General features: G+C 69.4%; 45 protein-coding genes and 3 tRNA genes. 15 read left to right on the top strand and 33 right to left on the bottom strand.

Annotation, left to right across the window (positions count from 1 at the left end):
• The 5 genes from N790_RS04215 to N790_RS04195 all read left to right on the top strand — a co-directional run.
• Positions 1 to 2384: tetratricopeptide repeat protein (locus tag N790_RS04215; RefSeq protein ID WP_052385675.1), on the top strand; the 2384-nt coding region annotated here is incomplete at its 5' end.
• Entirely contained in the window at positions 2368 to 3132 is a 765-nt protein-coding gene (locus N790_RS04210) for a sensor histidine kinase (protein ID WP_211251950.1), read from the top strand. The genes N790_RS04215 and N790_RS04210, both read left to right, overlap by 17 nt.
• A complete protein-coding gene (locus N790_RS04205; RefSeq protein ID WP_043801130.1) occupies positions 3129 to 3788 on the top strand; it encodes a response regulator in 660 nt (219 codons plus the stop codon). Before N790_RS04210 ends, N790_RS04205 begins: the two co-directional genes overlap by 4 nt.
• 64 nt (positions 3789 to 3852) lie before the next feature.
• Positions 3853 to 4317: an LEA/WHy family protein gene (locus N790_RS04200; protein ID WP_043801128.1), complete on the top strand. Its 465-nt coding sequence runs from the start codon at positions 3853 to 3855 to the stop codon at positions 4315 to 4317.
• A gap of 19 nt (positions 4318 to 4336) precedes the next feature.
• Entirely contained in the window at positions 4337 to 6127 is a 1791-nt protein-coding gene (locus N790_RS04195; protein ID WP_043801125.1) for an acyl-CoA dehydrogenase C-terminal domain-containing protein, read from the top strand.
• Between the two features lie 25 nt (positions 6128 to 6152).
• Here the strand turns inward: N790_RS04195 and N790_RS04190 are convergent, their stop codons facing one another.
• The 10 genes from N790_RS04190 to thrS form a co-directional block, all read right to left on the bottom strand.
• The gene (locus N790_RS04190) at positions 6153 to 7529 is read right to left on the bottom strand and encodes a GGDEF domain-containing protein (RefSeq protein WP_043801123.1); all 1377 of its coding nucleotides are present in this window, start codon (positions 7527 to 7529) and stop codon (positions 6153 to 6155) included.
• A gap of 163 nt (positions 7530 to 7692) precedes the next feature.
• Positions 7693 to 7769, bottom strand: a tRNA-Pro gene (locus N790_RS04185).
• Positions 7770 to 7840: 71 nt separating this feature from the next.
• A complete protein-coding gene (locus tag N790_RS04180) occupies positions 7841 to 8197 on the bottom strand; it encodes a MerR family transcriptional regulator (RefSeq protein ID WP_034210355.1) in 357 nt (118 codons plus the stop codon).
• Positions 8178 to 8477 (bottom strand): integration host factor subunit alpha, encoded by a 300-nt coding sequence (locus N790_RS04175; RefSeq protein ID WP_034222882.1) that lies wholly within the window; start codon positions 8475 to 8477, stop codon positions 8178 to 8180. Before N790_RS04175 ends, N790_RS04180 begins: the two co-directional genes overlap by 20 nt.
• Positions 8478 to 8511: 34 nt before the next feature.
• A complete protein-coding gene (gene pheT, locus N790_RS04170; RefSeq protein ID WP_043801112.1) occupies positions 8512 to 10881 on the bottom strand; it encodes a phenylalanine--tRNA ligase subunit beta in 2370 nt (789 codons plus the stop codon).
• 16 nt (positions 10882 to 10897) lie between these two features.
• Positions 10898 to 11893: a phenylalanine--tRNA ligase subunit alpha gene (gene pheS / locus N790_RS04165; protein WP_043801111.1), complete on the bottom strand. Its 996-nt coding sequence runs from the start codon at positions 11891 to 11893 to the stop codon at positions 10898 to 10900.
• A 103-nt stretch (positions 11894 to 11996) separates the two neighbouring features.
• Positions 11997 to 12356, bottom strand: a complete 360-nt coding sequence (rplT, locus tag N790_RS04160; RefSeq protein ID WP_043801108.1) for a 50S ribosomal protein L20 — start codon at positions 12354 to 12356, stop codon at positions 11997 to 11999.
• Positions 12357 to 12368: 12 nt separating this feature from the next.
• Positions 12369 to 12572 carry a 50S ribosomal protein L35 gene (gene rpmI / locus N790_RS04155; RefSeq protein ID WP_026816738.1) on the bottom strand — a complete coding sequence of 68 codons (204 nt, stop codon included), beginning with the start codon at positions 12570 to 12572 and terminating at the stop codon, positions 12369 to 12371.
• Positions 12573 to 12802: 230 nt separating this feature from the next.
• A complete protein-coding gene (gene infC, locus N790_RS04150; RefSeq protein WP_084062614.1) occupies positions 12803 to 13330 on the bottom strand; it encodes a translation initiation factor IF-3 in 528 nt (175 codons plus the stop codon).
• Between the two features lie 36 nt (positions 13331 to 13366).
• A complete protein-coding gene (thrS, locus tag N790_RS04145; RefSeq protein ID WP_043801104.1) occupies positions 13367 to 15274 on the bottom strand; it encodes a threonine--tRNA ligase in 1908 nt (635 codons plus the stop codon).
• A 242-nt stretch (positions 15275 to 15516) separates the two neighbouring features.
• Here thrS and N790_RS04140 point away from each other — a divergent pair, with 242 nt between their 5' ends.
• Complete coding sequence (locus N790_RS04140) at positions 15517 to 16452, top strand: aminotransferase class IV (RefSeq protein ID WP_043801098.1); 936 nt, start codon at positions 15517 to 15519, stop codon at positions 16450 to 16452.
• Positions 16449 to 17180 carry a sulfotransferase-like domain-containing protein gene (locus tag N790_RS04135; protein WP_211251949.1) on the top strand — a complete coding sequence of 244 codons (732 nt, stop codon included), beginning with the start codon at positions 16449 to 16451 and terminating at the stop codon, positions 17178 to 17180. Before N790_RS04140 ends, N790_RS04135 begins: the two co-directional genes overlap by 4 nt.
• A 77-nt stretch (positions 17181 to 17257) precedes the next feature.
• Here N790_RS04135 and N790_RS04130 read toward each other — a convergent pair.
• The 3 genes from N790_RS04130 to uvrB all read right to left on the bottom strand — a co-directional run bounded on the left by N790_RS04130 (position 17258) and on the right by uvrB (position 19776).
• A tRNA-Val gene (locus N790_RS04130) sits at positions 17258 to 17332 on the bottom strand.
• Positions 17333 to 17380: 48 nt separating this feature from the next.
• Complete coding sequence (locus N790_RS04125; RefSeq protein WP_043801096.1) at positions 17381 to 17635, bottom strand: hypothetical protein; 255 nt, start codon at positions 17633 to 17635, stop codon at positions 17381 to 17383.
• Positions 17636 to 17766: 131 nt separating this feature from the next.
• Positions 17767 to 19776: an excinuclease ABC subunit UvrB gene (gene uvrB, locus N790_RS04120; protein ID WP_043801095.1), complete on the bottom strand. Its 2010-nt coding sequence runs from the start codon at positions 19774 to 19776 to the stop codon at positions 17767 to 17769.
• Positions 19777 to 19926: 150 nt separating this feature from the next.
• Here uvrB and N790_RS04115 point away from each other — a divergent pair, with 150 nt between their 5' ends.
• Positions 19927 to 20469: a GspH/FimT family pseudopilin gene (locus N790_RS04115; RefSeq protein ID WP_043801092.1), complete on the top strand. Its 543-nt coding sequence runs from the start codon at positions 19927 to 19929 to the stop codon at positions 20467 to 20469.
• 49 nt (positions 20470 to 20518) lie between these two features.
• A tRNA-Asn gene (locus tag N790_RS04110) sits at positions 20519 to 20595 on the top strand.
• Positions 20596 to 20658: 63 nt separating this feature from the next.
• Here the strand turns inward: N790_RS04110 and N790_RS04105 are convergent.
• Genes N790_RS04105 through N790_RS15860 form a run of 6 tightly spaced genes read right to left on the bottom strand, consistent with a single transcriptional unit; the run spans position 20659 to position 27596 of the window.
• The gene (locus N790_RS04105; protein WP_043801091.1) at positions 20659 to 21075 is read right to left on the bottom strand and encodes a type IV pilin protein; all 417 of its coding nucleotides are present in this window, start codon (positions 21073 to 21075) and stop codon (positions 20659 to 20661) included.
• Between the two features lie 3 nt (positions 21076 to 21078).
• Positions 21079 to 24870, bottom strand: a complete 3792-nt coding sequence (locus tag N790_RS15125) for a PilC/PilY family type IV pilus protein (RefSeq protein WP_156969920.1) — start codon at positions 24868 to 24870, stop codon at positions 21079 to 21081.
• A gap of 14 nt (positions 24871 to 24884) precedes the next feature.
• On the bottom strand, positions 24885 to 25433 hold the full coding sequence (locus N790_RS16290; protein ID WP_043801088.1) for a pilus assembly PilX family protein: 549 nt from the start codon (positions 25431 to 25433) through the stop codon (positions 24885 to 24887).
• Positions 25430 to 26539: a PilW family protein gene (locus N790_RS04090; RefSeq protein WP_084062620.1), complete on the bottom strand. Its 1110-nt coding sequence runs from the start codon at positions 26537 to 26539 to the stop codon at positions 25430 to 25432. The genes N790_RS16290 and N790_RS04090 overlap by 4 nt, the downstream gene beginning before the upstream one ends.
• A 2-nt stretch (positions 26540 to 26541) precedes the next feature.
• On the bottom strand, positions 26542 to 27000 hold the full coding sequence (pilV, locus tag N790_RS04085) for a type IV pilus modification protein PilV (protein ID WP_052385673.1): 459 nt from the start codon (positions 26998 to 27000) through the stop codon (positions 26542 to 26544).
• Between the two features lie 11 nt (positions 27001 to 27011).
• Positions 27012 to 27596, bottom strand: a complete 585-nt coding sequence (locus tag N790_RS15860; protein ID WP_052385672.1) for a GspH/FimT family pseudopilin — start codon at positions 27594 to 27596, stop codon at positions 27012 to 27014.
• A 160-nt stretch (positions 27597 to 27756) separates the two neighbouring features.
• Between N790_RS15860 and N790_RS04075 the strand changes: the two genes are divergently transcribed.
• Positions 27757 to 28788 carry a sensor histidine kinase gene (locus N790_RS04075; protein ID WP_043801085.1) on the top strand — a complete coding sequence of 344 codons (1032 nt, stop codon included), beginning with the start codon at positions 27757 to 27759 and terminating at the stop codon, positions 28786 to 28788.
• Positions 28789 to 28796: 8 nt separating this feature from the next.
• On the opposite strand, the gene ppnN is transcribed toward N790_RS04075, so the two are convergent.
• The 5 genes from ppnN to grxD form a co-directional block, all read right to left on the bottom strand.
• Positions 28797 to 30182, bottom strand: a complete 1386-nt coding sequence (ppnN, locus tag N790_RS04070) for a nucleotide 5'-monophosphate nucleosidase PpnN (RefSeq protein ID WP_043801082.1) — start codon at positions 30180 to 30182, stop codon at positions 28797 to 28799.
• Positions 30183 to 30300: 118 nt separating this feature from the next.
• Entirely contained in the window at positions 30301 to 33576 is a 3276-nt protein-coding gene (locus N790_RS04065; protein ID WP_043801081.1) for a TonB-dependent receptor, read from the bottom strand.
• 191 nt (positions 33577 to 33767) lie between these two features.
• Positions 33768 to 34367: a YhgN family NAAT transporter gene (locus tag N790_RS04060; protein ID WP_043801079.1), complete on the bottom strand. Its 600-nt coding sequence runs from the start codon at positions 34365 to 34367 to the stop codon at positions 33768 to 33770.
• On the bottom strand, positions 34364 to 35122 hold the full coding sequence (locus N790_RS04055; protein WP_043801078.1) for an SDR family NAD(P)-dependent oxidoreductase: 759 nt from the start codon (positions 35120 to 35122) through the stop codon (positions 34364 to 34366). Before N790_RS04055 ends, N790_RS04060 begins: the two co-directional genes overlap by 4 nt.
• Positions 35119 to 35442, bottom strand: coding sequence for a Grx4 family monothiol glutaredoxin (grxD, locus tag N790_RS04050; RefSeq protein WP_043801076.1), 324 nt, complete (start codon positions 35440 to 35442; stop codon positions 35119 to 35121). The genes N790_RS04055 and grxD overlap by 4 nt, the downstream gene beginning before the upstream one ends.
• A 110-nt stretch (positions 35443 to 35552) precedes the next feature.
• Between grxD and N790_RS04045 the strand changes: the two genes are divergently transcribed.
• Positions 35553 to 36131 carry a superoxide dismutase gene (locus tag N790_RS04045; protein ID WP_043801074.1) on the top strand — a complete coding sequence of 193 codons (579 nt, stop codon included), beginning with the start codon at positions 35553 to 35555 and terminating at the stop codon, positions 36129 to 36131.
• Positions 36131 to 37177 carry an ABC transporter ATP-binding protein gene (locus tag N790_RS04040; RefSeq protein ID WP_043801073.1) on the top strand — a complete coding sequence of 349 codons (1047 nt, stop codon included), beginning with the start codon at positions 36131 to 36133 and terminating at the stop codon, positions 37175 to 37177. The genes N790_RS04045 and N790_RS04040 overlap by 1 nt, the downstream gene beginning before the upstream one ends.
• A 17-nt stretch (positions 37178 to 37194) precedes the next feature.
• Here the strand turns inward: N790_RS04040 and N790_RS04035 are convergent, their stop codons facing one another.
• Both N790_RS04035 and purE read right to left on the bottom strand, forming a co-directional pair.
• Complete coding sequence (locus N790_RS04035) at positions 37195 to 38340, bottom strand: 5-(carboxyamino)imidazole ribonucleotide synthase (protein ID WP_043801072.1); 1146 nt, start codon at positions 38338 to 38340, stop codon at positions 37195 to 37197.
• Positions 38337 to 38843, bottom strand: a complete 507-nt coding sequence (gene purE / locus N790_RS04030; RefSeq protein ID WP_043801069.1) for a 5-(carboxyamino)imidazole ribonucleotide mutase — start codon at positions 38841 to 38843, stop codon at positions 38337 to 38339. Before purE ends, N790_RS04035 begins: the two co-directional genes overlap by 4 nt.
• A gap of 65 nt (positions 38844 to 38908) precedes the next feature.
• On the opposite strand from purE, the gene N790_RS04025 reads away from it, so the two are divergent.
• Positions 38909 to 39175 carry a Trm112 family protein gene (locus N790_RS04025; protein ID WP_043801068.1) on the top strand — a complete coding sequence of 89 codons (267 nt, stop codon included), beginning with the start codon at positions 38909 to 38911 and terminating at the stop codon, positions 39173 to 39175.
• Position 39176: 1 nt separating this feature from the next.
• Positions 39177 to 40031 (top strand): carboxylating nicotinate-nucleotide diphosphorylase, encoded by an 855-nt coding sequence (nadC, locus tag N790_RS04020; RefSeq protein WP_043801066.1) that lies wholly within the window; start codon positions 39177 to 39179, stop codon positions 40029 to 40031.
• A 21-nt stretch (positions 40032 to 40052) separates the two neighbouring features.
• On the opposite strand, the gene N790_RS15120 is transcribed toward nadC, so the two are convergent.
• Entirely contained in the window at positions 40053 to 40853 is an 801-nt protein-coding gene (locus tag N790_RS15120; protein ID WP_084062611.1) for an FHA domain-containing protein, read from the bottom strand.
• Positions 40854 to 40976: 123 nt separating this feature from the next.
• Here N790_RS15120 and N790_RS04010 point away from each other — a divergent pair, with 123 nt between their 5' ends.
• A complete protein-coding gene (locus tag N790_RS04010) occupies positions 40977 to 41306 on the top strand; it encodes a DUF3301 domain-containing protein (RefSeq protein WP_052385670.1) in 330 nt (109 codons plus the stop codon).
• Between the two features lie 6 nt (positions 41307 to 41312).
• On the opposite strand, the gene N790_RS04005 is transcribed toward N790_RS04010, so the two are convergent.
• The 6 genes from N790_RS04005 to N790_RS03980 form a co-directional block, all read right to left on the bottom strand.
• On the bottom strand, positions 41313 to 41735 hold the full coding sequence (locus tag N790_RS04005) for a ClpXP protease specificity-enhancing factor (protein WP_043801065.1): 423 nt from the start codon (positions 41733 to 41735) through the stop codon (positions 41313 to 41315).
• Entirely contained in the window at positions 41732 to 42367 is a 636-nt protein-coding gene (locus N790_RS04000; RefSeq protein WP_043801062.1) for a glutathione S-transferase N-terminal domain-containing protein, read from the bottom strand. The genes N790_RS04005 and N790_RS04000 overlap by 4 nt, the downstream gene beginning before the upstream one ends.
• Positions 42368 to 42520: 153 nt before the next feature.
• A complete protein-coding gene (locus N790_RS03995; RefSeq protein ID WP_043801060.1) occupies positions 42521 to 43258 on the bottom strand; it encodes a cytochrome c1 in 738 nt (245 codons plus the stop codon).
• On the bottom strand, positions 43251 to 44498 hold the full coding sequence (locus tag N790_RS03990; RefSeq protein WP_043801059.1) for a cytochrome b: 1248 nt from the start codon (positions 44496 to 44498) through the stop codon (positions 43251 to 43253). The genes N790_RS03995 and N790_RS03990 overlap by 8 nt, the downstream gene beginning before the upstream one ends.
• Complete coding sequence (gene petA / locus N790_RS03985; protein ID WP_043801057.1) at positions 44498 to 45103, bottom strand: ubiquinol-cytochrome c reductase iron-sulfur subunit; 606 nt, start codon at positions 45101 to 45103, stop codon at positions 44498 to 44500. Before petA ends, N790_RS03990 begins: the two co-directional genes overlap by 1 nt.
• A 134-nt stretch (positions 45104 to 45237) precedes the next feature.
• The coding region (locus N790_RS03980; protein ID WP_211251948.1) for a lytic transglycosylase domain-containing protein at positions 45238 to 45887 on the bottom strand (650 nt) is incomplete at its 5' end.

Genomic DNA, 45887 nt, shown 5'->3' with positions numbered 1-45887 from the left:
CGCGCGACCTGCGCCCCGGCCGCGGCCTGCTCGCGGCGGCCGCCGGCCTTGCCGCCGTCGCGGCCCTGGTCCTGAACTGGCCGACTGCGCCGGAGCCTGAATTCGCCCCCCAAACCGGGCTGCCCACGCCGGACCGGCTGGTGGTCCTGGCCGATGCCGTGCCCGGATCGGACGACGCGCTGGCCGGCGCCGCCGAGCTGGTGCGCCATGGCCTGTCTTCGGCGCCGGGCCTGCCGGTGGTGGATGCCGAACGCACGCGCATCGCGCTGGCGCAGGCGGGCATGGGCAGTCGCCTGCCGACGGACTCCGGCCTGCTGGACGTCCTGCCGGCGACGCAGGTGCTCAGGCTTGCACGCGGCGCAGACGGTGCACTGGTGGCGACGCTGGCGACGGCGGACCGGTCCCCGCCGCGGAGTTTCAGTGCCGGGTCCGGCACGCCGCTGGCGGAAGCCGCCGGTGCCGCCACGGAAGCCCTGGGGCTGGGCCGGTTGCCCGGGGGGCTCTGGCCCGCCACCGAGGCCCTGCTGGGCGACTACGGCCAGGCGCTGGAGCAACGCCTCTCCGGGCGGCTGGAAGCCGCGACGCTGGCATTCACGCAACTGACCGAAAAAGCGCCGGGGTTCGGTGCCGGCTGGCTTGGCCTGGCGGAGACGGCGCGCCTGGCCGGCCAGCGTGGCCTGGCCGCGCAGTCGGCGCGGCGCGGGGCCCGGCAGGCGCCCGCCTACGCCGAGCGCCTGGCGCTGCTGGCCAGCCTCGCCGATGGCGAACTGGAACCACCGCAGGCGGCCTGGCAGGCGCAGGCAACCGCGAAGCCGGACGACCTCGACGCGCTGCTGCACCTGGCCGAGGTGCACCTCGAGCTTGGTGCCTTCGAAGCGGCCGAAGGCACGCTCCGGTCACTGCTCGACCGCGACCCCCGGGATCCGCGCGCCTGGTTCCTGCTGGGCAAGACGGCGATCCTGCGCGGCGACCCGCGTGCGGCGGTGGAGGAACACCTGGTGCGGGCGCTGGTGCTCTACAAGCGCGGGCGCAGCCCCTTCGGCGAAGCCGAAACCACCAATGCGCTGGGCGTGGGCTATGCCCGGCTGGGCCAGCCCGACGACGCCGCCGAGCAATACGCCAAGGCACTCGCCCTGCGGCGGGAGCTCGGGGACCGCCGCGGCGTGGCCAGCAGCCAGCGCAACCTGGCGCAACTGGCGATGGTGCGCGGTGAATTCGACGAGGCGAACGAGCGGCTGGCCGAGGCCGCCGCGCTGTTCGCGGCCCTCGGCGACGACGCCGGTGCCGCCGCCGTGGACAACGAGCTGGGCTTGCTGGCGGAGGAGCACGGCAACTACGCCGGGGCCCTGGCCGCCTACACGCGTGCGCTGCGCGCGCGCGAGGCCGCGCGGGACCCCCAGGGCGTCGCCGAAAGCCTCAACAACATCGGCTTCGCCCACTACCAGCTCGGCGAGTACGACAACGCCGGCGTGTTCTGGCGACAGTCCCGCGAAGCCTTCCGTGCCATCGACGACCGCAACGGCATGGTCCGCGCCGGCCAGAACCTCGGCCTGCTGGCCATCGCGCGCGGCGACTGGGAGGAGGCCCGCCACCTGCTCGAACAGTCGCTGGGGGAAGCCGAGGCGCGGCATATGCTCGAGGAAGCCGCCGTGAGCCACCGGAACCTGGCCGAGCTGGGCATCGTGCAGGGGCGGCTGGCGGAAGCCGCCGGCCACCTGGCCGAGGCGCGCCGCCTGTTCGGCGAACGCGACGACCAGCGCGGGCTGGTGGACGCCAGCCTGCTGGAAGCGCGCCTGCTGGCCGCCGCCGGGCAGGAGCGCCGCGCCGTTGCCCTGCTCGGCCGGCTGGAGGCCGACCTGCCGCAGAGCTCGCTCGAGCAGCGCGCCATCGCCGCGTTGCTCGAAGCCCGGCTGCACGACACGGCCGGCGACGCGTCGAAGGCGGGGCAGTCGCTCGCCCAGGCCCGCGCGCTCGCCGGCGAGGCCGGGCTGCGGGTCCGCCGGCTGGAGGCCGACGTGCTCGGGAAGGTGGAAGCCGGCGGCGAGGCCGCGCTCCAGGCCGAGGTCGACCAGCTCGGCAACCTGCCCCTGCAGCTGGCGTGGCTCGAGCAACTCACGCACGCGCGGCTCGGACGCGGCGACGCCGCCGGCGCGGCGACGGCCTATCGCCAGGCCGCGGCACTGCTGTCGCGTCGCGGCGGTTACGTGCGCGCCGCGCAACTGCATGCACTGGGAGAACGCGCGCTGGCGGCGGCTGGCGATCCGGCCGCCGCCGCGGCCGGCGATGCGGCCCGCGAGGCCGCCGCGGCGCTGGAAGCCGAATCGACTGCCGGGTGGATGCATCGCCTGGGCGAAGAGGGAACGAATGATGGTCCAGACCCCTGAAACCCTGGCCGAAACCGTCGCTCGCCTGCGCGAGGACTATCGCGCGCTGATGCAAAGGCTGGAAGCCAACCAGGAAGAGTTCCGGCGCCTCGGGCGGGCGGCGTTCCGGATCCAGGAAGAGGAACGGCGGCGCCTGTCGCGCGAACTGCACGACGGGCTCGGCCAGAACCTCACCGCGCTCAAGCACCGCCTGTCGCTGCTGGGCACGCGGGCCGGCCCCGATGCCGCCTGGATCGCGGGCCTGGAAGAGGCCATCGAGCTGTGCAACCGAAGCCTGGCCGAAACGCGCGAACTCTCGCGGCTGCTGCGCCCGCAGATCCTCGACGACCTGGGCCTGGAGGCGGCGCTGGGCTGGCTGGGTCGCACCCTCGGCCCGCCGGCCGGCGTGGACATCCGCGTCCGCGTCGCGCCGCTGCCGACGCTCGACGGCGACTTGCAGACCCTGGTCTTCCGCGTGGTGCAGGAAGCGCTGGTCAACATCGCCCGGCACGCCGGCGCCGGCGCGGCCTGGGTGCACGTGGGCGAAGCGGCCGGGATCCTGCGCCTGGAAGTGGGCGACGATGGCCGGGGTTTCGACGTCGAGGCGGCCCAGGCGCGCGCCAGCCGGGGCGAAAGCGCCGGCCTGGGTGGCATGCGGGATCGCCTGGCGCTTTACGGCGGCCGGCTGCACATCAGCTCCGGCCCCGGCGGCACGCGGCTCGAGGCGGCCGTGCCCTTGCCCGGACCGGATGGCACACTCGCGCCATGAGCCACCTCCCGGGCCGCGGCCTGCGTGTCCTGATTGCCGACGACCACACCCTGGTCCGGGAGAGCATCGTGTCGGTGCTCGAAGCCGCGGGCGTCTGCCAGGTCGTGGGCCAGGCGGCCAACGGGCTCGAGGCGCTGGCGCTGGCCGGGGAACTGCGGCCGGACGTGGCGATCATCGACCTGTCGATGCCCCACCTTGGCGGGCTCGAAGTGGTGCGCCGCCTGCGCAGCCAGTGCCCGGAAACCCGCGTCATGGTGCTGACCATGCACGACGACCAGGAGTACCTGCTGCACGCCGTGAGGGCCGGCGCGACCGGATTCCTGCTCAAGGACAGCCCGGCCTCCGAGATGGTGGCGGCCGTGCGCAACGTCGGCGAGGGCCGCGGCCACTTCAGTCCCCAGGCGTCGCGCCTGCTGGCCGAACAGCTCCGGCAGCCGGATCGCACGCTGGACGACCCCTACGGCAGCCTCACCCCCCGCGAGCGGGAAGTCTTCCACCTCCTGGTCGAAGGCCTGAGCACCAAGGAGATAGCGCGGCGGCTCGGCATCAGCACCAAGACCGCCGAGAACCACCGGGCGCGCGTGCTGGCCAAGCTCGAGGCGCGCAACACGGCCGACGTCATCCGCTATGCGGCCCGGCGCGGGCTGATGCGCTGACTCAACGCGCCGGCAACATACGGGCTGGTATGCTTCGGGGGTTGCCCTTCGGAGTCCGACCGCGATGCGCAAGCTGCCCGTTTTCCTCGTCCTGCTGATGGCCACCTTGCTTGCCGCCTGCGCCGGCGGCCCGCCCAAGCGGGTCTACCCGCCGCAGGCCAGCCTGCAGGAACTGCGGGTCCAGGACGACGGACGCTGGCTGGCCCGCATCCGCATCCAGAACTTCAGCACGGTGCCCATGCGCTTCTCGCGGCTGCAGGCCACGCTCACGGTGGGCGGCGCGGAAGCCACCCGCTTCGACTTCGACCCGGGCCTGAGCGTGGGCCCGGGCTCCACCGAAATCATCGAGCAGGCCTTCGCGCCCGCCGCCGGCCCCAAGGCCGCCGTGGACGCCGCCCTGGCCAGCCGCCGCAGCGTGCGTTACGCGCTGGAAGGCCGCCTGGCCAGCTCCGACCCCGGCACCGACGACCCCTTCGAATTCCAGAGCGCGCTCGACCCCGTCCCGGGGCTCGAGGGCGTGCTGCGCTGACTGACCGAGGACCCCACGCATGAACCGCTACACCGCCCCCGTGCGCGACATGAAGTTCGCGCTCTACGACGTCATCGGCGCCGACAAGCTGTACGCGAAGCTCGGCATCGAACACGCCCAGCGCGACCTGCTCGACGCCGTCATGGAAGAAGCCGCGCGCTTCAACGAAACCGTGCTGGCCCCGCTCAATGCGGTCGGTGACGAGCACGGCTGCGGCTTCGACAAGGCCACCGGCGCGGTCACCACCCCGCCCGGCTACAAGGAAGCCTATGCACAGTTCGTCGAAGGCGGCTGGAGCGCGCTCACCGCGCCCGAACACCTCGGCGGCCAGGACCTGCCGGAGAGCTTCGGCGCCGCGCTGAAGGAAATGATCGACGCCGCCTGCCTGAGCTGGGGCAACTACCCGCTGCTTTCGCACGGCGCCACCGAGGCGCTCAAGCACCACGGCGAGGCCTGGCAGCAGGAGGTCTTCCTCAAGCCCATCATCAGCGGCCAGTGGACCGGCACCATGTGCCTGACCGAGCCGCACTGCGGCTCCGACCTGGGCCTGCTCAAGACGAAGGCGGAACCGCAGGCCGACGGCAGCTACGCCGTCACCGGCACCAAGATCTTCATCACCGGCGGCGAGCACGACTTCACCGACAACATCGTGCACCTGGTGCTGGCGCGCCTGCCGGATGCGCCGGCGGGCACGAAGGGCATCTCGCTGTTCATCGTGCCCAAGCTGCGCACCGCGCGCGACGGCACCGTGGGCGAGCGCAACGCGGTGCGCTGCGGCTCCATCGAACACAAGATGGGCATCCACGGCTCCGCCACCTGCGTGATGAACTTCGACGGCGCCCAGGGTTACCTGATCGGCCAGCCGAACAAGGGCCTCAATGCGATGTTCACCATGATGAACACCGCGCGCCTGGCCGTGGGCCTGCAGGGCCTGGCCCTGATCGACCGCAGCTACCAGAACGCGCTGGCCTACTCGCGCGACCGCCTGCAGGGCCGTTCGCTCTCGGGCGCCAAGAACCGGGACAAGCCGGCCGACCCGCTGATCGTGCACCCGGACATCCGGCGCATGCTGCTCACCTGCAAGTCGCTGGCCGAGGGCGGGCGCATGCTGGCCCTGCATGCGGCGACGCTGGTGGACGTGCTGGAGCGCTCGAAGGATGAAGCCGAGCGCAAGGACGCCGACACGCTGCTCGGTTTCCTCACCCCGATCGTCAAGGGCATGCTCACCGAGTGGGGCAACGAATGCGCCTACCACGCGCTGCAGTGCTTCGGCGGCCACGGCTACGTGCGCGAATGGGGCATGGAGCAGCTGGCGCGCGACGCCCGCATCACCACCATCTACGAAGGCACCACCGGCATCCAGGCGCTCGACCTGCTGGGCCGCAAGACCATGCAGCTGCAGGGCGCCGGCCTGCAGATGTTCCTGAAGATGATCCAGGAATTCTGTACCGAGCACGCCCAGGACGCCTCGCTCACCGAGTTCGTGCTGCCGCTGGCCGAAGTGGCCAAGCAGTGGGGTGAACTGACCATGGAAGTCGGCAAGAAGGCCATGGCCAACGCCGACGAAGTGGGCGCGGCCTCGGTGGACTACCTGTTCTACTCGGGCTACGTGGCCCTGGCCTTCTGGTGGGCCAAGGCGGTGGCGGTGGCCGAGGCGGGCGACCATCCGGCCGGCTTCAAGTCGGCCAAGCGCGAAACCGCCCGCTTCTACTTCGCCCGCATCCTGCCGCGCACCCAGGCCCATGCGGCCGTGATGCGCAGCGGCGCCGGCAACCTGCTGGGCCTGGACGCGGCGCTGTTCGACAGCTGACCGCGCTGCCCGCGCGGACCGGGCCTCAGGAGGCGAGCCGTCGCGCCCGCTTCTGGGCGTACATGGCCTGGTCCGCGGCTTGCAGGAGCTGCGACAGGGTGGCCGCGTTCCCCGCGGCCGTCGCGATGCCGAAACTCGCGGACACCTGGCGGCCCAGGGACGCCACCGGGGGGGCCAGCAGCTGGTCCTGGATGGCCCGGACGATCCCGCCCGCCTTCGCTTCGTCCGACCCGGGCAGGAAGATGGCGAACTCGTCGCCACTGAGGCGGCCGATGAAATCCTCGCGGCCAAGGCGTTCCTTGCAGCGCTGGACCAGCTCGCACAGCGCGACGTCTCCGCCGGCGTGCCCGTGCGTGTCGTTGAGCTCCTTGAGTCCGTCGACGTCGAGCATGACGATCGACGCCGGCCGGCCCTGCGCCAGCAGGCTGGCCAGTTCCGTGGCCGCCCGGTCCTCGAACCAGGACCGGCTGAGCGCGCCCGTCAGGCCGTCATGGCTGACCTGTTCACGCAGCCGCTGGTTCGCGGCGTAAAGCGCCGGAACCGCCAGGCCGAGGTAGGAATTGGCGGCCAGGCTGATCACGGCGAACTGCAGAATCAGTGCGTCGTTGCCCACGTTGACGGTTGCCGCCGCCCCCACCGTCAGCAGGCTGAAGCCCAGGAGCCCCAACTGGGCGCTCGCCCGGCTTTCCGTATGCACCACCCACAGCTGCAGCACCACCGGCAGCACCAGCATCACCAGCAGGGCCCGGCTGTTGGAAAATTCCAGGTAGGCGACCAGGATGGCCAGGGTGGTCGCGAACAGCAGGCCGAGTTTCCCGGCTGCGGATTTGCGCAGGCGCCACGGGCCCCACTCGAACGCGGGAAAGCGCCGCACGCCGGCGGTGCCACCCATCCACCGGATCACCAGGGCAAGCACGGGCGCCAGTGTCACCAGGGCGGCGTAGTCGCCGATCCACCAGGCCGAGGCCAGCTCGAACAGGTCCGGGGCTTCCAGCAGGTCGGTCTGGTTCAGGCCCACGGCGCCCAACACCGCGGCCAGCAGGGCGCCCAGGGCGCCGAGCAGCAGGAACTGCGAGACCGCGCGCAAGGTCAACTCGGTCGGCGCCGACGGCGCCAGGCGCCGCAGCATCATTGCCGGCAGCGCGTAGGCCCCGGTGTGGATCAGCGCGAACACCAGGCTCGACGAGGCCAGCACGCCCAGGCGCAGGTCGTCCTGGTTCGCCGACTCGGTCAGGTAGGTCCCCAGGACGCAGGCGACGAAAACCGCCGGCGCCGCCCGCCACCCCACGCTGTACAGCCCGGCGAAGGTAACCGCGGCCGGCGGGAACCAGAGGCTCGCGTGCGGCGCGTGCTCCAGCGCGGCGGCCAGCAGGAAACTGCCCAGCCACAGCAGCAGCAACAACGGGTGCAGCAACCACGACCGCCACCAACCCGCTTGCATCGACGCTCCCCCTGCCCGTCGCCAGGACCGAATGTGCGCATCCTAGCGCGCCGGAAAGCAAAAACCCGCCTCTCGGCGGGTCTGCTTTCGCCGGCCCGGGGGGGCGGGCGGCCTTGCCACGAATTGGTCGGGACGGTGAGATTCGAACTCACGACCCCTAGCACCCCATGCTAGTGCGCTACCAGGCTGCGCTACGCCCCGATTCGTGTCCCGGCCGGAGCCGGGTTGCCGATTATACGCAAGCCCGGGGCTTTGTGTGTAGGAGCGGCTGTTTAACGGCGAAGCAACTGCAGGACTTCTTCCAGCTCCATGCGCACCTGCTTGACGATCTGCGCGGACATGCTGGTCTCGACGCGTCCGGCTTCGCCTTCCAGGCGCTGGCGCGCGCCGGAGATGGTGTAGCCCTGTTCGTACAGCAGGCCGCGGATCTGGCGGATCATCAGCACGTCGTGGCGCTGGTAGTAGCGGCGGTTGCCGCGCCGCTTCACCGGCTTGAGGCTGGTGAATTCGGTTTCCCAGTAACGCAGCACGTGCGGCTTGACGTCGCAGAGCTCGCTTACTTCACCGATGGTGAAGTAGCGCTTGGCCGGGATCGGCGGGAGTTCCCGGTTACTGCCTGGATCCAGCATAGGCTTCCACTCGCTCCTTCAGCTTCTGTCCCGGACGGAAGGTCACCACGGTGCGGGCGGAGATGGGAATCTCCTCCCCGGTCTTGGGGTTCCGGCCCGGACGCTGGTTCTTCTGGCGCAGGTCGAAGTTGCCGAAGCCCGACAGCTTGACCTGCTGCCCACGCTCCAGCGCCTCCCGCAACGCATCGAAGAAGGAGTCCACGAATTCCTTGGCCTCGCGCTTGTTCAAGCCAACTTCCTCGAACAGGCGCTCGGCCATTTCGGCCTTGGTCAGTGCCATAACATCCCCTGTAACCCGCCGTTGCCGGCGGCCATCATGACCGCAACCGCGCGCCGCAGTCCCTGGCCAGCGCCTCGAGGGCGGTGGCGACGGCCTGGTCGGCGTCGCGGTCAGTTAGGGTGCGTGAAACGTCCTGCAGAATCAAGCCCATAGCCAGACTCTTTGAGCCGCTCTCTAGGCCGGGGCCGACGTAGCGGTCGAACAGCACGACCTCGCGCAGCAGGCCGCCCAGGGCCGCCTGCAGGCTGGTTTCCAGGGCCGCCCAGGGGGTGGTTTCCGGCACGACGAGCGCGATGTCCCGGCGGACGGACGGGAACCGGGACAGTTCCCCGGCCCGGGGCACGTCGCGGGCGGCCAGCGGGGCCAGGTCGAGCTCGAAGCCCACCACCTCGCCGTCCAGGTCCAGCGCCCTGGCCAGGCGCGGGTGCAGGTGGCCGACCCAGCCGATGCGCCGGCCGTCGCGCCAGACCGAGGCGCTGCGGCCGGGGTGGCCCCAGGGGCTGTCGTCCGGGCGGAACTCGGCGCGGGCACCGGCCAGGGCCAGCAGGCCCTCGACCTCGGCCTTGAGGTCGTAGAAGTCGACGTCGCGGTCGTCCAGCGCCCACTGCTCGGCCGACTGCGGGCCGCAGGCCACGGCGGCGATGCGCGGGGTCTCGCGCGGCGCGCCGTCGGCCAGGTGGAACACCTTGCCCAGCTCGAACAGGCGAACGCGCGGCTGCTGGCGGGCGCGGTTGCGGCCCAGGGCCGAGACCAGGCCGGGCAGCAGCGCCGTGCGCATCACGCCGAGTTCGGCGGTGAGCGGGTTGGCCAGCGCCACGGCGCCATCGGACAGCTGCCAGGCTTCCAGCGTGGCCGCATCAAGGAAGGCGTAGTTGATGGCCTCGATGAAATCGCGGCCGGTCAGCTGGCGGCGCAGCACGGCGTCGGCCACGCGGGTTTCGCTGGGCGCCACCAGGCGCACCTCGCCGGTGGGCGTGGTGGTCGGGATGGTTTCGTAGCCGTGGATGCGGGCGATTTCCTCGACCAGGTCTTCTTCGATGGCGATGTCGAAGCGGCGGCTGGGCGGCAGCACCGACCACCCCTCGGCGGTGGCCTCGACCTGCATGCCCAGCGCGCGCAGGATGCGCTCGACCTCGGCGTCGGCCACGGCCACGCCCAGCACGCGCTTCAGGCGCGCGCGGCGCAGGGCCACGGGCCTGGCCTGCGGCAGGAATTCCGGCAGCACGGCCTCGGTGATGGCGCCAGCCTGGCCGCCCATGATTTCCAGCACCAGCGCGGTGGCGCGCTCGAGCGCCAGGCGCGGCAGCTGCGGGTCGACGCCGCGCTCGAAGCGGTGCGAGGCGTCGGTATGCAGGCCCAGCCGGCGGGCGCGGCCGATGATGGCGTCGGGCGCGAAGTGCGCGCTCTCGAGGAACACGCGCGTGGTGGCGTCGGTGACGCGGGTGTCCCAGCCACCCATCACGCCGGCCAGCGCCACCGGGCGGTCGCCGTCGGTGATGGCGAGGAACCCGTCGTCCAGCGCCACTTCGCGCTCATCGAGCAGCTTGAGCGTTTCGCCCGCGCGGGCGCGGCGCACGCCGACCGGGCCGGCCAGTCTGGCGGCGTCGAAGGCGTGCATGGGCTGGCCCAGCTCGAGCATGACGTAGTTGGTGATATCCACCAGCGGGCTGATCGGGCGCAGGCCGGCGCGCTTGAGGCGCTCGGTCATCCACAGGGGCGAGGCGGCCTTCGCATCCACGCCCTCGATGACGCGGCCGCAGTAGCGCGGGCAGTCGGCGCCGGCGCCCAGCGCCACCTCGAAGGCGGCCGCGCTGGTGGCGGCGGCTTCGGGAATGGCCATCGGGGTGACGTGGGCGCCCAGGGCGGCGGCCACGTCGAAGGCGATGCCGCGCACGCTGAAGCAGTCGGCGCGGTTGGGCGTGAGCTTGAGCTCGAAGCTGGCGTCGGGCAGGCCCAGGAACGCGGCGATCGGCTCGCCCACCGGGGCGTTCGCCGGCAGCTCGAGCAGGCCGGAGGCGTCGGCGTCGATGCCCAGTTCCTTCGCGGAGCACAGCATGCCCTGCGAATCCACGCCGCGCAGCTTGGCGGCGCCGATGGCGATGCCACCGGGCAGCTTCGCGCCGACCGTGGCCAGCGGCGCCTTCAGGCCCGGGCGGGCGTTCGGCGCGCCGCAGACGATCTGCACGGTGCCGGCGCCGGTGGCGACCTGGCAGACCTGCAGGCGGTCGGCCTCGGGGTGCCGTTCGCAGGAAAGGATCTCGGCCACGAGCACGCCGTCCAGGCCCTCGCCCAGCACCTGCAGCTCCTCGACCTCGAGGCCGATGGCGGTCAGGCGCGCGGACAGCTCCTCGCGCGGCGCGGCGGTGGTGACGTGTTCGCGAAGCCAGCTTTCGGGGAATTTCATCTCTGCCCTCCTTGGCTCAGGCGAACTGCCGCAGGAAGCGGCCGTCGTTCTCGAAGAAGCTGCGCAGGTCGTTCACGCCGTAGCGCAGCATGGCGAAACGCTCGACGCCCAGGCCGAAGGCGAAGCCGGTGTACTTCTCGGGGTCGATGCCGCAGGCGCGCAGCACGTTCGGGTGCACCATGCCGCAGCCCAGTACTTCCAGCCAGCGGGTCGAGCCGTCCGGCTGCTGCCAGGCGATGTCCACTTCGGCAGAGGGTTCGGTGAAGGGGAAATAGCTGGGGCGGAAGCGCATCTCGAAATCGCGTTCGAAGAAGGCGCGCACGAATTCGGCCAGCGTGCCCTTGAGGTCGGCGAAACTGGAGGTTTCGTCCACCAGCAGCCCTTCGACCTGGTGGAACATCGGCGTGTGGGTCTGGTCGCTGTCGCTGCGGTAGACCTTGCCGGCGGCGATCATGCGCAGCGGCGGCTTGTTCGACTGCATGAAGCGCACCTGCACGCCCGAGGTGTGCGTGCGCAGCAGGCGACCGTCCGGGAAGTAGAAGGTGTCGTGCATGGCGCGCGCCGGATGGTGCGGCGGGAAGTTGAGCGCCTCGAAGTTGTGGAAGTCGTCCTCGATCTCCGGGCCGTCGGCCAGCTGGTAGCCCAGGCGCGCGAAGATGTCGGTGATGCGCTCGAGCGTGCGCGACACCGGGTGCAGGTTGCCCACGGCGGCGCCGCGGCCCGGCAGGGTCACGTCGATGCGCTCGCTGGCCAGGCGCTGCGCCAGCGCGGCCTCTTCCAGCGCCGACTTGCGCGTGGCGATGGCCGCCGACAGCGCGTCCTTGGCGCGGTTCACGGCTTCGCCGGCCAGCTTGCGCTGCTCCGGGGCCAGGGCGCCAAGCTGCTTGAGCTGGCCGGTGATGGTGCCGCTCTTGCCCAGAAGGGCGACGCGCAGGGCGTCGAGCGCCTCCAGGCTGGCGGCGGCTTCGACCTCGGCCAGGGCCGAGCGGGTCAGGGATTCGATGTCGGACATTCTCGGCTCGTCTTCCGCGTCCAGAAAACAAAATGGGGAAGGACTCTCGCCCTTCCCCACTTCGGTCTTGCCTGCGTGCGGCGAACCGCCGCAGGCAGTGGCCTTACGCCGCGAGAGCGCGCTTGGCCTGCTCGGCGATCACGCCGAAGGCGGCCGGATCGTGGATGGCGATGTCAGCCAGGGCCTTGCGGTCCATGGTGATGTTCGCCTTCAGCAGGCCATTCATGAAGCGGCTGTAGCTCAGGCCGTGCATGCGGGCCGCGGCGTTGATGCGCACGATCCACAGGCTGCGGAACTGGCGCTTCTTCTGCTTGCGGCCGATGTACGCGTACTGCTGGGCCTTGGTGACGGCCTGCTTGGCGACGCGGAAAACCTTGCGGCGGGCGTTGTAGTAGCCCTTCGCGAGCTTGATGATCTTCTTGTGACGGCGGCGCGCCGTGACACCACGCTTGACTCGTGCCATTTCTTATTCTCCTCAGAGGTACGGCAGCATGCGGTCCAGACGGCCCGCGTCCTCGGCACGAACGTGGTTCGTCTGCCGGAGGTTGCGCTTCCGCTTGGTCGCCTTCTTGGTGAGGATGTGGCTACGGTTCGCGTGGCCAGCCTTGTACTTGCCGGAAGCGGTCTTCCGGAAGCGCTTGGCCGCCGCCCGATTGGTCTTGATCTTGATCTTGGCCATGGGAGTCCCTTTGGGATTTATTGGTTACTGGCCTGGGCGGTGGCGGGTGCCACGCTTTCCTTCCTGCCCGTGCCGGCTTGTAAGCCATTGATTCCCAAGGGAACCAATGGCAGGTCCATGACGACTTCGCCCGATGTTCCGGGCCCGGATGCCGCACCGGGAGCCCGCCGGAAAGCCGGCGAGCCGCGAATTATGCAACAAAACCAAGGCGTTGTGTAGGCGACGCCCGGTTATTTCTTCTTGGGCGCGACCATCATGATCATCTGGCGGCCCTCGAGGCGGGGGCGCTGCTCGATGACCACTTCGTCGCCCAGGTCGGCCTCGATGCGCTTGGCCATCTCGAGGCCCAGCTCCTGATGGGCCATCTCGCGGCCCTTGAAGCGGATGTTGACCTTGACCTTGTCGCCCTCCTCCAGGAACCGGCGGAGGTTGCGCAGCTTGATGTTGTAGTCGCCGTCGTCGGTGGTCGGGCGGAACTTGAGTTCCTTGATCTCGACGATCTTCTGCTTCTTCTTGGCGGCGTTCGCCTTCTTCTGCAGGTCGAACTTGTACTTGCCGTAATCCATGATGCGGCAGACCGGCGGATCCGCGGTGGGCTGGATCTCGACCAGGTCGACGCCGGACTCTTCGGCCAGCGCAAGCGCTTCGTCGCGGGACAGGACGCCGACCATCTCGCCGTCCAGGCCGATCACGCGCACGCGCGGGACCCGGATCTCGAGGTTCTTGCGGTTGCCCTTGTCGGAAGATGAAGTATTGATTCGCGTGTTCCTTGTTTGTGACTGAAACCGGCCGCCTCAGGCGACCGGGCCGTTCTCTTCGCGCAGCTTGGCCAGGAAGTCCTCGACCGACAGGGTCCCCAGGTCCTCGCCCGACCGCGTGCGCACCGCAATCATCCCATTTTCCTTCTCGCGGTCGCCAACGACCAGCAGGTAGGGGACTTTTTGCAGGGTGTGCTCGCGGATCTTATAGCCGATCTTCTCGTTCCGCAAATCGGACTGGACCCGGAAGCCTTGATTCACAAGGGTTTTCCGGACCGTCTCGGCCCAGTCGGCCTGGGCGTCGGTGATGTTCATGACCACCGCCTGGACCGGGGCCAGCCAGGCCGGGAAGGCGCCGGCGTGGTTTTCCACCAGGATGCCGATGAAACGCTCCATGGAGCCGACGATGGCGCGGTGCAGCATGACCGGGTGCCGCTTCGTGGAGCTTTCGTCCACGTACTCGGCGCCCAGGCGTCCCGGCATCATGAAGTCGACCTGCATGGTGCCCAGCTGCCAGGTGCGGCCGATGGCGTCCTTGAGGTGGTATTCGATCTTCGGGCCGTAGAAGGCGCCCTCGCCCGGCAGTTCTTCCCAGGCCACGCCGCAGGCCGACAGGGCCGCGCGCAGGGCGTTTTCGGCCTTGTCCCAGGTGGCGTCGTCGCCCAGGCGGTTGTCGGGGCGCAGGGCGATCTTGATCTGCACGTCGCTGAAGCCGAAGTCGGCGTACACGCGCAGGGCCTGGCGGTGGAAGGCGGTGACCTCGGACTCGATCTGGTCCTCGGTGCAGAACACGTGGCCGTCGTCCTGGGTGAAGCCGCGCACGCGCAGGATGCCATGCAGCGCGCCAGAGGGCTCGTTGCGGTGGCAGGCGCCGAACTCGCCGTAGCGGATCGGCAGGTCGCGGTAGCTGTGCAGGCCCTGGTTGAACACCTGCACGTGGCCCGGGCAGTTCATCGGCTTGAGCGCGTAGGTGCGCTTCTCCGACTCGGTGAAGAACATGTTTTCCTTGTAGTTGTCCCAGTGGCCGGACTTCTTCCACAGGGAAACGTCGAGGATCTGCGGGCAGCGCACTTCCTGGTAGCCCGAGGCGCGGTAGACGCGACGCATGTACTGCTCGACCACCTGCCACAGCTGCCAGCCCTTCGGGTGCCAGAACACCAGGCCCGGCGCCTCTTCCTGGATGTGGAACAGGTCGAGCTGCCTGGCGATCTTGCGGTGGTCGCGCTTCTCGGCTTCCTCGAGCTGGGTCAGGTAGGCCTTGAGGTCCTTGTCGTTGAGCCAGGCGGTGCCGTAGATGCGGCTGAGCATCTGGTTGTTGCTGTCGCCGCGCCAGTAGGCGCCGGCCACCTTCATCAGCTTGAACGCGCGCAGCTTGTCGGTGCCCGGCACGTGCGGGCCGCGGCACAGGTCGGTGAACTCGCCCTGGGTGTAGAGCGACAGGTCTTCGTTGGCCGGGATCGATTCGATGATCTCGGCCTTGTAGTGCTCGCCCAGGCCCTTGAAGAAGGCCACGGCCTCGTCGCGGCTCTTGACGCTGCGGGTGACCGGCAGCGCTTCCTTGACGATCTTCTGCATTTCCGCCTCGATCGCCGGCAGGTCTTCCGGCGTGAACGGGCGCTCGTAGGCGAAGTCGTAGTAGAAGCCGTTGTCGATCACCGGGCCGATGGTGACCTGCGCGCCGGGGAAGAGGCGCTGCACGGCCTGGGCCAGCAGGTGGGCGGTGGAGTGGCGAAGCACGTCCAGCGCGTCCGGATGCTTGTCGGTGACTATCTCGAGCGAAGCGTCGTTCTCGATGCGGAAGCTGGCGTCCACCAGCTTGCCGTCCACCTTGCCACCGAGCGCGGCCTTGGCCAGGCCGGCGCCGATGGAGGCGGCCACCTCGGCCACGGTGACGGGGTGTTCGAACGGGCGGCGGCTGCCGTCGGGAAGCGTGATGTTGATCATTTCGGGTCTTGGGCTGTGGAGCGCGGGCAAGAAAAAAGGGCGCCAGGCGCCCTCGCGGATGCGAAGCCTGGCAGGTCGTCTACTGGGTGGTGGTAGTGCTCATGTCGCACGCTCGGCGCCGGTTTCCCGGGGCCACCTTGTCTCAGCCCTTGACGGCTGCAAAGGTAGGCCGCGGGGGCCTGAAAGTCAATGAAAACAGGCCTTTCCGGGCTAGACTCGGGGTTCCCCAGGGAGACCCGCGCATGGCCCAGAGCATCCACGACTTCCACGACGACCCCCGCAACGCCTCGATCCTGGTCTGGATCAACGGCCGGCTGGTGCCCCGGGCCGAAGCCACGGTGTCGGTGTTCGACAGCGGCTTCGTGCTGGGCGACGGCGTCTGGGAAGGGCTGCGGGTGGTCGGCGGCCAGCCGGTGTTCCTCGACGCCCACCTCGACCGGCTGTTCGAGGGCGCCAAGGCCATCGCGCTCGATATCGGCATGGACCGCCGCGGCCTGGAGCGGGCCATCCGGGAAACCCTGGCCGCCAACGCCATGCACGACGGCGTGCACCTGCGCCTGATGGTGACCCGCGGGGTGAAGCGCACGCCCTACCAGGACCCGCGCGTCACGATCGGCCCGGCCACGGTGGTGATCATTCCCGAGCACAAGAACCCCAAGCCCGAAACGCTCTCCACCGGCCTCAAGCTCTTCACCGTGCACGTGCGCCGCGGCTTCCCGGACGTGCAGGACCCCAAGCTCAACAGCCACAGCAAGCTCAACTGCATCACCGCCTGCATCCAGGCCACCCATGCCGGCGCCGACGAGGCGCTGATGCTCGACCCGCACGGCTTCGTGGCCACCTGCAATTCCACCCACTTCTTCATCGTGCGCAAGGGCGAAGTCTGGACCTCCACCGGCGATTACTGCCTGGGCGGCATCACCCGCGCCAACGTGCTGCAGGTTTGCCGCGAGGCCGGCATCCCGGCGCGCGAGAAGAACTTCAGCCTCACCGAGGTCTACTCGGCCGAGGAGGCCTTCTGCACCGGCACCTTCGCCGGCGTGGTGCCGGTGCGCGAGATCGACGGCCGCACGATCGGCGACGGCCGGCCCGGGCCGATGGTGGCGCGGCTGCAGGGGCTTTACCGGGACCTGGTGCAACGCGACGTGCTGGTTCGCGCCGGGGAGAAGCTGGCGTGAGCCCGCTGCGGATCGCCATGTGGAGCGGCCCGCGCAACATTTCCACGGCGATGATGCGGGCCTGGGAAAACCGCCCGGACTGCGCGGTGAGCGACGAACCGCTGTACGCCGCCTACCTGGCGATGACCGGCGCCGACCACCCGGGCCGCGACGAAGTGATCGCCGCCGGCGAAACCGACTGGCGCAAGGTGGCCGACGCCCTGCTGGGCCCGGTGCCCGGCGGCCGGCCGGTCTGGTACCAGAAGCATATGAGCCACCACCTGCTGCCGGGCATGGACCACGGCTGGATCCATGGCCTGCACAACTTCTTCCTGGTGCGCGATCCGGCCGAGGTGGTGGCGTCCTACCTGCGCTCGCGCGCCACGGTGGAGCCGGCCGACATCGGGCTGCTGCAGCAGGGCGAGCTGTTCGACGAACTGGCCGACGCCAGCGGCCGGGCGCCCACCGTGATCGACGCCGGCGACTTCCTGGCCGCGCCGGAGGCCCACCTGCGGGCGCTGTGCGCCGAACTGGGCCTGGACTTCACCGACCGCATGCTGCACTGGCCCGCCGGCCCGCGCGACAGCGACGGCGTGTGGGCGCCGCACTGGTACGAGGCGGTCTGGCGTTCGACGGGGTTCGAGGCGCCGGCGGCCAAGGACGTCCGGCTCGATGCCCGGGGCCAAGCGGTGGCCGAGGCCTGCCGGCCGGTCTACGAGCGGCTGCGCAGCCACCGACTGCGGCCCTGAGGGCCGGAAAAACAGAAGCCGCCCGGAGGCGGCTTCAAAGGCTGTTCCGATGCTTGCCATCCCCCCGATTCAAGGGATGGTGGGCGGTACAGGTTTCGAACCTGTGACCCCTACCATGTCAAGGTAGTGCTCTACCGCTGAGCTAACCGCCCGCAAGGGCCGCGAAGTATAACAAGCGGCCCGCGGGAGGACAACGGCGGTCAACGACCCAGGCCGTGGCGCCGGGCGCACTCCTCTTTCCGGTCGGCCACTGCGTGCTCGTCGGTGCGGATCGTGGCGGCATGGCTGAGCTCGCAGGCCTTGGCCTTGGCGCGCGCCAGCAACCCGGGGCTTTCGTGGACGGGCGCGGGCCCGATGCCGGCCAGCGCCTGGGCACCCTGGCTGGCGCCGGCCACCAGGCCCAGCGACATGACGAACAGGCTGGCGAGCAGCCCCCTGAAACCCAAGGTCCCCATGGGTTCGACTCCAGCACGCGGGCCGGCCTCTGCGGACGCTCCGGTCCGGGCGGGTCACCGTCGGGGGCGGATCCCCTACCCGCCCCTGGGGCTTGTTGTACCCCCCTGCCAGAAGTAATGCAACGACCCGGTCAGGCCATCAGGCCCTGGGTGCGCAGGCGGTGGATTTCGTCGCGGACGCGGGCCGCTTCCTCGAACTCCAAGTCGCGGGCGTGCTGGTGCATCTTCGCCTCGAGCTGCTTGAGCCGCGCGGCGAGCTGGGCCGGGTCGAGCAGCGCGTAGTCGGCGCCCTGGTCGGCCACCTTGCGGCCGCGGCCGCGCGCGTCCTCGGGCTCGCTGCGCGCGCCTTCCATCACGTCCATCACCGCGCGCACCACCGACTTCGGGGTGATGCCGTGGGCCAGGTTGTACTCGACCTGCTTCTGCCGGCGACGGTCGGTCTCGTCGATCGCGGCCTTCATCGAGTTGGTCATGCGGTCGGCATAGAGGATGGCCTTGCCGCGCACGTTGCGGGCGGCGCGGCCGATGGTCTGGATCAGCGAGCCGGTGGAACGCAGGAAACCCTCCTTGTCGGCGTCGAGGATGGCCACCAGCGATACCTCGGGCATGTCCAGGCCTTCGCGCAGCAGGTTGATGCCCACCAGCACGTCGAACACGCCCAGGCGCAGGTCGCGGATGATCTCGACGCGCTCGACCGTGTCCACGTCGCTGTGCAGGTAGCGCACCTTCACGTCGTGCTCGGCCAGGTAGTCGGTGAGGTTCTCCGCCATCTTCTTGGTGAGCGTGGTGATGAGCACGCGGTCGCCCTGCTTCACCCGCTCGTGGATCTCCGACAGCACGTCGTCCACCTGGGTGGCGACGGGGCGGATCTCGACCTCCGGGTCGATCAGGCCGGTCGGGCGCACCACCAGCTCGACCACCTGGTCGCCGGATTTCTCCAGTTCGTACTTGCCCGGCGTGGCGGACACGAAGATGGCGCGCGGCGAGCGGCGTTCCCATTCCTCGAACTTCAGCGGGCGGTTGTCCAGCGCGGACGGCAGCCGGAAGCCGAATTCAACCAGGGTTTCCTTGCGCGAGCGGTCGCCCTTGTACATGGCGCCGATCTGCGGAATGGTCACGTGCGATTCGTCCACCACCAGCAGCGCGTCCGGCGGCAGGTAGTCGAACAGGCAGGGCGGCGGCTCGCCCGGCATCTGCCCAGTGAGGTGCCGGCTGTAGTTCTCGATGCCCGAGCAGAAGCCCACCTCGGCCATCATCTCGATGTCGTACATGGTGCGCTGCTGCAGGCGCTGGGCCTCGAGCAGCTTGTTGGCCTTGTACAGCACCTCCATGCGCTCGGTGAATTCGGCCTTGATGGTCTCGATGGCCTCGAGCACGGTGCGGCGGGTGGTGACGTAGTGCGACTTCGGGTACAGCGTGTAGCGCGGCAGCTTGCGGGTGACGTGGCCGGTGAGCGGGTCGAACAGCGACAGGTTCTCGATCTCGCCATCGAAAAGTTCGATGCGCAGGGCCTCGATCTCGGATTCGGCCGGGTGCACGTCCACCACCTCGCCGCGCACGCGGAAGGCACCGCGCACCAGCTCGGTCTCGTTGCGGCTGTACTGCATCTCGGTGAGGCGGCGGATCAGCTCGCGCTGGTCGATGCGGTCGCCCTTGACCAGGTGCAGCACCATCCGGAAGTACTCGTTCGGGTCGCCCAGGCCGTAGATGGCCGAGACGCTGGCCACGACGATGGCGTCGCGGCGCTCGAGCAGGGCCTTGGTCGCCGACAGGCGCATCTGCTCGATGTGTTCGTTGATGTTGCTGTCTTTCTCGATGAAGGTGTCCGTGCTCGGGATGTAGGCCTCGGGCTGGTAGTAGTCGTAGTAGCTGACGAAGTACTCGACGGCGTTGTTCGGGAAGAAGGACTTGAACTCGCCGTAGAGCTGGGCGGCCAGGGTCTTGTTCGGCGCCAGCACCAGGGTGGGTTTCTGCACCGCCTCCACGACGTTGGCGATGGTGTAGGTCTTGCCCGAGCCGGTGACGCCCAGCAGGGTCTGGTGCGCCAGGCCCGCCTCGAACCCGTCCACCAGGCGGCGGATGGCCTGCGGCTGGTCGCCGGCGGGCTGGTAGGGGGCGACGAGCTGGAAGCGGTCGGACACGGGGGACGTCCTCGCAGGGGCAAACGAGCAGTATAGCGGCGCGCCGACGCGCACCCGGGCGTGCTTCCTACATGGGGACGCGGGGACCTCCCGTTCAAGCCTCGGGAGCCGCCGGGGACACTGGCTACCGGCTTCCCAGGGGTGACGGCCATGTCCAGGCAGGTCAGGGGTTTCACGCTGGTCGAACTGGTGGTGACGGTGCTGGTGCTGGCCATCGCCCTGGCGGTGGCCATGCCGGCGTTCGGTGCACTGCGCGAGCGCATGGTCGCCATGAACACCTTCCATGCGCTCACCGTGGCGCTGATGTCGGCGCGCATGGCTGCCATCACCCACGGCCGGCCGGTGACCGTCTGTCCCAGCGCGGACGGGCTAAGCTGCCGACTGGACCTGCGCTGGGACCAGGGCTGGATCGTGTACCGGGACCCGGCGCGCTCGCCCCAGCCGAAGGATGCGCTGGACATCCTCTGGGTCGAACAACGCGCCCCCGGGCCGGTGGCGGTGCGCAGCACGGTGGGTCGCCACCGCGTGCGCTACCAGCCCAGCGGGTTCTCGGGCGGCAACAACCTGAGCCTGCGCGCCTGCAGCCGCCGGGGCGCACGATTGCTGGGCGCCGTGGTGGTGAACCTGGGCGGCCGCGCCCGCGTGGAATGGGCCCGGGAGGCCGAAAACCCGCCCTGTCCCTACGTTCCCTGAGCCACGAGGGCTTGACCGGGGGGCCGTGTCGTTTAAAATGCCCGTCCCCGCCCGAATAGCTCAGCCGGTTAGAGCACTTGACTGTTAATCAGGGGGTCGTTGGTTCGAGTCCAACTTCGGGCGCCAGATGAAATGAAAAAGGCTCGCAGCGATGCGAGCCTTTTTCTTTTGCCGCCCGGCGAAGGCCCGTTACCAGCAGTCCGCCACCGTGCCCGTGCCGGTTTCGGTCTTGGCGCCGATCTGGTTCAGGCCCAGCGTGCCGCACTTGGTGTCCCGGGACGCCTGGATGTTCTGCGGGGTGGCCGAGAGCGAGAAGGCAGAGGCCGTGGGCTCGCCCACCACAGCGAAAACGTAGAAGCCCGCCAGTTCCTGCTCGCAGGCCAGGTCCGGGACGTCCGCATCCACGTAGCTCATGTTGGTGGTGTAGTAGCGCTCCATGAACTGCGCCATCTCGGTCAGGCAGGCCGTCGCCACCGAACGACGGGTATTCGTCGTGTAGTCGATGTAGGCGGGGTACGAGATGCCGGCGAGCACCGCGATGATCGCCACGGCGATCATCAGCTCGATCAGCGTGAAGCCACGTTCCTTGTTCTGCTGCTGGGTCATCGGTCAGTCCTCTCCGTACAGTTCACGCCACGACATGCGGCGCGGCGAACCCGGGCCGCCCACCTGCGGCGCCGCGGGCACCTCTTCGCAGGTGCCGTCCGAGCCGCAGACCAGCACCAGGTCGTCGATCTGGCTCGACTCGGTCGGCATGCCGACGCCCAGGTCCACCGAGCCGATCGGCAGGGCGTCGTCGCCTTCGCCAATCGTGTCATTGGAACCGGTCCCGTTGCCATCCGTATCGAAGAAAGACGAGGAGCTGCCGCCGCCATCCGGACCCTCCGGACTGGTGCCGGTGAATACGTCGATGGCATTGAGGTAGCCGCTGCCGCCCGACTCGCAGCCATTGCCCTCGGACGGGATGACGCTGGAGACGAAGGCCGCGCGGCCGTTGACGCGCGCACCACTGACGACCCGCTCGCCGGGGGTCGGCTCGTCGAGGTCGATGAACCAGCCGCGGGAGCCGGCAGGCAGGACGGCGTGAGCCTCGAAGGCACGGACGCTGCGACCCTGGGCATTGGTGCCCACGATCGCGATGTCACGCTCGGTGAGGTCATCGCGGCCGTCGATGGTGGTGCTGTTGTTGTCGATGATGCCGTACCAGGTCTGGACGGCCGTCGAAGCCATGTCGCTGATCGAAATCAGACGGCCGGTGCCGAAGGTGACCCAGATGCGCGGGTTCGCGGATTCGCGGGCCAGCGCCAGGCCGCCGGTGATCGGCTGCGGATTGCCGTCGGCGTCGGTGGCGGTGAACAGGGGCGAACCACCCAGGCCGACGACCCAGTCCCCTGCATCGGCGGAGGAAACATCGAACTTCCAGACATTGCCGCGCAAGTCACCGGCATAGATGTAGTCGGCCTTGCCGTCGGCATTCATGTCCGCGGCGCGCGGCGAGGACAGGCCATTGCTGCCGCCCACGCCGGTGTCGATCTTGGCGATCTGGCTGCCGTCGGTCACGTCATAGATGTAGAGCACGGCGTGGCCATTGGTGCTGTCGATGCCATTGGGGACGACGGCGAGAATCTCGTCATTGTTGCCCTTCACGATCAGCGGCAGGCCCAGAACGTAACCCATGTCAGCGTCGCTGGCCGCGGTCTTGTCCCACAGCACGTCGCCGGCGGCGATGCCGTCCGGATCGGACACGTCGATCGCGAAGGCGCCCTTGCCACCGCGACCCAGGGTGCCCACCAGGTAGTTGGTGCCCGACACCAGACGGTAGCTCGACACCGCCACCGGGCCATCCACGAAGAAGTCGTGGGTGTAGGCCGGGTCGCTAAGGGTAGCCAGGCTGGCGAAGTTCAGGCCGGCCGGGACGTAGGAGAACGTGACGTTGCCGGTGAGCGCGTCGATGGCGTGCAGCATGCCGTCGTTGGCACCGACGAAGATGTGCTCGGAGTCGCGGATGTAGAAGGGCGAGGAGTTGATGATGTCGCCCAGCACGGTGGTGCGATTGCGCAGCACGCCGCCGGCCGAGATCTCGAGCGACTGGTCGCCCTTGATGTAGTTGGCGTTGTTCGCGCCCGTGACGATCGCCGGGCCGGTGCTGCGGGCAAGCGCGGTGGCCTGGGCACTGGTCGGGAAGGTCGTGCCTGCCGAGCCGCTCCAGGTGAGCACCGGGCGGCGGTGGAAGTCATCGCCGGTCTGGTTGTTGTCGTAGCTGGCGTCGATACGGCTGGTGACGCGCCAGGCTTCGGTATTGGCAATGCCGCCCGCGGCCGTCACGTCGCGCGCCACCAGGTCGCCGGTCCACGAACCGGTGCGATAGGTCGCCTGGTACATGCGGGTGTCGGACTGGAAGGTGGTGCTGTTGGTGGCGACGTTCGAACCCGAGGCCAGGCGCGACTGGATCAGGCCGAGCACGCCCGACAGGGCCGTGCTGAAGCTCTCCGCATTGCTCGCGGCGATGAATTCACCGTGGCCATTCACGGCGGCATGCAGCAGGTCGTCGATGCGCTCGGCATCTTCCGCATTGGTCGGGTCGGGCCAGTTCACCGCGCTGCCGTTAATGCGCGGGCGGCCGTCGCGGAGCACTTCGGCCACCGAGCCCTGGTCCACGGTGCCCTTGAGGCCAATCGAAATGCCGAAGGTGACCATGTGCTGCCAGAACGCCGGGTTGCTGGCGCCCGTCGGAACGATGTTGTCCAGGTCGGTGCGCAGGTCGGTCTTCCAGTACTTCATCGCCACGTCGGCCAGCGTGTTGCTGTAGTTCGTGGTCGTGCCGGTGTCCTGGTAGGGGTGCGAACGCGTGTAGCGGACGGTGTCGGTGTTGTCCTCGGGATTCTCGATGGACAAGCCGCTCACGCCATCCTGGTCGCCGATGGTCCGGGTGCCGATGCTGCCGTTCCAATAACCGTCGGTGGTCAGGATGGCGAAGTTCTGGCGGCAGGCCAGCTGGTCGTCGCCCGTGGCGGGGCCATACGGGCCGGACGCGCCGCTTCCCGTGAAGTACTCGCCGGTGTCATAGAGCGCGGCGCGCAGCGGCGTGCCGCTGTTGCCCCGGGCATTGAAGAGCTTGGAGAACCACGTGGTACGCGCCGTGCCCTCGAACACGCCGTTGTTACCGTCTTCGACGGGAATGGCGTAGTTCGTGTTGCCGTTGTTCTGGTGCAGCGAGCGGAAGCCGACGCGGACGTTGTCGGAGAGATCGTTGAAGGCCTCGCTGGCGCCCGCCTTGGCGGTCTTCATGCGGGTGCGGTGGTAGGAGAACCAGGTCGCGTAGTTCTCGAGTTCCTGGGCCTCGGTGCGGCCCGCGACGGGAGTGACGATCGTGCAACCACCCCAGCCGTAGCTGCTTGCGGACACGGGGGCACAGCCGGCATCCGCTGCGGCGCCGGTGACGTCGACGGTCAGGGTGAGCTGGGCGAAGCTGCGGTAGGCATAGACCTGTACGCGCCAGTTGCCCGAGCCGGGGTTGTTGATTTCGCAAAGCTCGTTGCTGTCGTTGCTTTCGCCGCTGCAAACCGTGTTCCAGCTGCCGGTGTTGCGCTGGACGTAGATGTCGGCGTCGGTGTCGCTGCCCACGGTTTCCACGCGCAGCCGCGTCGCGCCGGCGGGAACGGTGAACGTGTAGTAGGCACTGTTACCCTGGTTCAGCGCGATGCCACTCTGGGTAATGAGGTTGGTGGTGGTCGGCGGGAAATCGCCATAACCACCGCCCAGCACCAGTTCGCTGCGCACGACATGGGTCGCCCCGTTCACCGTGCGGACCTGGTAGCGGTAATAGTTCGTGGTTTCCTGAAGGTAGGCTACGCCCGTCTGCGCCGGGTTCTTGGGCACGTAATAGGTCTGGATGCCGCCGCACACTTCGGTGCTGTCGCCGTTGCGGTCGTAACTTTCGCAGTCGCTGTCGAGGGTGAGGTCGAGCGTGTCGAACTCGCCGCCAGTACCGGGCCCCGCGTGGTTGAACGAACCGAAGACCGAAGTCATCGTGGTGCCGCCGGTCATGCGGGTGCCGTCGGCGTTCTGCCAGGGCTCGTAGTCCACCGCCGGGTTGTAGAAGACGGTGTTGCCGACGTAGGTCGAGTTGGTGATGGTGTTGCCGCTGCAGCTGCCGTTGTTGGCGCGTCGGCAGATTTCCGGGATGGCGGCGTTCGGCATGGTGGTGAACGCCATCGAGCCTGAGTCGTCGAGCACGAACATGATGTTGGGCTCCACGTCGCCCGCGCCGGTCTGCAGCGGGTAGGACGGGAAGCTCTGCGCCATCACCGAGGTCACCGGCAAGGCCAGCAACGTGGCTGCGAACGCGGCCAGCGTGGGCAGGGAGCGCTTGCGGAACTGTGGGGCGGTTTGCGTGTTCATGCGGGTCACCTGCCTTACGGCACCTGGTAAGCAGACTGGAGCATCACCTGCGCGCCGTTGTCCATCTGGACGAAGGCCGTGATGCGGTAGTTGTTGGCGCCGCCACCCGTAGAGGTGCAGGTCGGCGCGGAAAGGTCGATGTCGCTGGTGCACTCGGAGGGACCGGCGATGCCTTCGCCCATGAATTCGATGACGTAGCGGGCGGCATCGATGTTCCCCGTCTCGAGGGCCGTGGAGGAGCGGTAGCCGCCCGAGGTCCAGAAGCCGTCGGCCTCCCACGCCGACGCGGCGCCACCGACCGGCATGGCACACAAGCCGTTGCTGCAACCGCTGGCCGGCATGGTGGGGTTGCCCGCGGCCAGCGATTCGGCCTCGCGAAGCAGTGCCTCGGCGGTCTGGAAGGCGATGGAGCGGGCGGCGGCGTTGCCGCTCATGCGCTCCTGCATCACCGTGCCGCGCATGGCCGCCAGGCCGAGCAGCGTGACGATGACCAGAAGCAGCAGCACGACCACCAGGGTGATGCCCTGCTGGCCCTTGCGCGGGGAATAGGTGCTCGGCTTCACAGGGTGCCCTCCCGGTTGCGCAGCGCCACGACGTGGGTCATCCGGCGCGTCAGCGCTTCGCCATCGGTACCTTCGATCTCGCGGCCGGTCAGCGCGCCCCGGGCGCCTTCCATCACCAGCTCGACCCGGGTTGCCACCACGCGCGACCAGTCGGTCACGCCGGCGGGGTCGGTGTAGGCGTCCTCGCCCTGCTCGAGGTAGGTGACCGTCATGTCCTCCACGCCCTCCACGACCTCGATGTTCTCGAGCAGGGTGTCGGGATTGTTGGTGCTGCCGCGGTTGGTGACGGTGGCGCGGTAGAGCGAAGTCCCACCGCGCGCGTTATTGCCCACGAACCAGCGCAGGGATCCAACCTTGGCCACGTAGGCCGGCGAATTACTGCTGCCCACGCACTGCGCACTGGGCGTGGCGCCCGGAACAAAGCAGTAGCCGTAGGCGCCGCTGGCACCGGTACCCGTGCAGGGCTCGTCGTACTGGAATTCCTGGGCGCAGTTGAGGCTGGTGCCGCTGTTGTGCTGCAGCTGGTTGGTGCTGGGCAGACCGGTCACTTGGAAGATGAAGGCGTAGTCCATGTTGCAGATGACCAGGACCTCTTCGTCCACGATGTCGCCCTGGTCGCTGACCTGCACGACCGCGCTGGGCGTCGAGTGGCTGGTGACGCGGATGCCTCCGCCGAGGGCCGAGTTGATCTCGACGGCATCGGTGCCGGCCACGCGCTGGCCCACGCCGGTACCGAACACGCCCATGCCGGCGACGGTTCCGCCCATGGCGTCGTCGCCGTCGTAGCCGCGGATGCCATTGCCCCAGTTCGCCCACCAGTCGTTGCCGCCGCTGGACAGCTGGTTGACGATGACCGAGGCGCTGGAACACGGATTGCCGCCGGCCTCGCGCAGGTCGCGCGACATCAGTTCGAAGCCGACCCGGGTGTTTTCCTGGATGCGGCCCAGGGTCTCGGTGGCGTTGTAGACCCGCTTGTTCGAGATGAACACGCCGCCTGCGGCCGCGACCACCAGCAGGCCGAGCAGCATGGCGATCATCAGCTCGATCAGGGAGAAGCCGGCCTGCAGGGCACGGGAACCGGCGCGGAGCAAAGGAAGATTGCGCATGGTCAGAGCCTGGTCTCGGTGATGATTTCCAGCGCGGCATCGCCCTCGGAGCCACGGCTGTCGTCCCAGCGCACGCCCACTTCGCAGCTGACGGCGCCGCAGGTGATGCGGCCGCAGGCGGAGTCACCCATGCTCTGCTTGAGCTGGGCGATCCAGCGGTCCAGGTCGCCGGCGACGCGGGAAGCCGCCGGGTCTTCCGGGGCCTCGCACAGCCAGCCCTGGTCGTAGCTGCCGGCGCGGGCGGCATCGCGGTTGGCGCGCATCATGTCGAGCATGGCGTAGCTCTGGATGATGGCGGCCGTGCGCTCGGACGAGCTCTGGGTGTTCTTGAGCGTGATCGACTGGAGGGCGGCGATGCCGAGCAGGCCAATGGCCAGGATAAGCACGGAAACCAGGACTTCCAGCAGGCTGGCGCCGGACTGGCGGCTGGCGCGGCCGCGATGGAGGGTGCTTGCTTGCATGGTCGGGAGCCTCAGTCAGTCGCCGCGGTGCAGGCCGCGGTGCCGTTGCGGGTGACGACGCTGATGCGGCTCACCGCGACCATCACGTCGCGGGTGTTTTCCACCGCGGGCACCGCGGTGGAGCACACGGACAGGCCGCCGGCGGCGTTGGTGGTGCCACCCACCCGGGCGAAGCCGGAGGAGGTGAAGGCGATCTGGTTGTTGTCGTCCACGTTCGAACTGGACTTGATGGCCAGGCCGCGGCCGGTGAACTGGAACTCGCGGATGACCTCGCCGGCCGCATCGGCCTCGCGCACGATCATGCGCATCCAGTTGCCACCGCTGCAGGTCGTGCCGTTGGTGCTGGGGCACATCACCACGCGCTGGTTGCGGCGGATGGCTTCCATCCGCGTGAGCTGCATGGCCGCCACCACCTCGTTGGCCACCGAGGTGAGCCGGTTGCGGTTGGTGATGCCCTGGAAGCTAGGGATCGCAATGCCCAGCGCGATGGCCAGCACGGCCACCGTGATGACCAGCTCGAGCAGCGTGAAACCGGCCGGCCGCGGGCTCCCCGCCCCGACCGCCGTGCGTGCCTGGTTGCTTTCGAAACGCCCCATGTTCCCTTCCCGTGGAGGCTGATGGGCCAAGTTATCCCCATGCCCGACCCCAAGGCCAACGCCCCCCGACGAACGGGCCGACCATCCGAACAGGCGGCAGGACCCACGCCGCCGGCGTTTCTGGGCATGATGGCGGCTCTCCACCCCCGCCCGGACCCCGATGCCCGCGCCACCCGCCCCCGCCCCTTCCCGCCCGCTGGACGTGCTGTGGCAGGCCACGGCCATCATCTGGGTGATCCTGGGCGGCGAGGGACTGGCGGCGGTGCTGGCCCTGGCCCCGGGCCTGGAGGGGGAACGCCTGGTCTATTTCGGGCTGGCCTCGCTCTGGGTGCAGTGGACCGCCCTGCTCACCCTGGCCGCGCTCTACCTGCTTCGGCGCCCGCTCAACCGCCTTCGTCCGCCCCAGGTGGCGGCGATCGCCCTGGCCATCGGCCTGGCCATGTGCTGGCTGATCACCCTGGTGGTACGCACCTACCTGGGCCCCGGCGACCCGGCCGACCCGGTGGACTGGCTGGGCCTGGCATGGCGCGTTTCCGGCATCACCCTGACGGTGGGCCTGCTCGGCCTGGCCGCCTTCCACAACCACTGGAAGGGCCGGCTGGCGGCCGTGCGCGCCAAGCAGGCGGAGCTGGAGGCGCTGCAGGCCCGCATCCGGCCGCACTTCCTGTTCAACACGCTCAATACCGGCGCGGCCCTGGTGCACGCCCGGCCGGAGGAGGCCGAGCAACTGCTGCTGGATCTGGCCGACCTGTTCCGGGCCGCGCTTTCGGGGCCTTCGGAGTTGCCGCTGCAGGAAGAACTGGGCCTGGCCCGGCGCTACCTGGAGATCGAACGCCTGCGTTTCGGCGACCGGCTGGCGGTGGCGTGGGACCTGCCCGAGCCGCTGCCCGACGTACGGGTGCCGACCTTGTCCATCCAGCCGCTGGTCGAGAACGCCATCCGCCACGGCATCGAACCCTCGCCCACCGGCGGCCGGCTGGACGTGCGGGTCAGCCGACGCCCCGGCGAAGTCCAGGTGGTGGTGGGCAACGACCTTCCCGGCCCCGGCACCCGGCCCGCGGCCGGCCACCAGGTCGGCCTGGCCTCGGCGCGCGAACGCATCGAGGCCCTGAGCGAAGGCCGCGGCCGGCTGGAAACCCGGGTCGAGGGCGGCCGCTACATCGCCACCATCACACTCCCGGATTCACCGTAAGGGCGGCTTCAGTCGCCGACGACCTGGTAGCAGGGTTCGTAGGTGCCGGCGATCTTCATGCGCCGCTGCTCGACGAAGGCGCGCAGCAGGGCATCGAGCGCCCGCATGATGTCCCGGTCGCCGTCGATGCGGAACGGGCCGTGTTTTTCGATTTCCCGCATGCCCTCTTCCTTCACGTTGCCGGCGACGATGCCCGAGAAGGCGCGGCGCAGGTCGGCGGCCAGCAGGTGCAGGGGCTGGTCGCGGCGCAGGTTGAGTTCGGCCATGGCGCGGTGGGTCGGCGCGAACGGCTGCTGGAATTCGAAGGGAATGGTCAGCGACCAGTTGAAGAAGAAGGCGTCATGCTCGCCCAGGCGGTGCTCGCGCACCTTCTTCAGGCCGGCGCGCATTTCCTTGGCCACCGCCGCCGGGTCGTCGACGATGATGCGGTAGCGGCTGCGGCCCTGCTCGCCCAGGGTGAGCTGCAGGAACTGGTCGATCTGCTCGAAGTAGGCCGCCGAGGCCTTGGGGCCGGTGAGGATCAGCGGGAACGGCAGGTCCTGGTTGGCCGGGTGCAGCAGCAGGCCCAGCATGTACAGGATTTCCTCGGCCGTCCCGACGCCACCCGGGAACACGATGATGCCGTGGCCCAGGCGCACGAAGGCCTCCAGGCGCTTTTCGATGTCCGGCATGATCACCAGGTGGTTGACGATCGGGTTCGGCGACTCGGCCGCGATGATGCCCGGCTCGGTGATGCCGATGTAGCGCGGCTTCCAGTGCCGCTGCTTGGCGTGGGCGATGGTGGCGCCCTTCATCGGGCCCTTCATGGCGCCCGGGCCGCAGCCGGTGCAGATGTCGAGGCCGCGCAGGCCCAGCTCGTAGCCCACCTTCTTGGTGTACAGGTATTCCTCGCGGTTGATCGAGTGGCCGCCCCAGCACACCACCAGGTTCGGCTCCTGGTAGCTCTTCATCACCCGCGCGTTGCGCAGGATCTCGAACACCGCCTCGGTCATGCCCGGCCCGGTGTTGAGGTCGATGCGGCCGCTGCCGGACACCTCGTTGGCGTTGTAGACGATGTCGCGCACCACCGCGAACAGGTTCTCGGCGATGCCGCGGATGATCTCGCCCTCGACGAAGGCTTCGCCCGGCGCGTTCCTCAGCTCGATCTTGATGCCGCGGTCCTGCTGGTGCACCTCGATGTCGAAGTCGGCGTAGCGCTGGGCGGCCGCGCGCGGGTCGTCGGAATCGCTGCCGCTGGTGAGCACCGCGAGCGCGCAGCGGCGAAGCAGGTCGCGCTGGCCGCCGGTGGAAGCGTCGGCGAGGCGGGCCACCTCGTCGCGGGAAAGGATGTCCAGGCCGCCGCGCGGGGAGATGCGGGCGTTCACGGTGGCCGAAGCCTTGGGGGTCTCGCTCATCTTTTCTGCTTTTTCTGTCTGTCGTTGCCGGACCCGGAACTCTAGCACCGCCCGGGTCGCGAAAAAGAAACGGCCGGCGGTTTCCCGCCGGCCGTCCAGGTGACTCAAGGCGCTTCGATCAGAACTGGTACTTGAAGCTCAGCATGACCGACCAGCGCGAGACCGCGGTGTTGCCCTTGTCGTTGTTGTTCTCCTGGATCTGCGCGCCGGTGCCCGGGCCAGTCCAGTGGTACACGTAACGACCCTCGTTGCCCGCGCAGGCGGCCAACACGGTGGTCGGGCCGCAGATGCCGGCGTAGTTGGCCAGCTGCTGGGTCGAGTTGAAGCCGTAGTCCTCGATCAGGCCCCACTCCTTATTCAGGAGGTTGCCGATGTTCATGATGTCGAGGGCCAGGACCGACTTGTGGCCCTTGGCGAAGCCCGGCAGCTCCTGGGTGATGCGAACGTCGAAGCTGTTCACCCACTCGGTGCGGAAGGCGTTGGCCGGGGCGATCTGGCCCTGGTAGGCCATCAGCTCCGGGTTCTGCTCGAGCCACGCGAAGAACGAGGCTTCCATCGCCGCGCCGCCGGTGAAGACCACGTCGCCCGGGCCGTTCGGCACGTAGAACAGGTCATTGAAGCCACCGTTGTCGCCGTTGGCGTCGTTGCGGAAGATGTAGCTGAACGGACGGCCCGAGCGGCCTTCGTAGAACATGGAGACGCGGGTCTCGTAGTTCTCGAAGAAGTTGTGGCGCCAGCTCACCGTGCCGGTGATGCGGTCCTTGATCGCGTAGCGCGAGTCATAGGCCACGTCCTCGTTCATCGAGCCGATCAGCGTGCCACCCCAGTTCGACGAGTTGGTCGAGCTGGTCATCGGGCTGACTTCGGTCGCCTCGGTGTAGGTGTAGTACAGGCTCCAACCCCAGGTGTCGACCAGCGGCTTGTCGAGGCCGAAGGTCAGCTGGGTGCTCTCGCCCTTGTCGGTGTTGCTGATCAGGAACACGTCGCCGACGCCGTTCGGGCGCAGGGCGCGGTTGAAGGCGCCGTTGGTGCCGTTGGAGATGCCGAAGTTGCCGCGACGGTCCGGGTTCAGGCCGTTGGCGTTCCAGAACAGCTCGCGGCCGTCCGGACCGATGGCGGTGACGCCGTCGCCATTGGCGTTGAACGGATCGAGGCGCTGGATGAACAGGCCGTCCTTGACGTTGGTGACCAGGGCCTCGGCGCTGAACACGATGCCGTGCCACGGCAGTTCGTGGTCGAACGCGATGTTGGCCTTCCACACCGACGGCAGCGCGAAGTCAGGCGCGATGATGTCGACGTTCTGGCGCGGGCAGTTCGACAGGGTCGGAACCGGGAAGCAGGCCGGGTTCAGGCCGGTGGCCGGGATGTACGGGGGAACGCCCGGCTCGAAGTTGCCGCCGTTGCGCTCTTCGTACTGCACGTAGTTCAGGCCGGTGTTCTGGTAGGCGCCGGCCAGCCAGACGTTCGGCGAGGCGCCCTGGAACAGGCCGAGGCCGCCGCGGACCTGGGTCGGGCGCTCGGAGTCGAAGGTGTAGTTGAAGCCGACGCGCGGCTGCAGGATCGAGACGTCGACGGTGTTGGAGTTGTCGTAGCCGTAGATGTTCGAGACGTACTCGTTGTACAGCTTCTGCTCGTCGAAGTCCGGGGCGTCGTAACGCAGGCCGAACATCAGGGTCAGGTTGTAGTTGACCGACCAGGTGTCCTGGATGAACAGGCCCGTGTTGCTCTGGGTGTAGGCCGCCGGGATGTCGGCATAGGTACCACCGTTCGGGCGCGGGGCGCGCACGACGTAGGTGGCCGGGTTGCCGGCGATGAAGTCGGCCAGGTTGTTGAACTGGTAGGTACCGTTCAGGTCGCGGCCGTAGAAGTTGATGATGTCGTTCTTCTCGTAGTCCGCGCCGAACTTCATCTCGTGGTCGCCCACGAAGAGGTTGCCGGCCAGGAACATCGAGGTCTGCTCGGTGTCGATCAGGTTGACGTGGCTGTTCTGCTCGGTGCCGATGTAGATCGAGTTGTTGCCGGTGCCGAAGCCGCGGATTTCGATCTGGGGCAGGTTCGAGTTGGTCTCGCGCACGGCGACGTAGTCACGGCGGGACACCTTGAACTCGGTCGAGAAGCTGTCGGTCCAGTCGCTGAACAGCTCGAACACGGTCGACTCGAATTCCTTCGCGTAGTTGTACCAGAAGGTGTCGAGCGAGATGGAGTTGTTGTCCACCTGCGGGAAGCGCAGCACGCCCTGCTCGAGGAAGCTGTAGCGCAGCGCGGCGCGGTGGGCGTCGGTGATGTTCCAGTCGAGCTTGACCGCGTATTCCTCGATCTCGGTGTCGGCGTTCAGGCCCTCGATGCCGCCGGCGTCGAAGCCGTAGGCCGCGGCCGCGGCCTGCACGGCGGCGATGTTGGCGTCGGTGATCTGGCCCGAACCGTACGGGGTGGCGCCGAAGCCGGTGGCCGGCGCGGTACGCACGTAGTTCTCGTAGTTCACGAAGAAGAACAGGCGGTCCTTGACCAGCGGGCCACCGAAGGTGCCGCCGTAGGTGTCCTCGGACTCGAAGCCGTTGAACTTCACGCCGTTCAGGTCTTCACGGACCCAGTCACCGTCGCGCAGGGTGTAGTACAGCGAGCCGTGGAACTCGTTGGTGCCCGACTTGGTGACCGCGTTCACGACCGCGCCGGTGCCGCCGGAGATGGTGGTGTCGTAGTTGGCGAGGTCGATGTTGATTTCTTCGATCGCGTCGATCGAGACCGGCTGGCGCTCGGTCGGCAGGTTGTTCGACTCCAGGCCGAACGGGTCGGAGCTGCTGACGCCGTCGATCTTGATCAGGTTGTAGCGGGTGTTCTGGCCACCGGCCGAGATCGCGCCGTCGGCCTTGCTGGTCTGGGCGATGCGCGGATCCAGGCGGATGTAGTCCTGGATGTTGCGGTTGGCCGAGGGCAGCGCCTCGATCTGGCCGCGGTTGACGTTGGTGCCGGTGCCCATCTTGTCGGCGGCGAACACTTCCGACATCACGGCCGAGCCGGTCACTTCGACGGCGGCCAGGGTGGCCACGTCTTCGCCCAGGGTGGCGTCGATGGCGGTGGTTTCAGCCAGCTGCAGGTACACGCCCTCGCGGACCTCGGAAACGCCGTCCTTCACGATGGTGATCGTGTAGGGACCGCCGACGCGCAGGCCGCGCGCGGAGTAGCGGCCGTCGGCGCCGGTCATGGCGTTGCTGACGGTGCCCGACGGGGTGTGGACGATGGTCACCTGGGCGCCGGCCACCGGCTGCTCGTCGGTGCCGACGATGCGACCGCCGACGGCGGCGGTGGTGTTCTGCGCGAAAGCCGGAGCCGCCGCGAGCGCGATGGCGAGGCCGAGGGAGAGCTGCGAAAGCCGAACCCGGTTGCGATTGGTCATGGTGGTTAACCCTGATTTTAGGAGTGGCGAAAAAAAAGACTGCGGCGTCCCGCCGCGGTGCCTGACGGGCCAGGCACGGCTATTCCTTGATGAATTGCCGGGAGGGTGTCCCCTGGGCCCCTTAGCAATAACAAGAGTTTAACACGCTAACCGGCTTACATGTCATTCAGGTGACGGCGCGATGGCGGGGGTCACCCGGCCAGGCCGGCCCGCAGGTAGGCCGCGACCCCGTCCAGGAGCATCTGCACCGAAATGGCCACCAGCAGCATGCCCATCAGCCGCTCCACGGCGGTCAGGACCCGCATGCCCAGCACCTTGTAGAGGTAGGTGGCCGAAAACAGCAGGGCGGCCGTACCCAGCCAGGCCAGGGTCAGGGCCAGGCTCCAGTCGCCCATCCGGTCGGGCTCCTGGGCCGCCAGCAGCATCACGGCGGCCATGCCCGAGGGGCCGGCCACCAGCGGGATGGCCATGGGCACGATGAAGGGCTCCCCGTCCGGGACTTCGCCGAACATGCCCTCGGCGCTGGGGAAGATCATCTTCAGGCCGATCAGGAACAGCACGATGCCGCCGGCGATGGACACCGACTCCTGGCGCAGGTGCATGGCCTCGAGCACGTACTTGCCGCCCCAGAGGAAGGCGAACAGCACCACCAGGGCGATCAGCAGCTCCCGGGCCAGCACCACCCGCCGGCGCGCAGCCGGCAGCGGCTTGAGCAGGCCCAGGAAGACCGGGATGTTGCCCAGCGGGTCCAGGATGAGGAACAGCAGCAGGGCTGCCGAGAGCGTGGTCACGCCGCCACCCGGGGCGCCCAGACCTGGCCGCGCCTGGCGGCTCCGGCCGGCGAAAGCAGGTGCACGCAGGCGGGGGCATAGGCCGCCGGGGCCGGGACGCGCAACTGGGCCTCGTCGGCATAGGCGCGGGCACGCAGGTCGGTGCGCATGGGGCCCGGTTCCAGGCCGGACACCCGCACCGGGGTGGCATCGGTTTCCGCGCTCAGCTGGCGCACCAGCGCGGCCAGGCCCTGCTTGGCCAGGCCGTAGGCGCCCCAGTAGGCCTTGCCCACGCGGGCCGGGTCGTCGGTGACGAAGACCGCGGCGGCGTCCTGGTGCCGGCGCATCCAGGGCAGGCAGGCCTGGGTCAGCAGCCAGGGCGCCGTCAGGTTCACGTGCAGGGTGCGCACGAAGGCCTCCGGGTCGGTGGCCTCGAGCGGGGCCAGGCCGCTGAATTCCGCGGCACAGTGCAGCAGCCCGTGCAGGCCGCCCAGGTCGGTGGCCACCCGTTCCGCCAGCGCGGCGTAGTCGGCCGGGTCGGCGCCGGCCAGGTCGAGCGGGTAGATCGCCGGCTCCGGCCCCAGCGCCTTCACCGCGTCATAAACGCGGTTGAGCTTGGGCACCTTGCGGCCGAGCAGCACCACCGTGGCACCGGCGCGCGCGCAAGCCTTGGCCGCCTCGGCGCCGAGGCCGCCGTGCGCGCCCGTGACCAGCACCACCCGGCCGGCCAGCGCGTCGGGCGCGACCGCGGGCAGCGGCGCCGGCGCGGTGCTCATGCGGCCTTCTGCGCCTCGGCCACCATGCGGGCCAGTTCGCCGCTCTGCAGCAGGTCGACGGTGATGTCGCAGCCGCCGATCAGTTCGCCGTTGATGAAGAGCTGCGGGAAGGTCGGCCAGTCGGAATAACGCGGCAGGTTCGCGCGCACTTCCGGGTCCTCGAGCACGTTGACACTGTGGAAGCTGGTGGCGCCGGCGCCCTTGAGCGCCTGCACGGCGCGGCTGGAGAAGCCGCACATCGGGAACTGCGGCGTGCCCTTCATGAAGAGAACGATCGGGTGGCCTTCGACCTCGGCCTTGATGCGGTCCATGACGCTCATGTGAAGCTCCGTTGCGATGGCGACCCGGGGGGAAGGGCCGCGTTGGGGCTAGAATTATACGGCTTGGACGCCGCCCGCCGGCGCCCCACCCCACCCGAAAGGAGAGCCCCATGGCCATCGAACTGCCCGCCCTGCCCTACGACCGCGCCGCCCTCGAGCCGCACATCTCGGCCGAGACCATCGATTTCCACTACGGCAAGCACCACCAGACCTACGTCACCAACCTCAACAACCAGATCAAGGGCACCGAGTTCGAGTCCCTGGACCTGGAAGCCATCGTGCGCAAGTCGCAGGGCGGCATGTTCAACAACGCCGCGCAGGTGTGGAACCACACCTTCTACTGGAACTGCCTCAAGCCCAACGGCGGCGGCGAGCCCACCGGCGCGCTGGCCGAGGCCATCAACAAGGCCTTCGGCAGCTTCGCGGCGTTCAAGGAGCAGTTCACCCAGACCGCGCTGACCACCTTCGGTTCGGGCTGGGCCTGGCTGGTGCAGCGCCCGGACGGTTCGCTGGCCCTGGTCAGCACGCCCAACGCCGCCACCCCGCTCACCGGCGCCGACAAGCCGCTGCTCACCTGCGACGTCTGGGAGCACGCGTACTACATCGACTACCGCAACGCCCGCGCCAAGTACGTCGAGTCGTTCTGGAACCTGGTGAACTGGGACTTCGTCGCCGGCCAGATGGCCTGATGCCCGACGCGGCGCCGCTGCTCGAAGCCGACCGGCTGTCCTGCTCGCACGCAGGGCAGCCGGCCGTCGTTTCGCTCAGCCTGGCGCTGCGGCCCGGCGAGCTGGGCTGCCTGCTCGGGCCCAGCGGCTGCGGCAAGACCACCCTGCTGCGCGCGATCGCCGGCTTCCACGCGCCGGATTCGGGCCAGCTGCGGCTGCGCGGCGCCGACGCGCTGCGCCTGCCGCCCGAACGGCGGGGCCTGGGCTTCGTGTTCCAGGACCTGGCGCTGTTTCCGCACCTGACGGTGGAAGACAACGTGGGCTTCGGCCTGCACCGCCTGCCGCGCGGCGAACGCCGTGCGCGCGCACTGGAAACGCTGGCGATGCTCGGCCTCGAGGCGTTCGCCGCGCGCTATCCGCATGAACTTTCCGGCGGCCAGCAACAGCGCGTGGCCCTGGCGCGTTCGCTGGCGCCGCGCCCCGACCTGCTGCTGCTCGACGAACCCTTCTCCAGCCTCGACGCCGACCTGCGCGGCCGCCTGCGCGACGACCTGCGCGCGCTGCTGCGGCAACTCGGCATCGCCGCGCTGCTGGTCACCCACGACCAGGAAGAAGCCTTCGCTTTCGCCGACACCGTGGGCGTGATGCAAGCCGGCCGCCTGCTGCAGTGGGCGCCGGGCTTCGAGCTCTACCATCGCCCGGCCACGCCCTTCGTGGCGTCGTTCGTGGGCGAAGGACGCTTCCTGCCGGCGCGCGTGCTCGCGGGGGGCCGCGTGGCCACCGCGCTGGGCGACCTCGAGGTGTCGGGCGGCCTGGACTATCCGGTGGGCAGCGCGGTGCGCGTGCTGCTCCGCCCCGACGACCTGCGGCCCGGCGAGGGCGAAGGCATGGAAGCCGAAGTGCGCGCGGTGGCCTTCCGCGGCGCCGAATCGCTGCACACCCTGGTGCTGGCCGACGGCACCACGCTCAGCGCGCTCTTCCCCAGCCACCAGCAGCGCGAACCCGGTGCCCGGGTGCGCATTCGCCCCGACCTGGCCCACGTGGTGGTCTTCCCGCCCGAAGCGTGACGCGTTCCCGCGGGGGATCAGCCGCCCTGCAGGCGGGCGACGGGGGGCGCGACCTGCGCGCCGCGGCCCAGGGCCTTGCCCACGCGCGCCAGCGCCGCGGCCAGCTCCGCCGGGCTGTCGGCCCGCAGCGTGGCGTGGCCGACCTTGCGGCCTTCGCGCGGCGACTTGCCGTAGTCGTGCCAGTGGCCGCCGGCTTCGGCCAGCACCGGCGCGGCCTCGGGCATGGCGCCGATCCAGTTGAGCATGACGCTGTGGCCGATGGCGCGGGTGCTGCCCAGCGGCAGGCCCAGCACGGCGCGCAAGTGGTTCTGGAACTGCGAGGTCTCGGCGCCCTCGATGGTCCAGTGGCCGGAGTTGTGCACGCGCGGCGCCATCTCGTTGGCCATCAGCACGCCGTCCTTGAGGAACAGCTCGAGCGCGAACACGCCGACGTAATCGAGCGCCTCCGCCACGCGGCGCGCGGTGGCCAGCGCCTGCGATTCCAACTCGGCACCGGCGCTGGCCGGCGCCAGGCTGGCGGAAAGGATGCCGTCCTCGTGCCAGTTCTCGGTGAGCGGCCAGGTGCGCAGCTCGCCGTCGCGGCCGCGCACGGCCACCACCGACAACTCGCGCTGGAAAGCGACGAAACCCTCGAGGATCAGGCCCACCGTGCCCGCCTGCGCGCCGAGCGCGGCCCAGGCGGCATCGGCGTCGGCCGGCGAGCGAAGGCGGAACTGGCCTTTGCCGTCATAGCCCAGGCGCCGGGTCTTGAGGATGCAGGGCGTGCCGATGCGCGCGAGCGCGGCGTCGAGCCCTTCGCGCGAATCGATGGCGGCGAACTCCGGCACCGGGATGCCGAGTTCCTGGAACAGCGTCTTTTCCGCCAGCCGGTCCTGGGCCACGGCCAGCGCGCGCGGGTTCGGGAACACCGGCACGCGCTCGGCCAGCCAGCGCGCGCTTTCGGCGGGCACGTTCTCGAAATCGAAGGTGGCCACGTCCACGCGGCGGGCGAATTCGGCCAGGCCGGCCTCGTCGCGGTAGTCGGCCTGCAGCAGCGGCGCGAACTGCGCGGCGCAGGCGTCGGCGGTGGAGTCGAGCACCAGGAATCGCAGGCCGAGCGGCGCGCCCGACAGCGCCATCATGCGGGCCAGCTGCCCGCCGCCGAGGATGCCGACGGTGGTCATGGCTGGCGCGGGTCCGCGTGCTCGAGCACGTCGCGGGTCTGTTCGGCGCGGAACTTCGCCAGCGCCTCGCGCACCGCCGGGTGGTCGGCCGCCAACAGCGCGGCGGCGAACAGGCCGGCATTGGCCGCGCCCGCCACGCCGATGGCGAAGGTGGCCACCGGCACGCCGGCCGGCATCTGCACGATCGAAAGCAGCGAATCGAGGCCGTTGAGCGCCTTGCTCTGCACCGGCACGCCCAGCACGGGCACCGGCGTCATCGCCGCGATCATGCCCGGCAGGTGCGCCGCGCCGCCGGCGCCGGCGATGATCGCGCGCAGGCCGCGGCCTTCGGCGGCCTTGGCGTATTCGGCCAGCAGGTCCGGCGTGCGGTGCGCGGAAACGACCCGCACTTCGTGCGGCACGCCCAGTTTTTCCAGGCGGGCGACGGCGTGCTGCATCGTCTCCCAGTCGGACCGGGAACCCATGACGACCCCGACCAGCGGGGCTACGGCGGCTTGGTTCATGGCGGGCGGCTTTGGCAAAAGGCTATTCTAGACCCAAGCTCCCAGCCCGGACACCGGCGTTTCCCATGGACCGCAAACTGCTCGACATCCTCTGCTGCCCGGCCAGCAAACAGCCCCTGGCCCTGCTGGCCGCCGCCGACCTCGAGGCCCTGAACCGGGCCATCGCCGCCGGCGGCGTCACCCGGGCCGACGGCAGCCCGCAGGCCGAACCGCTGTCGGAAGGCCTGGTGACGCGCGACCGCCGCACCGCCTACCGCATCGACGACGGCATCCCGGTGCTGCTGGCCGACGAAGCCATCGCCACCGCCCAGGTCGCCGATTTCCCGCGCTGACATGGCCGAGCCGCTGACCCCGCCGCCGGCCGACGTGGTGGCCGCCGACGTCGCGCGCGCCCTGGCCGAGGACATCGGCCCGGGCGACGCCACCGCCGACCTGCTGCCCGACGAACCCGCCCGCGCCTACGTCATCGCCAAGGAAGCGGGCGTCATCGCCGGCCGCCCCTGGTTCGACGCCTGCTTCCTGGCGCTGGACCCGAACGCGCGGCTCGACTGGCGCGTGGGCGAGGGCCAGGCCGTGGCCGCCGGCACCGTGCTGGTGACGATCACCGGCCGTTCGCGCGCGCTGGTGAGCGCCGAGCGCCCGGCCCTGAATTTCCTGCAGACGCTTTCCGCCACCGCCAGCCGCACCGCCGAATGCGTCGCCGCGGTGGCCGGCAGCCGCACCCGCGTGCTCGACACCCGCAAGACCCTGCCCGGCCTGCGCCAGGCCCAGAAATACGCGGTGCGCGCCGGCGGTGGCAGCAACCACCGCATGGGCCTGTACGACGCGGTGATGCTGAAGGAAAACCACATCCACGCCGCCGGCTCGATCGCCGCGGCGGCCGCGGCCGCGCGTGCGCGGCACCCGGCGCTGCCGCTGATCATCGAAGTGGAATCGCTGGACGAACTCGACCAGGCCCTGGCCGCCGGCTGCGACCGCATCCTGGTGGACGATTTCAGCGAAGCCGACCTGCGCGAGGCGGTGCGCCGCGCCGCGGGCCGCACGCCGCTGGAAGTGTCGGGCGGCGTGACGCTGGAACGCCTGCGCGCCATCGCCGGCATCGGCGTGGACTATGTTTCCATCGGCGCGCTGACCAAGCACGTGCAGGCGCTCGACCTGTCGATGCGCCTCGGCGACCCGCCGCCCTGAAGGCAGGCGACAGCCGCGGATTCAGCCGCGGCTGAGCACCAGCGCCACGATCACCAGCACCGCCGCGGCGGTAAGCATGATCGGCACCCACTTGCTGACGCCGCCGCCACCGGTCGCGGCGGGCGCGGCCTCCGGCGTGGCCAGGCGCGTGGTCTGCTGCGCCATTTCCATGCCGGGCGCCACCAGGATGAAACGCACGGCATCCAGGCGCAGCTCGTCGCCGGCCTTCAGGAAGCCCTGCTGCACGTGCTTGCCGTTGATGAAGGTGCCGTTGGAGGAACCCAGGTCCTCGACCGACACGCCGTCCGGCGTCGGCTTGACCAGGGCGTGGCGGCGCGAGATCTCGTCGGCCTGCACGGAAATGTCGGCTTCCGCGGCGCGGCCGATCACCACCGGCCCGGTCACCGGGAACACCTTGCCGAACACCGCGCCGGACACGCCGCGCAGCACGTACTTGGGCACCGCCATGCGCACGCGGGTGGCACCGGTGTCTTCCTCGGCCGAGGCGGACGCCGAAGGCGCCGAAACCGCGCGCGCGGCCTCGACGATGGCAAAACGCGCCACCACCGGACCGATGCCGATCTGGTCGCCGGCGCGCAGCGCCATGATGTCGGCCACCGGCTTGCCGTTCACCGTCACCGCGCCGCCGCCCGCGGGCACCTGCAGGTTGGCGCCGGTGCCGGTGACGTGGATCTCGCAGTGCAGCGGCGCGATGCCGGGCTCGGACAGCACCACGGCGCCTTCCGCGCCGGAGCCGATGCGGTTCACGCCGTGGCTGAGCAGCACCTGCGCATGTTCGCCATTGGGAAACACCAGTTTCATCTTCGCTCTCCTGCGAATCGGCGTGGCCGTCCGGCCAAGGTCCGGGGACTATCTTAGCCATGTGAAGGCACTGCGGGCAGGGGGCGGCTTGTGGGCCGGCCGAAGCGTCCCCACACTGCACCCATGCTCTCGACCCTGATCGTTTCCGCGCTGGCCATGGGCCTGCTGGTGTTCTGGTTCGCCGGCCGCGCCGCGGCGGAAACCGCCACTGTCATCGGACAGCGGGCCTGTGCGCGCGCCGGCGTGCAATGGCTGGACCAGAGCGTGCACCTGCTCGCCATCCGGGTGCGGCGCGGGCCGGACGGCTGGCTGGGCCTGGAGCGCCACTTCGGCTTCGAATATTCCACCGGCGGCGAAGACCGCCATGCCGGTCGGATCGTGCTGCACGGTCGCCAGCTGCGCGCCCTGGCCGGGCCGATGCCGCCGGGGCCCGCGGGCCCCGCGCTCGACTGAGCGGGCTTACTTCACCACGCGCAGGTGGCTGCGGCGCGGCGGCTCGCCGCCCGTGTCCGGACCCGACGGCGGCTCCGGGCCGTCGTCGTCGATCGAACCGCCATCGTCGGGCAGCATCATGCCCTGCCCTGTTTCCTGGGCGTAGATCGCCATCACCGCCGACACCGGCACGATCACCGACTGGCTGACGCCGCCGAAGCGCGCCATGAAGCGCACCTCGTGGTTGTCGATGGCCAGGTGGGCGACGGCGCGCGGGGCGATGTTGAGCACCACCCGCCCGTCCTTCACCGAAGACGCAGGAACCTGCACCCCGTCCCGGCCGGCATCCACCAGCAGGTAGGGTGTCATCCCGTTGTCGTTGATCCACTCGTTGAGGGCCCGCAGCAGGTAGGGGCGGTTGGAACCCATGCGGGTCGTGCTTTCGGTCATTGAGGGAGTTCGCGCAGCGCCTTTTCTTCGGGCGTAAGGCTACGCAGGTAGGCGGGATTGCGGAAGATGCGGTTGCCGTAGTCCTCGATGAGCTTGGCTTCCTTGGGCAACTGCACGCCCAGCGCCGGCAGCCGCCAGATGATGGGCGCGATGGCGCAGTCGGCCAGGCTCATTTCCGGGTTCAGGAAGAACTTCGAGGCCTTGAACAGCGGCAGCGAGGCCAGCAGCAGTTCCTTCAGGCGCTTGCGGCCGGCGTCGGCCTGGGCCTTGGTGCCGTGCTGCACCGCCTGCACGTGCGGCACCCATTCGTGCTCCAGGCGCAGCATGGCCAGGCGCAGGCGGGCGCGCGACAGCGGGTCGACCGGCATCAGGGGCGGGTGCGGGTAGCGTTCGTCGAGGTACTCGGACACCACCGAGGCGGCATAGAGCACCAGGTCGCGATCCACCAGGGTGGGCACCGAGTGGTAGGGGTTGAGGTCCACCAGGTCTTCCGGCGGGCTGGCCGGGTCCACCGGCACCAGCTCGTAGGTGACGCCCTTGGCCGCCAGCACCAGCCTGACGCGGTGGCATACGACGCAATCTCGGGCGGAAAACAGGGTCAGGGCGTTGCGGATACGCGGACTGGCTGCCATCAAGGGATCCCCCAGGGCGCCGCCAGCCCCTGCCGGCGGTCGTCGTGAAGGCTTAACCCTGCCCGAAACGGCCGGTTTCCCGCAAGCCGGCGGCCCGGGAAAAACGAAGGGCCGCCCGAAGGCGGCCCCAAGTTACTGATTTCCCGGGGGATATCAGTGCACGTCGCGCCAGTATTCCAGCTTCAGCAGGTAGGCGATGAACGTGAAGAAAGCCAGGAACAGCAGCACCCAGACGCCGACCGACTCGCGCTTGAGCGCGGCCGGCTCGGCCACGTACTGCAGGAAGGCGCTGATGTCGCGGGCCACCCGGTCGAATTCCTCCGGGCTCAGCCGGCCCGGGCTGGAAAGCTCGAGGCGGGTGATGTGGCTCTGGCCGTCGGCGCCCTGGTCGTAGACCGGGCGCTGGATGCCCTGCAGGTCCCACAGCACGTTCGGCATCGAGGCGCCCGGGAACACCGTGTTGTTCCAGCCCAGCGGGCGGGACTCGTCGATGTAGAAGCCCTTGATGTACGAGTACACGTAGTCCGGGCCGCCGAGCTTGGCGCGCGCGATCAGGCTCAGGTCGGGCGCGGCCTTGCCGAACCAGGCGTTGCCGTCGCCGGTGTTGATGCCGGTGTTGATGTTCTCGCCGATCTTGGCGTGGGCCGGCATCAGGTTCTGTTCCACCAGCTCCGGGCTCAAGCCGAGGTCCGAGGCGATCCGCGAATAGCGGTGCATGGACAGGGCATGGCAGCCGGCGCAGTAGTTCATGAACAGGCCGGCGCCGCGCTGCAGCGACGCCTTGTCGCTGAGGTCGGTACCCGAGGTCTCGAGCTTCGGGCCGGCACCGGCCGCCAGGCCGATCGCCGGCACCAGGGCCAGCAGGAGGGCAATGAGGCGCAGCTTAGTCATGCGAGGGCACCCGCTCGGGAACGGCCTTGGTCTGGCCCATGGCGGACCAGAACGGCATGGTGATGAAGAACAGGAAGTAGAAGGCGGTCAGGACCTGGGCCACCAGCTTCTGGGCGTCCGAACCCGACTGCGCACCGAGCCAGCCGAGGATGACGAAGGCCACGCAGAACAGGGCAACCAGCACCTTGTGCAGCATCGGGCGGTAGCGGATGGACTTGACCTTGCAGCGGTCCAGCCACGGAAGCAGGAACAGGATCATCACCGCGCCGCCCATCACCATCACGCCGAACAGCTTGTCGGGGATCGCGCGCAACATCGCGTAGAACGGGGTGAAGTACCACACCGGCTTGATGTGCGCCGGGGTGACCATCGGGTCGGCGGCGATGAAGTTGTCCCACTCCAGGAACCAGCCGCCCATCGCCGGGGCGAAGAACACGATGAAGGCGAAGATCATCAGGAAGAAGCCGGCGCCGAACAGGTCCTTCACCGTGTAGTACGGGTGGAAGGGGATGCCGTCCACGGGCTTGCCGGTGGCCTTGTCCTTGACCTTCTTGATGTCCACGCCCTCGGGGTTGTTCGAACCCACTTCGTGCAGGGCGCCCAGGTGCAGCACGACCAGCAGCAGCAGCACCAGCGGCAGCGCGATGACGTGCAGGGCGAAGAAGCGGTTGAGGGTGGCGTCGGCGACCAGGTAGTCACCGCGGATCCACTCGGTCAGCTCGACGCCGACCACCGGGATGGCGCCGAACAGGTTGATGATCACCTGCGCGCCCCAGTAGGACATCTGGCCCCAGGGCAGCACGTAGCCCATGAAGGCCTCGGCCATCAGCACCAGGAAGATGACCACGCCCAGCACCCAGACCAGTTCGCGCGGCTTCTGGTACGAGCCGTAGATCAGGCCGCGGAACATGTGCAGGTACACCACCACGAAGAACAGCGAGGCGCCCGTGGAGTGCATGTAGCGGATGAGCCAGCCCCACTCGACGTCGCGCATGATGTACTCGACCGAGGCGAAGGCCTCGGCGGCGGACGGCTTGTAGTGCATCGTCAGGAAGATGCCCGTGACGATCTGGTTGACCAGCACCAGCATCGCCAGCGAACCGAAGTAGTACCAGACGTTGAAGTTCTTCGGAGCGTAGTACTCCGACATGTGCTTCTTGTACGCCGGGATCAGGCCGGGGGTGCGCTCGTTGAACCAGCCCACGACGCCCTCGACGGAGCGGGAGATCATGTTGGCCATTACGCGGCTCCCTCGGGCGCGATGCCCACGACGAGGTGGTTGTCGTCGACGAAGTGGTAGGGCGGGACCTCGAGGTTCGACGGGGCGGGCACGCCCTGGAACACGCGGCCGGCCAGGTCGAAGCGCGAGTTGTGGCACGGGCAGTAGAAGCCGCCCTGCCATTCGCTGTCGAAGGCCTGCGGCTGCAGCTCGGGCACGTAGCTCGGCGAGCAGCCCAGGTGGGTGCAGATGCCGACGATCACGGCCAGCTCGGGCTTGATCGAACGGCCCTCGTTCTTGGCGAAGGCCGGCGTCTGGTCGGCGTTGTCCGAGTTCGGGTCACGCAGGCGGTCGTTGAGCGCCGGCAACGCGGCCAGCTGCTCGGGCGTGCGCTTGAAGATCCACACCGGCTTGCCGCGCCACTGCACGATCATGCGCATGCCCGGCTCGAGGTCGATCTTGCTGATGTCGACGTCGACCGGCGCGCCGGCCGTCTGGGCCCGCGCGCTGGGCTTCCAGGAACTGATGAACGGCACCGCGGCGAACCCCACGCCCACCGCGCCGACCACGGCGGTGCTGGCAGTCAGGAAGCGGCGACGCCCCGTGTTGACCCCTTCGTTAGCCATCCGGCTCTCCGAAAACTCTTGCTAAGTGGCTGAAAGACAACATGCGCGGCCCACCGGGCCGGCAAAGACGCGCAATTGTAGCGGACGCGGCGCGAGAGCGACAACGGCGGCGGGGCAACTGCCCGCGGCGGGCCTCACTGGGCCGCCAGGGCCCCGCGGTAGCGGTCGGCCAGCTGGCCGACGCGTTCGACGTAGCGCTGGGTCTCGGCATAGGGCGGCACGCCGCCATGGCGGTCCACCGCGCCCTCGCCGGCGTTGTAGCCGGCCGCCGCCAGGGTCAGGTTGCCCTGGTAGCGCTTGAGCAGCCAGGCCAGGTACTGCACGCCGCCGCGGATGTTCTGGGCGGGGTCGAACACATCCGACACCCCGAAGCGGCTGGCCGTGGCCGGGATCAGCTGCATCAGGCCCTGGGCGCCGGCATGGGACACGGCGTTCGGGCGGAAGGCCGATTCGGCGTGGATGATCGCCCGCACCACGGCCTCGTCCACGCCGAACTCCTGCGCGGCGGCCTTCACCTCGCCCGAATAGGCCTCGAGGTTGAGCCGCACGGTGCCGAAATCCACGCCCGGCAGCAGGCCGCAGGCGTAGCAGGTCTCGACGTAGCTGAACAGCATTTGCGCACCGCTGCCGGCCGGGCGGACATTGGTGTAGTGCGTCACGCCGTCGCGCTCGTACTTGTAGACCGCGCCGCGCGTGACCCGGGCGCCGGCGGAGGCGTCGGCCGCCGCCAGCGACTGGCCGGCGCCGGCCGTGCGGAAACTGACCCGGGCCGCACCGGGCCGGC

It is taken from the genome of Arenimonas malthae CC-JY-1 (genome assembly GCF_000747075.1).
Classification (GTDB): Bacteria; Pseudomonadota; Gammaproteobacteria; order Xanthomonadales; family Xanthomonadaceae; genus Arenimonas; species Arenimonas malthae.
Note: the sequence above shows the minus strand (reverse complement) of the source record. Positions and strands in the feature narration are given on the sequence as shown.

Coding starts and splice junctions, on each gene's coding strand:
- N790_RS04210 (WP_211251950.1), top strand. CDS start 2,368: ATGGTCCAGACCCCTGAAACCCTGGCCGAAACCGTCGCTCGCCTGCGC.
- N790_RS04205 (WP_043801130.1), top strand. CDS start 3,129: ATGAGCCACCTCCCGGGCCGCGGCCTGCGTGTCCTGATTGCCGACGAC.
- N790_RS04200 (WP_043801128.1), top strand. CDS start 3,853: ATGCGCAAGCTGCCCGTTTTCCTCGTCCTGCTGATGGCCACCTTGCTT.
- N790_RS04195 (WP_043801125.1), top strand. CDS start 4,337: ATGAACCGCTACACCGCCCCCGTGCGCGACATGAAGTTCGCGCTCTAC.
- N790_RS04180 (WP_034210355.1), bottom strand. CDS start 8,197: ATGCTGGATCCAGGCAGTAACCGGGAACTCCCGCCGATCCCGGCCAAG.
- N790_RS04175 (WP_034222882.1), bottom strand. CDS start 8,477: ATGGCACTGACCAAGGCCGAAATGGCCGAGCGCCTGTTCGAGGAAGTT.
- pheT (WP_043801112.1), bottom strand. CDS start 10,881: ATGAAATTCCCCGAAAGCTGGCTTCGCGAACACGTCACCACCGCCGCG.
- pheS (WP_043801111.1), bottom strand. CDS start 11,893: ATGTCCGACATCGAATCCCTGACCCGCTCGGCCCTGGCCGAGGTCGAA.
- rplT (WP_043801108.1), bottom strand. CDS start 12,356: ATGGCACGAGTCAAGCGTGGTGTCACGGCGCGCCGCCGTCACAAGAAG.
- rpmI (WP_026816738.1), bottom strand. CDS start 12,572: ATGGCCAAGATCAAGATCAAGACCAATCGGGCGGCGGCCAAGCGCTTC.
- thrS (WP_043801104.1), bottom strand. CDS start 15,274: ATGATCAACATCACGCTTCCCGACGGCAGCCGCCGCCCGTTCGAACAC.
- N790_RS04140 (WP_043801098.1), top strand. CDS start 15,517: ATGGCCCAGAGCATCCACGACTTCCACGACGACCCCCGCAACGCCTCG.
- N790_RS04125 (WP_043801096.1), bottom strand. CDS start 17,635: ATGGGGACCTTGGGTTTCAGGGGGCTGCTCGCCAGCCTGTTCGTCATG.
- N790_RS04115 (WP_043801092.1), top strand. CDS start 19,927: ATGTCCAGGCAGGTCAGGGGTTTCACGCTGGTCGAACTGGTGGTGACG.
- N790_RS04105 (WP_043801091.1), bottom strand. CDS start 21,075: ATGACCCAGCAGCAGAACAAGGAACGTGGCTTCACGCTGATCGAGCTG.
- N790_RS15125 (WP_156969920.1), bottom strand. CDS start 24,870: ATGAACACGCAAACCGCCCCACAGTTCCGCAAGCGCTCCCTGCCCACG.
- N790_RS04090 (WP_084062620.1), bottom strand. CDS start 26,539: ATGCGCAATCTTCCTTTGCTCCGCGCCGGTTCCCGTGCCCTGCAGGCC.
- pilV (WP_052385673.1), bottom strand. CDS start 27,000: ATGCAAGCAAGCACCCTCCATCGCGGCCGCGCCAGCCGCCAGTCCGGC.
- N790_RS15860 (WP_052385672.1), bottom strand. CDS start 27,596: ATGGGGCGTTTCGAAAGCAACCAGGCACGCACGGCGGTCGGGGCGGGG.
- N790_RS04075 (WP_043801085.1), top strand. CDS start 27,757: ATGCCCGCGCCACCCGCCCCCGCCCCTTCCCGCCCGCTGGACGTGCTG.
- ppnN (WP_043801082.1), bottom strand. CDS start 30,182: ATGAGCGAGACCCCCAAGGCTTCGGCCACCGTGAACGCCCGCATCTCC.
- N790_RS04065 (WP_043801081.1), bottom strand. CDS start 33,576: ATGACCAATCGCAACCGGGTTCGGCTTTCGCAGCTCTCCCTCGGCCTC.
- N790_RS04055 (WP_043801078.1), bottom strand. CDS start 35,122: ATGAGCACCGCGCCGGCGCCGCTGCCCGCGGTCGCGCCCGACGCGCTG.
- grxD (WP_043801076.1), bottom strand. CDS start 35,442: ATGAGCGTCATGGACCGCATCAAGGCCGAGGTCGAAGGCCACCCGATC.
- N790_RS04045 (WP_043801074.1), top strand. CDS start 35,553: ATGGCCATCGAACTGCCCGCCCTGCCCTACGACCGCGCCGCCCTCGAG.
- N790_RS04040 (WP_043801073.1), top strand. CDS start 36,131: ATGCCCGACGCGGCGCCGCTGCTCGAAGCCGACCGGCTGTCCTGCTCG.
- N790_RS04035 (WP_043801072.1), bottom strand. CDS start 38,340: ATGACCACCGTCGGCATCCTCGGCGGCGGGCAGCTGGCCCGCATGATG.
- purE (WP_043801069.1), bottom strand. CDS start 38,843: ATGAACCAAGCCGCCGTAGCCCCGCTGGTCGGGGTCGTCATGGGTTCC.
- N790_RS04025 (WP_043801068.1), top strand. CDS start 38,909: ATGGACCGCAAACTGCTCGACATCCTCTGCTGCCCGGCCAGCAAACAG.
- nadC (WP_043801066.1), top strand. CDS start 39,177: ATGGCCGAGCCGCTGACCCCGCCGCCGGCCGACGTGGTGGCCGCCGAC.
- N790_RS15120 (WP_084062611.1), bottom strand. CDS start 40,853: ATGAAACTGGTGTTTCCCAATGGCGAACATGCGCAGGTGCTGCTCAGC.
- N790_RS04010 (WP_052385670.1), top strand. CDS start 40,977: ATGCTCTCGACCCTGATCGTTTCCGCGCTGGCCATGGGCCTGCTGGTG.
- N790_RS04005 (WP_043801065.1), bottom strand. CDS start 41,735: ATGACCGAAAGCACGACCCGCATGGGTTCCAACCGCCCCTACCTGCTG.
- N790_RS04000 (WP_043801062.1), bottom strand. CDS start 42,367: ATGGCAGCCAGTCCGCGTATCCGCAACGCCCTGACCCTGTTTTCCGCC.
- N790_RS03995 (WP_043801060.1), bottom strand. CDS start 43,258: ATGACTAAGCTGCGCCTCATTGCCCTCCTGCTGGCCCTGGTGCCGGCG.
- N790_RS03990 (WP_043801059.1), bottom strand. CDS start 44,498: ATGGCCAACATGATCTCCCGCTCCGTCGAGGGCGTCGTGGGCTGGTTC.
- petA (WP_043801057.1), bottom strand. CDS start 45,103: ATGGCTAACGAAGGGGTCAACACGGGGCGTCGCCGCTTCCTGACTGCC.